We start from the raw sequence: 57,671 nt of genomic DNA, 5'->3' as shown, positions 1-57,671 counted from the left end.
CCGCAACGGTAAGCGCTGCTGGGTCCTCACGCTTCAGACCCGCGAGCAGCACATCCGCCGCGAGAAGGCGACGTCCAACATCTGCACCAACCAGGGCCTGCTCGCCCTTCGCTCCAGCATTTACCTCGCCGCGATGGGTCCCAGCGGACTCCGTCAGGCGGCCGAGCTGTCCACCCGCAAAGCCCACTACGCCGCCGAGGCGCTCGCGAAGGTCGGGCTCCCCCAGGCGTTCCCTGGGCCGTTCTTCAAGGAATTCGTCGTCAAGTGCCCCAAGGACCCGGCGGCCGTCCTGAAGAAGGTCGGCGAGGCCGGCTTCCACGGCGGGGTCGCCCTGGGCCGCTGGTACCCCGAGCTGTCCAGCCACATCCTCGTCGCCGTCACCGAGAAGCGCACCCGCGAGGAAATCGACGGCCTGGCCGCCGCCTACCGCGACGCGCTGGCCTCCGTTTGACCCCCGGCGCAAGCGATCCACGCCCGAACTTCATCCCAACGACGATCCATGTACAAACTTGATTTGCAGCCCCTGCTCTTCGAGAAAAGCCGCCCGGGACGCTCAACGGCGATCCTCCCGCCTTGCGACGTCCCTGAGGTCGCGCTCGACTCGCTGATCCCCGCGAGCCACCTCCAGGACGCCCCACCACCGCTCCCCGAGCTGAGCGAACTCGACGTCGTGCGCCATTACACGAATCTCTCGGCGCTCAACATGTCGATCGACGCGAACTTCTATCCGCTCGGCTCGTGCACGATGAAGTACAACCCCAAGCGGAACGAGCGGCTCGCCCGCCTCCCCGGCCTTGGGGCCCTGCACCCCTACCAGGACGATTCCACCCTCCAGGGACTGCTGGCGATCCTTTACGGACTCCAGCAAGACCTGGCCGAAATCGCCGGCCTGGACGCCGTCAGCCTTCAGCCGGCCGCAGGGGCTCAGGGCGAACTGGCCGCGCTGCTCGTCGCCGCGGCCTACTTCCGCGATCAGGAGCCGGGTCGGCGGCGGACACAGGTCCTCATCCCAGACAGCGCCCACGGCACCAATCCGGCCTCGGCGCATCTGGCCGGGTTCGAGACCGTCACCGTCAAGAGCGACTCGCGCGGGCTCGTGGACCTGGACGACTTCAAGTCCAAGCTCAATGACGACGTCGCCGTGTTCATGATCACCAACCCTAACACGGTCGGCCTGTTCGACCCCCAGATCGGCGAGATCGCCAGGCTGCTGCACGAGCGTGGGGCGTTGCTGTATCTCGACGGCGCCAACATGAACGCGATCCTCGGCGTGGTCCGGCCGGGCGACATGGGCGCCGACCTGATGCACTACAACCCCCACAAGACATTCTCCGGCCCCCACGGCGGCGGCGGCCCCGGCGCGGGCCCGATCGCGGTCCGGGCCAAGCTCGCTCCGTACCTCCCGGCGCCGATCGTCGGCCGTCGCGAGGACGGGACGTACTTCCTGGACGACGACCGGCCGAAGTCGATCGGCCGCGTCCGTGCGTTCTTCGGCAACACGGGCGTCCTCTTCCGGGCTTACTGCTACATTCGCAGCCAGGGGCCGGACGGCCTCAAGCGGATCGCCCAGCATGCGGTGCTCAACGCGAACTACCTGTTGAGCCTCGTGAAGGACGTCTATCCCGTCCCCTGCGGCTCGCGCTGCATGCACGAGTTCGTCGCGTCCTGCCGGTCGCTGGCCAAGGAACGCGGAATCCGAGCGATGGACGTCGGCAAGCGGCTCATCGATTACAACTTCCACGCGCCGACGGTCTACTTCCCGCTCATCGTCTCTGAGGCTCTGATGATCGAGCCGACGGAGACCGAGAGCCGCGACACGCTGGAGGCGTTCGCCGCCGCGTTGCTCGCGATCGCCGCGGAAGACTCCGAGTCGCTCCACGACGCCCCGTTCACGACCCCCGTCAGCCGGCTCGACGAGGTCAAGGCCGCCAAGACGCCCGTCTTGCGCTGGACTCCCTGACCAGACGCCGGGCCCGGCTCTAGCCTCGGAACCCGGAGCCCTCCCATGAGTCTCGACCCCGAAGACCCGCAGCCGACTCCCCCGAGGCGCCCCCGACCGAAGCCGGGGTCCAACCCAGACGACGCCCCCCCGCGCGATCCTCCTCGCGCGGGGGCCGGCGACTCGGTGTTTCGGCCGACGCCGGGCTCGTCCTCGGACATGCCCAAGCGCCGTCGCAAGTCGTCCGACGGCCCGCCCGTTCTGGAGGTCGCCGAGCCTGGGCCGAAGTGGTACGAACGCATCGTGTTCGGCCGCGTCAGCTCGGGGCAGCTCGCGCAGTTCTGCCGCCAGTTCGGGTCGTACCTCAACGCCGGCGTCGACTACGATCGCGCTCTCTCCAGCCTCCACCGCCAGTTCCAACGCACGGGGCTGGGCCCGGTCATCGAGCGGATGCGCACCCGCATCCAGGCCGGGGCGACTCTGGAAGACGCGACCAAACGCGAGCAAGACGTCTTCGGTCCAGCCTTTCAGAGCATGATCAAGGTGGCCGAAGCTCGAGGCGCCGTTCCCGAAACGCTCAAGATGCTCGGCGAATCCTACGAATATCGCCAACGCCTGATCCGCCAGGCGCGTTCCGCGATGATCTACCCGATCATCGTCCTGTTCCTGGCCTCGACGATCGCCATGCTGCTCTCGATCTACCTCCTGCCGATGTTCGCCTCGATGCTGGCGGACATCAGCAAGAAGGGGTCGCTTCCCTTCGCGAGCCAGGCCCTGATGGCGTTCAGCGGGTTCGTCCAAAGAATCGGCTGGTGGCTGCTGCCCGTGCTCCTCGTCGGCGTCCCCCTGGCCCTCCTCCGGTGGTATCGAACGTCCGCTGGAAAAGCCGTTCTGGATCCGATCGTGCTGCGGATCCCGGTGATCGGGTCGATCTTCCGGAAGCTGGACGTGAGCCGGTTCGCCCGAACGCTGGCCAGCTTGCTGGACGCCGGCGTCGATGTCGGCAGCGCCATGGATCTCACGGCTCAGGCCCTCGCCATGACGCCGATCCGGAAGGAAGTTGCGGCGGCGAAGAAGCCCATCATGGAGGGCCGTGACCTGAGCGTCGCCCTGTCGCGCAGCCGGTGGTTCGGCCCGGACGTCATCGCCGTACTGGAGTCCGGCGAGGAGACGGGGAAAATACCCGAGAGCCTCGGCCATGTCGCCGACGACTACGAGGAACAGGCGAGCTACATGGTGAAAAACCTGGGCCACCTGATCCAGCCGCTCATGATCCTGATGCTCGGCGGATTCGTCCTGTTCATCATCCTGGCGGTGTTCCTGCCTTACATCCAGATGATCTCCTCGCTGGCCGGCGGCTGAGTTCCTCTCGATCCTCTCGAACAAAGCGAGCCGGGCGCATCCGCCCGGCTCGCTTCGTTTCCTGGAGGTGAATGGGATAGCCGCCCGGCCGCCCTCGGCCCCATCGTCGTGGGATGTTTACGCTGATCGGGCCCCCACGAGGGCCGCCCCAACGAGCCGGGCGACGCGAACGGTTGGTGCTCTAGAACGAAGCGAGCCGGGCGTTTCCGCCCGGCTCGCTTCGTTTCGTGGAGGCCGCGATGCGGCCGGAGGTCAGCGGGAGGCGAACCGCGGAGGCGTCCGCTTGACGGCGGCCGTCGTGGTGACGGTCGAGGTCTTGGCGGCGTTCCGGGCGGCCAGGGCCGCCAGGCGAGCGGCGCGGGCGGCGGCGGCCGCTGCGGCGCGGGCGGCGGCCGCATTGCGAGCGGCCGTCTTCTTGTCAACGGTCACGCTCGTCGGCGAGGCGGCCGGTGCGGGCGTGGACGTGGTCGAAACCGTGACGGTCGGAGTCGTGGTGACGACGTTCGACGTGGTGGTGGTTGCGGCGACCGTCGTCGAGGTCGCGGTCGCGGCCGGATCGACGACCGTGGTCGCGTCGGCGGCGGCGACCTTGTCCATGGCCGTCTGGGACGACTTGGAGCTCGACGTGGTCGTCGTGGTCGTCGTGGTGCTGGTCGAGGAAGACCCGCTGGGGACGAACTCGAAGGCGCCGACGTCGCGAGGTCCGTAGCCGGGGAGCTTGAAGCCGCGGCTGGTCGGGTTGACGTTCTGGGGGTTGCCCAGGAAGTCGGTCGTCGTCGCGATCGAGGCCAGGGCGTTGTTGATCGCCGCCGAGGTCGACTGGAGGCCGAAGTTGGCCGTCAAGTAGAACTGCGCCGGGCCGTCCGAACCGGGGCGGGGGTCGATCGGCGAGACAAACGCCGGCCAGCCAGTGAAGTTCCCGAGGTTGGCCTGAGCGTCGCTCGCGTTCGGGCCGAGCTTGGCGACGTCGAAGCCGTTGCCGACGTTGACGCCCGCCCACCAGGCCAGCGAGTCGCTCTTGCCGTTGCCCGAGAACAGGTTGTTGTTGAGGACGAGGTGGTTGGGCGTGGCCGAGTAGACGCCGTAGCCGCCGCGGTTGACGGTCTGATCGTGGTTCTGCCAGAAGATGTTGTTGGCCACATACCCCTGGTTGGTGCCGGTGGCGGTGGAGTTCACCGCCCACAGGCCGTAGGTGTTGTAGGCGAACGTGTTGTTGATGACGTTCGTGGAGGCGGTGGTGCCGGAGTCCTTCAGATACAGACCGGTGACGTTGCCGATGATGCCGTTGTTGACGATCGTCGGCGTGTTGGTCGACGTCGTCGTGTTCACCACGACGCCGACTCCGGAGTTGATGAAGTAGTTCCGGTCGACGAGCAGCGAGGAGTCGGTGACCAGCAGGCCCACCGAGCTGCTGTTCTGCGACCCGAGGGCCGGGTCGCCGAGCAGCGAGGAAGCGATCGAGAACCCGCCGAGCTCCGTCTGGAGAGCGACGCCCGTGGTCGGGTCGACGAAGGCCGTGAGCCCGGAGGCGATCACGCTGGTCGAGTTGGCGGCGGCGGCCGGCCGGATGATGGTCGTGAGCGGGTTGCCCGCGATCAGAGACGAATCCGTGCTGGCGACGCCGGCGGAGACGACGCTGATCTGGTTCCGCATCGTCACCGTCTCAGCGTAGACGCCCGGCAGAACGGCGACGCGGTCGCCGAAGGCCGCGGCGGTCACCGCTGCGGAGATGGTGTCGTAGGGATTGGCCCGCGATCCCAGAGTGGCCGTCGTGTCGGTCGCGTAAGCGGCTCCGACGTAGACCAGGTGGGCGGTCGACGGGCTGTAGACCGCGAAGGTCGAGACGACGTCTCCGTTCGCCGGCAGGTTTCCGGCGATGTCGCGGATCCCGTTGGAGCCGGTTCCCAGAAGCGTCAGCTGGTAGAGGCCGTTGCTCAGGCTCGTGGAAGCCCGGAACGTGATCTTCTCGCTCCCCTTGCCACCGCCGCCGCCCGCGGCCGCGGAGTCGAGATAGGTGACCGAGATGCTCGTCGGATCGATGGTGATGGTCGTCCCGCCGGTGAACGACCCGTTGGCCCCAGCCCGAACGAGCTGGATCTGCGAGGTCGTCAGGTGGGTCAGGTCGAGGTTCTTGCTCGTGTAGAACTCGAACGTGTAGCTCGACGAGGGGCTGGAGACCACCGCACCGTTGGTCGGGTTGGTGATCGCGACGTTCAGCGGCGTCCCGCCGTTGCTCGGGGTCGCGTCGTCCACCACGAAGTTGGTCTTCGCGGCGGGGAGCGTGTTGTTCGAGACGTTGCCGCTCTGATCCACCACCCGGACGCGGGCGACGTAGTAGCCGCCGACGGTCCCCGGGATCGGGATCAGATTGCCGCTCGAACCGACGTTGTACGGCGAGGAGAGCAGGCCCGCGGTCGACGGGAAGTAGGGGATCGACGCCCCGTTCGTCCCGACCGTGACCGTGAAGGCCCCGGTGGCGTTGGTCAGCGCGGAGCCGGCGTTCTGCCGGATGAACCCGGCGAGGTTCGACGGAGCCGAGGTCGGATCCCAGTAGGTCGTCGTGTTGCCGTTGCCGTCGAGAGCGACGACGCCGACGTCCAGGATGACCGTCTGGCCGTTGAGGGGCACCAGAGCCGTGTTCGCGTTGGCGATCTGGCCGACGAACGACGGCTTGGTGAAGTTCGTGACCGAGTCGCCGACCACGTTGCTGTCCGTCGCCGACGAGAGGCCGAAGCTCCCCGACACGATCGACGAGGCGACCGTGTTGATGATGAAGTTGGTGTAGAAGTTCCCGCCCGGCTGGCCGTTGCCCGAGGGGAGGGCCTTCTGCACGCCCGTCGCGGGGTTGTTGTTGTTGGTGAGGTTCTCACCGTCGAGGGCGACGCCCTCGGTGTTGGTGACGATGCTCGACCCGTCGCCGAAGAGGACGAACCGGTAGGCGTCGCTCTTCAGCGAGATGCCAGCCGCCCCCAGCGAGACGCGGATGTAGTAGCCGTTGGAGGCGTTCCCCGCGGTGATCAGACCGGCGAGGCTGATGAACGAGCCGGCGACGTTGTTGCCGGTCACGCCCAGGGCCTGGAGCTTCACCGAGTTGGCGTTGACGCTCGTCAGGTCGATCGGGCTGTTGAAGTTGAACTGGACGTAGGCGGGCGTCTGGTTCGAGCCGGAGACGCCGCCGACCGAGTAGAAGTTCTTCGTCGTGTAGACGCCGCCGGCGCCGGCGTAGATCGCCGTGACGGCCGTGACCGTCGGGGCGTTCAGGTTGATGTACTCATAGGCGCCGATGTCGGTGAACGGGTTGGCGCCCGTGCCGGTGTTGGTGACGCCCGGATCGTCGTTACGGATGTAGCCCGCGAGGTCGCGACGGCCCAACGACGCCTTCGAGACCGGCACGTAGAAGAACCCGCCGCTCGCGTAAGACGGGCCGGGGTCGGCGCCGGCGGGGAGAGTCAGCGACGGCACCCACAGGTCGTTGAAGCTGAACAGGCCCGAACCGGGGAGCGTGACGATCTGCCGCGGGTCGGTGATGAACGAGTTGCCGCCGGTGATGCCCGAGGCACCCGCCTGCTGCGCCCCGGTCAGCAAGCCGGGATTGGTTCGGGGCCCGTAAATCAGGCCGGTGGTGGTCTGCGTCACCGTCGGGTAGATGGCGTTGCCGGCCGCGTTCTGGCCGATTTCGCTGCGACCCGAATCGATCGCCGCGGACCCGGCCTGGAGCGCGAAGTTCCGGTTGGCGGCGTCGACGAACAAGGGATTGCCGTACTTCGCCCCGATGTTGCCGGCGAAGCCGCCGCTGGCGCTGTTCGAGACGACGTTCGCGCCGTTGTTGTAGAACAGGTTGTACTGAAGTTGGCTGTTCCACTGCATACCGTCGAACTGCACGCCCGTTCCGCTGATGTTACTGAAGATGTTGTTCATCAACAGCGAGTAGACGTGTGAGTTCGAGTTTTGGCCGTTGTAGGCCGGGGCGACGGTATGCACGCCGAAGAGCGAGTTGTTGTAGAAGGTGTTGTTCACCAACACCAGCATCATCGGCGACTGGCCGGTCGTGTTGTCTCCCGTCTCCGAGTAGACCGCCACGCCGATCGGCGTGTTGGAGACCGTGTTGTTGTACATGTACAGCGTCACGCCCTGGCCGCGGAAGCTGCCGCGGACGCCGTTCACGATCGCGTTAGCCGGGATCGGGTGAACGTAGACGCCAGCGTCCTGGAACGAATCGAGGTGGGAGTCGGAGATCCGCACGGCCATCCTGGCGTTTAACTGGTAGACGGGATCGTAGGTGCCTGTCAGCTGATTGAAAAAGTAGCCCGACTTCATTTGCCAGTACTGACCCACGCTCGGGGCGGGGTTGGTCGGGACGCCGTCGATGATGCCGCCGCCCTGGATCTCGATCCGCGTCATGTAGCGGATGTCGGCGTTGTCGATCAGGCTTCCCTGACGAGGGTCGTTGAGGTCGTAGCTCGTCTCGGAGTTCGCCCCGATGTAGATGTAGCCGCCGTCGCCGGGCTGCGGGACCGAGAGGCTCTGGCCGGCGAACTTCGTCGTCGGGCCGACGGGATAGCTGTTGAGGATCTGGTTGTTGACCACGCCGCGGGCCGTCGTACCGACCGTTGTGTCACGCAACGACGTGATAATGACGGGCACGCGCTGCTGACCGGTGCTCTGGTTGCCGGGGACGCCGAGGATCCGGATCTGGCTCCAAACGCCCGGGTCGACGAGTGGGCTGGAATTGGGATCGGTCGCATCGTCGACGCCGGCGATGAAGCCCGCACCGGCCTGCAAAGAGGCGGGCGCTCCCGTCGAACCGTTCACGTCGATCGTCCCGGCCCCCTGGGTGTTGTTCTCGCTGAGCAGTTTGACCACCACCGAGGCGCCAGGGCTGGGGACGGTGGTGCCGTCGGCCAACAGCGTGCCGGGAAGGGCGGCTTGGATCGTGAGCGAGACGTTCGGGCCCGGAGGCGTGGTGAACGTGGTGTCAGGCTGCGGCCGCTGGCGGCCGTCGAGGACGATCGTCCCGCGGAGGACGTAGGTGATGTCGGTCAAATCCCAGAGGGCGTCGACAGTCTGGTTGCCCGACGAGAAGGGTTGCAGGTTCGCTTCCTTCGGCCCGATCACCGCGTAATTCGAGCTGGCGTTCTGGAGATAGCCTCGAGCGGCCAGAACCGCCAGGCCGTCGATGCCGTTCCCCTTCATGACGTTGCCGCGGAGGAACGGGTGGCCGGACTGGAGCGGACGGAGCGTATCGCCGGCCAGGAGGCCGTCGGGCTCGATCTGCATCGCCGCGTCGAAGTTGTTGTAGAAGTTATTGTTGGTAACGTAGACCCGGGTACCGAGATCGCCGAAACCGGCGAAGACGTCGAAGAAGGTCTGGTTGGTGATGAACGCCAGGACCGACTGGGTCGGCATGGTGACGTCGGCCGTGTTGATCGAACCACCGCCGTACTGGAACGTCGCCGCGTTGATAACTGCCTGGGCGCCGCTCTGGATGCCGACGCCGCCCCACATCGCAGGCTTAAGCGTCACCGGGGTGGTGTTCCCGGTGACGTTGATCGGGGTGGTGACGAGGGAGGTCGTGGCGTTGTTGTCGTAGATCGAGGTGAACAGCACCTGGGGATCGCTGGCGCTCTCCGCCTTGAAATTGCTGCTCTCAGGGCTATAGTCGTTGTCGGCGTCGAACTTGGTGATGTAGTCACGCGAGCCGACGTTCAGGCTGGCCTGGGAGTTGATGACGCTCAGCGAGGTGTTCTCGCCCATGCGGAGCATCGAGCCGGAGTCGACGTAGAGCCGGTTGTTGACGAACTTCGTGCTGCCGCCGGAGTTCACCTCGTACTGCTGACCGACGATCAGCTGAGCCAGCACGATCAACGGCAGCGGCTGGAAGAGGGCGTAGTGCGCCGGCGTCGCGCTGAAGTTGGTGTCGGACAGCCGAGTCGCGTCGGTCGCCTCGATGAAGCCGTTCCCCTGGGCCATCATCCAGATGCCGTTGAGGCTGTTGCTCGCGACCGTCGCGCGGCGGATCAGCGGGCCCCGAGCGACGTCGTCGTCAAGGAACGAGTCCAGGTCGGCGCCGATGGCGGCCTGGGTGCTTCCCGAACCGCCGGTGAAGGCGATGTTCGTGTTCATCACCGACGGCCGGCTGTTGTACAGCGTCACGGCGCTGTAAGTGGTGCCGGAGGTTCGCGGAACGGCGCCGCCGCCGTACAGGATGTTGGCGAAGTTGATCCGCGACATCAGCTCGTCGGCCCCGGCGATCGCCGGCTGAGCCGCGCCGGTCGAGGTTGCGGGGGCTCCGAGCAGGACGCCGTCGACCGGGAAGCTGACGTCGGTCGACCTGGTCCCGGCCGACTGGTTGTAGCTGCGATAGACGATGCCGCCCCAGTCGCCGGCCCGAGGAGTCGTGTTGGGGTTGCCGTTGGTGGCCCCGCCGACCGACGCGTCGTTGTACGACGTGAAGTTCACGCGGTTGACCGAGTTCCCCTGAACCTGGAGAGCCGCCCCCTGGTTCTGCACGAACAGTGAGGCGTTCAGCGACTTCAACGTCGTCCCCGGCGTGAAAACCAGGGTCGTGTCGAAGGGGATCGACGCGCTGGCGTCGTTCCACGTATTCGACCCGGACGGCGCCTGGAGGACGAAGGGCTCCTGGGTCACGACGCCGGTGGTTGGATTCCGCTGCGGGGTCCCCGGGACCGCGACGATCACGACAGGACCGGAATAGGCGAGCTGCGAGGCCGCATAAAGGGCCGAGCGATCGAACCGGCTGTTGCCGTTGCGGTCGTAGTTGGGATTGAATCCCGAGAGGAAGTTGGACCCGTCGTTGAGGCCGCCGTTGGGATCGTGGGTCGGGTTCTGCGGCGAGCTCGTCGGGTCGCCCTCGGCGGCGAGCGCCGAGTACGGCCGGGCCAGGCTGCCGTCGGGCTCGGTGGACGAGTCGAACGGATCCTCGCGGTAATCGGGCCGGGTGTAGAGGATGTGATCGGTGGCCGCGACCACGAAGCCCGTCATGAAGGCGCCGCCGGCCACGCCGTCGCCGGTCATCCGGCTGACAGGAGCGGGCGAGGCGTAGCCCGACGTGAGCAGGGTCTCGTAGTTGTAGACGTTGCGATCGCCCGGGTAGATCAGGCTGGGATCCGACGAGTAGCCCCGGAACTGCGTGCTAATGGTGCTGGTGGGGTTCCCCAGGAATTCACCGTCGACCTGGTTGCCGTAGACGTCGTAGAACCGCGTGTCGGTGCCGGCCGAGTCGACCTGGTTGGGCATGTAGACGCGGTAGTAGTCGGCGACGCTCAGGCCGGCGGAGTCGACCATCACCAGGCGAGTGCCCTGGGGATGGCTGGCGTTGGCCAGGGTCCAGACGCCGGTCGTGGGGTTCTGCCAGTAGAGCGCGACCTGAGTGCCGGTGACCTTGGTGAAACCGGTGCCGCTGTCTCCCTTGCCGTCCTGACCGAGATCGCCGAAGTTGCCGTCCGGGGCCGAGAAGGCCGAGTCGGCCGAGCGGACCAGCTCGATCTTGGTCGAGTAGTCGATCTTGTTGCCGGACGAATCGTAGAGCGGCAGCGCGTTGGAGAAGTCGAACATCCAGGCCTTGGGCGGGGCCAGGGCTCGGGCGTCGGTCGTGCTGGTCGCGGCCCCCAGATCGTAGTAGGAGCCGGGCCCGCCGACCGTGTTGTAGGTGAACTGATTGGCCGAGTCGGTCATCACCATGTTGGTGATGAACGCGGCGCTGCTCTGGAGCCGGAAGGCGAACGAGAAGTTGGGAGCGCTGGAGCCGCCGTTCAGCAGGGCGTTGCCGGCCGCGTCAAGCAGCCCGGTGTGAGAGACGCCGTCGGTCGTCCCCTTGCTGAAGGCCCGGAGCCGATAGGTGCCGGCGGGGAGCCCCGGCGCGAAGGTCAGGTCGATGCGGCCCTGATAGGTCGCGATGTAGTTGCCCGACGCATCGTAGGTGGGCGTCCGCGGGACGTAGACGGCGTTGGTGATGTAGTTGGAGACGTCCAGGGTCGTGCCGTCGGCGGTTACGACCTGGAGCTGGAAGTTGCTCAGATTGACGGCCGTCGAGGGATCGAGCGCCGGGAAGACCACGTTGCTCGGCGTCGCCAGGTAGCTGGCGGCCTGCATCGAGGCGTCCTGAACGTAGAGCGACAGCCCCGGGAGCGTGGACACGTTGGTCCCGGCCGGGAAGGCCGACTGGTCTTGCTGAGCGACGCCCGTGATGGTGGGCGAGGTCAGGTCGATACGGAAGGCGCGATCGAGCGTCGCGCCGTATCCCGGCAGCGGCGGAGTGTCGGACTGGCCGACGACCAGGACGCGAGCCCGCTGGAAGCCTTCGGGCAGCGCGGTCGGCGCCGTGAAGGTGAAGGCGCCGTTGGCGTCGGTGGTCCCGGTGACGTTGTAGCCGCCGGAGAAGCCCCGGCCCCCGGAGCCGACGGTCAGGTTGAAGGTTCCGCCGGTCAGCGAGTTGAACTGAACGTAGTAGTTGAGATTCGAGACCGTGTTCGGGAAGCTGGCGTAGACCTGGCCGATGAACGTCGGCTTCGTCTGCCGCGTGTTGGAATCGCTCGGGATCCCCGTGTCGTTCGTCGACGACGAGGAGAGGCTGAACGAGGTGATGACCGGAGCCTGGACGAGGAGAGTCCCCAGGTCCTGAAGGAAGTTGCCGCCGGCCACGCCGTCGCCGGATGGGAAGGCGCCCGAGAAGTTGCCGTCGAGCTGGTTGCCGACCACGTCGAGGACGCCGTTGGCCCCGCTGATGACGATGATCGCGTAGCGGTCGGACGGGAGCGACGTCTGCGGCATCGCCGAGAAGTCGAGCGTCGCCGTCTTGGTGGAGGCGTTGTACGTCAGCGTGACGCGGGGATCCTGCGAGGGGACCACCGACCACGTCCCGGTCCCGTTCTGACGGGCGACGAGGATCGTGTTCTTGGTGATCGTGGTCGCGTCCATCGGCTTGGTGAACGTGACCGAGACCTGACGGCCGAGCGTCGAGGTCGAGGCGATCTGCGGGGCCGTCGTGTCCTGCAGCCGGAACGCAATCACGCCGCTCTGCTGGAGCTTGGAGCCGTCCGTGGAAATCACGTTGCCCGTGACGACGTACTGGTAGGTTCCGTTGGCCGTCGCCGCCACCGCGGGGTTGCGGGAGATGGTGATGGGGAACCGGACGACGGTCGGGTTCTTCGGATCATCGACGGGGATCGGCGTCCCCACCGTGACCGTGACCCCCGCCGGCAGGCCGACGAACTTGAGGTCACCCGCGCTCAGCGTGGAGGCCTGCACCGACTTGCTGAACGTCACGTCGATGTAGCTGGGAACGGTGGTCGCGACGACGTTCGCCGGCGTGGTGCTGGAGACCGTCAGCACGTCGACCGCCGAGATCGCCGAAACGGCGTTGATCAGACCGTAGCCGGCCTGAGCGTTCCAGTTGCCGGTCCCTGCCCCGTTCATCCCGGAGGCCGAGGCGACCAGACCGGCCTTGACCTGGGCGACCGTCAGGCCGGAGACGCGAGACATCATCAGTGCCGCGACCGCCGCCGCGTTGGGCGCGGCCGACGACGTGCCGAAGAAGCTCGGCAGGTTCTGCGAGAGGTTCGTCGTCGTCGCCGGCTGGCCCGGGAACGGCGGGTTGTTGGTCTGGATGACGGAACCGAAGAACGTCGTGTTGCCGCCGTCCGGGGCGGTGACCAACGGGTTCTGCGGAATCACAGCCTTGCTCAGCAGCTTGCCGTTGCTGTCGCGAACGTAGATCGAAGGCCCGAACGAGCTGAACGGCTCGCTGGCGAGCGGCTGCTGGTTCAGGAAGGGCGAAGGCGCCCACCAGGGGGTCGCACCGACGCCGATCGTGTTCACCGCCGTGGAGTGGCCGAACGAGGTCGGATAGTACGTCCCGCCGGCCGAGCCGAACGACTGCGAGAAGGTGACGCCCGAACCCCACTCCACCATTTGCACGTGGCCCGGGTCGGCGCCGCTGACGACCTGGATGACCACCGTGTAGGTGCCGGCGTTCGGGATCGTGACGAACTGGTAGGGCTCTTGGGTGGCCGTCGTGTCGTTGTTGCCGCTGGCCACCACGGTGCCGTTGGCGTCCAGGATGAACACCTGAACGTTCGAGGTGACCGTGTTGCCCGTCCCCACCGGCTGCTGGGTGGCGAACGGCTGGTCGAACTGGAAGATGAACGAGGCGCCGGCCACTGTCGTGGTCATCGGCAGCTGCGTGACGACGTTGCCGCTGCCGCCGTTGAAATTCATGTAGCGGCCGGCGTTCCCGTTGTTGACGCCGGTGATCGTCGTGGTGACGCCCCGGAACGTCGACAGGTAGCCGCTGTCCTGCGAGTTGCCAGCCGCGGAGAAGTACGGGACCCCCTGGCCGACGACGGTGTTGACCGCCTGGGAGATGATGCCGTCCTGGAAGAACGGCTCGTTGGCGTAGCCGATGTCGTCGACGATGATGTCCGACCCGGCCGCCGCCAATGCCTTGATGTTGTTGGCGAAGCTCAGATCGTCGATGAAGGCGGTCGCGAACTGGAGTCCGGCGCCCGGCGCGATGTCATAGATGTTCTGCGACATGGCGCGGCCTTCGTCCGCACCGCCGCTGTAGTCCTGCAGAATGGTGACGTTGGCCGGCAGGTCGCCCGAGGTCACGTCGGCGGCGTATCCGCCCAGCGCGTTGAAGCTGTCGCTGAGGACGCCGACCGTCACGCCGGAGCCCGTGACGTTGTACTTGGTCGCGGCGACGTCGGCCTGAAGTCCTTCCAACGCCTGGTTGTGGGCCGCGCCCTGATAGGCCGAGGTGTGCGGCGTGTAGATCGGTCGGCCGCTGACCAGCCCGGGGAGCTGGGCGATCGAGTAGAGCTGGTTGATCGGCACCCAGCCGTTGACCATGCCGTAGGTCGTGCTCGACGCGGTGACCTTCATTCCGAGGTTGGTCAACGTCGTGCGGAACGAGTTGAGGTTCCCCCACGTCGTCAGGCCGACGAGCACCGAGCCGTTGCTGATCTGCAGGGCGGGATACGCATCCTGCAGCGTCTGCGTGTTGTTGATCCCCGACTGCTGCTTCAGGTACAGCCCGATCAACTGGCCGCCCAGCTGCGCCATCGGCCCGTGCGAGACGTCGGCGATGTTCGTCGACGTCGCCGTCCAGACCGGGTTGCCGCCCTGGAGGGCGTTGGTCGCCAGCAGGACGCGCCCCTCCAGCCATTCGAGCCGGGGGGAGCCCTGCCGCTTCACCTGCCTCTTGACGCGACGCCGATCGGGCCCCTGGTCATTTCCACCCGCGTTGAAGCTCCCCATCGACAGACTCCCCCGGTTTGCGTTGAGGACTGGTCTCGGGTTTCCGCCGCGTTCCGTTGCGACGACCCTGACCCGTCCTCCCCTCTCATCAAGGTGATTCATTCGCACGCACGGGCCCGGCGCAAGGCGCGACGCCCTTCACCCCCGCCGGCCGCGAAGCGCGTCGCGTCCGCCCCTCGCGAGGCCGCCCGCTCCCGCACTCGACGTCGACTCATTCCGCAGGAGCCGCCCCGCATCGCAGCAGGACGAACTCCGTTTGTTTCAAAGCCCGGCCCGGCCCGCTTGGGACCTCAGCCGCGCCCTCGATCCCTCGCCGGCCCACCCGCCCTCGCGCCGAACGGCACCGAGAATGCAGATGCGGCACAGCACGATATAATGATTGGCTCCATGCACGCAGTCAATGATGGCTGTAAGGATTCCCTTCGTCAAGCCCCAATCTGAAATTCTTCGGCGGGATGTGGAATCGGAGGGGTGGATTCAGACGGATCGGGGCCGGCGCCACTGTTGGAATGGCGACTCATACGAGAGTCTGCCGCACCGAACGGGGATGTCAAAATCCGGAAGGGGCGGATGAGGCGGGGGGGTCGGACCTTCATCGGTCGTGGCGCGGAGAAGGGTCGATCGGCGCTTGCAAGACACGCGGGGCGAGGGGGTCGAGCCGATCCCGCACCCGCGCCGCGTTGTTGTTAAGAGAGTTGATTTCAGTTCGAGGGGCTGTCGGACGACGTCTCCACGCCGAGGGCTTGAAGGTCCCGCTTCAGGCCCGCGGGATCCTTGTAAACGACGCCCTGCAGCCCTGCCGCGCGGGCGCCCTCGATGTTCTCCGCGACGTCGTCGATGAAGACGCACGAGGCCGCCGGAACCCCGACGACCGCCGTGCAGGCGTCGAAAAACGCTCGCGACGGCTTCATGGCGCGGACCTCGTGCGAGAGCACGAAGTGGTCGAAGTGGTCGAGCGTCTCGCGGAACCGCCGACGGTAAAACGCCGCATGGATCGCGTTCGTGTTCGACCCCAGCAGGAGCGTGTAACCCTTCGCCTTCAACTCGACGACCAGCCGGGCGATGGGCTCGTTCAGTTCGAAGATGTCCTGCCAGTCCGAGACGAAGTCCTCATAAGAGAGGTCAAGCCCCACCTCACGCTGAACCTTGGCGGCGAAGTCCTCGGGCGTGAGATCCCCGGCCTCGAACTCGGCCAGGAGCGCACTCATCCCCTTCGATTCCACCAGCTCGTGAAACGCCGAGGCCGAGAGACCCAGCCGAGCGCCGAATCTCGCGTAGATCAGGCCGTAGTCGAAAAACCCCAGGACGTTGCCAAAGTCGAACATCACAATCGGCAGGCGCATGGTTCAATTCTCTGGTGCAGTGGGTTCGGGGCCGATCGAGCCGTAAGCTCGCCAGACCTCGGGGGCGATCGAAGGCGTGACGACGCGAGCCGAGCCGTCCAGCATCAGCAGGTTCAGCCCGGCGACGTGAGAGCTGGAAGCCGACATGTCCGAGGTGCGGCCGTCGGTCGCGACCTGAGAAACGTTGGCCCAGGGACGCTGGGCGTGGGTATAGAGCGTGTATCGGAAATCGGCGGGGATCCAGGTCGATCCCGCGTCGCCTCGCCAGGAGCCAGCCGCCCCGCTGGCACTCTCGCCAGAACCGACATGATCGACGACGACGTAGTTCTGTCGCGAGCGTTCGCGGCCTCCGTCGCCGAGGAGGCGTTCCGCGAACGCGGCGGTGAAGCTCAGGCCGTCCCGGCGCTCAACCTCCTTCAAGGTCGCGCCGCGACCCACAGCGAACGCGCCGTCCGTCCCGCCCAGGTCGGAACCGACGGACGCTCGATAGCTGACCGGCGACGAGAAACGCCTGGCCAGGGCCTCGACGTCGTTGGGACAGAAGAACCCCGCGACGGGGACGCTCCCCTCCGGCGTCGGCGCATGAAGTTCCGGCAGGTTCTTCATTTCGACGTTGATGCCGATGAAGTCGGCGACGCCCAGAGCGGCGAGCATCGTCTTCAACGGTCCTGGCGGGGCCTTATCCATCGGCTCATTCGCAGCGACGGGTAAGGACACTGTGGGCAGACCGCGAAAGGCGCCGTCGTAATAGGTCAGCGCCTGGCCGATCTGGGCCAGGTTGCGCTGGCAGATCGTCAGCCGGGCGGATTCGCGGGCGCGCGTCATCCCCATGATGATGAACAGGAACACGACCCCGACCAGGAAGAGGACGACGACGACGTCGGCCAGCGAAACGCCCCGGCGGGGTCGACGCGCGACGCCAATGGTCACGTGCCTTGTTGGGGCCTCGATGAGCGACGTCTTCCCCCCTGGAGGGGGAAGACAGACCGCGCAGCGGTCAGATGAGGGGGACGACCCCCGTCGGACACGTAACCGATGGTTGTTCCACATGCGACAGCGGTCGTCCCCCTCATCCGGCCCTTCGGGCCACCTTCCCCCTCCAGGGGGGAAGGCCGTTGTGGCGAGCCTCCGCGATTCAAGACGGTCAGCCAAAACGCAAGTCACGTCTTCAATCCTTCACGGTCAATAGGGCGTCGCCGGCGCCGACGTTGCCGGCGGCGTCGGTCGCGCGGATCATGAGCAGATGGACGCCCGGCTTGAGATCCGGGAACGTCAGTGCGGCCTTCTCGGCGGTCCCGTCGAACAGGCCATCCTCGGGGAAGGCTGAGGACCACGCGCCGCCGTCGACGGCGTACTCGGCCTTCACCAGCCGGGTCAGGTCGTCGGAGAGACTCACAACCGCCTTGCGGCCATCGGTGGAGATCGAGACCTTCGGGGCGTCGTGGTCGACGAGGAACGAGGCGCTTTCGCGTTCCCGAGTCAGGGCGTCCTCGGGGCTGTTCGAGGGACGGTCGCCGGCGATGAGCTTCACGCGATACCGCCCCGAAGGGAACGCGGTCGTATCCCACGAGTACGACTTCTCGGTGATCGGCGAGTCGGTCAGGTTGATCCAGGTCGGCCAACCCTCCTTGCGGACCTGCACGAGGTAGTTGAGGTCGTCGTCGTTCGGGTCGGTCACCTCCCACCGCACGTTCAGCTTCGCCTGCTTCGCCGCGCCGTCGGCCGAGGAGACGTCGGGGATGTCCAGTTTGTTGATTTCCGGGTGGAGGTTGGTCGAACGGTAGGCGACCGAGACCGAGCGAAGCTCGGGCGACTTCTTGGGATCCTTGGTTGCGAGCCTGGCCCGATACTGGACGAACCGGCCGACCGGAGCCTGAGCCTGGGCCTTGCTGGGGTCGGTCTGCTCGGGGGACCAGGGGGACCAGGTGCCGTCGGGCTCGCCGACGTTCCCCGTCCGAACCTGCAGGGCGATGGAGGTCCCCTCGGGGGTCTCTCCCTGCCACCCCAGGGCGCCGAACCGGCTGGGGAGCTTGGCGTCGAAGATGTCCGAGACCAGTTCCCCGTGATCGACGACGCTCGCGGAGAGCTTGACCACTGCGCCGGGGTCCCCTGCACCGATCAGGAGGTCGCCGCCGTCGGCGAGCAGCGAGAGGATCTGTCCGTTGTCGAGCTTGGCAAGAGGCGTATTCTCCGATTCCCCCTCGCGGACTTCGTAGAGGACTCCTTCCGGCCCCGTTCCGACGAGCAGACGGTCTTCGATGCGAGCCAAAGCGAAGATCAGGGCCTTGGCGCGGAAGACCTCGCGGACGACCCCCTCCCGGTCGATCCGGTAGACAGCGTTCTCTCCCGGCAGTGCCGGCTTGGGCGCGGCCGAGCCTCCGGCAGGGGCCTCTTTCGGCTTTCCCGCGACGGCGTCGACGGGCGGAGTCTGCGCCAGGGCGACGGCCCTCAACGGTCCGCCCGGCGTCTGGCTCCCCCCGGCGGTCGAGTCCTGCATCGAGAAAAGGTTAAGCCCGCTTGTCTTGCCCCCGGCCCCTTCAGCGGCGGTGCCGGCGTAAAGCGTACCGTCCGGAGCGACGAGCAGCGTTCGGATCTCGGACTGAGGCGCGTCGTAGAGGACCGTCGCCTTGCCGTCAGGGGCGATGCGGAAGATCAGCCCCTCGCCGTCGCTTCCCGCGAAGACCGAGCCGTCGGGTCCGACCGCGACGGAGAGCAGGTGAGCCGGCTTGGCGTCGTAGGCGAGCGACCACGCCCCCTCGGGGTTCCGCTTCCAGAGTTGCCCATTCGGGCCGGTGGCCGCGTACAGATTCCCCTTCGGATCGGCGGCGAGGTCCCAGATGTAAAGGACGCTCGGATCAGGCCGCGACGAGGGATGCGCCGGGTCGGTCAGGTCGACGACCTTGCCTGAGGGGCCGGTGCCGACGAAGACCCTGTCGCCGATCGTCGTCAGGCTGAGCGCCTGGCCGTCGGCGTCGTCCAGGACCATCTTCCAGGCCGGAGGCGAGACCTTGGGGTCGAGCCGGAAGACCTGGCCCGAGTCGCCCGTGGCGGCGTAGATCGAGCCGTCGCTGGCGCGGGCGAGGTCCCAGACGCGATCGGCGGCGAGGGCCGCAGTTGGCACGAGCGATCGGCCAAGGCGGACGCGGCCCTGGTCGGAGACGACGACGCCCTCACGATGGTGCTTGGCGAAAGCCGAGGCCGACTCCTGCCGCCAGGTTTCCAGCTTGGCGAAAAGCTCGATCGCGCCGGCCGCGGCGAAGGTCGCCGCGAACGTCGCGATCGTGATGAGCCTGGAGATCGTCCGACGCCGCCGCCTCTCAAGGAGTTCCGTCATGTCGACCCTCGTCGCTCGTTGAAGTCCGGGCGTCCAGCCCGGTCACTTCAACGATAACGAGAGCCCAGCGTCCTTGGCCACGGTGAACTGGAGCGTCTGGCTCCCCTCGACGACCCAGGGGGTCGCCGCCGCCTGGATCAGGTCGGAGCGGATCGCCTGGGCCGGGGCCTGCCGCTTGGAGCTGAACACGGCTCGGGCGCTGGCCGGCAGGTTGGGAAGCGCGGCGCCGTTGACGGCCAGGCCCTTATCGGGCGTCTGGACGTGGAGATAGACTTCCGTCCGCTTGGGCTGGGTCTGCATTTTGAGCGACGCGAGGATGCCGTCCAGGTCGCGAGGCTCGTTCAGCACCGGGTCGTTCTTGAACCGTCGCCGGGCGCTGTTGACCAGGTCGCAGACCAGAGCTTCATGATTCCCCTCCGGGAAGTCGTCGGGGATCTTCACGGCGGCCTCGACCACCTGGCGTTCGCCCTTGTAGGGCTTGAGGGTGACGTAGGCCCGCAGCGTGCCGCCAGGCTCGACGTTGTTCGACTGAAGCCGGACCGTCTCGATCGATGCGACCCTCCGGCCGTCCTCGATCTCCACGTCGCAGTCGATGGACTCGATTCGGACGGGAGCCATCGGGTTGCGGACCAGGATGTTCACGATCGATCCGAGCGGACCGAAGAGGGCCGACGCTCCCATCGATCCCGTGTAGCGAGGGCCGCTGAAGGTGTCGCGGAGGGTGACCGTCTCGCGCCCCTGGATCTTGACGTCGGCCCGGAAGTGGGCGGTCAACTCGTCGGGCAGGTTCCCCTCGGTGTCGATCGCGCTGGTGAGGACCGCCGTGACGAACGAGGAGACGAGCGACGGCTCGCGAACCATCTGGACTCGATACGTGCGAGCGTCGGCGTACTTGCCCGTCTTCACCCGCACGGACATCGGCAGCATGTCGGGCTTGGCGCCGATCCGGCCGGCGACCCCCGTGCTGACGTCGGCGTCGACCACGCCCACCACCTTCAGCGGCGAGCCCATCTTCATGCTCACGCTGGCGCGAGGGTAAACCGTGTGGATGTAGCCCGTCATCATCGGGAACGCGCAGTTGCCCAGGCTGAACATCGGATGGCCGAAGCCGTAGACCCGGTCCCCCTCAACGTGCGTCACCGTGCCGATGCCCGAGAGGTCGAAGTCCCCCATGACCATCGCGATGCTCAGGGGAGAACCCGGCTGGAACGGCTTGTCCCCCTCGCACTTCACCACCTCGTCGGCCGCGCGGCCGCCGGACATCGGGGCCATTCCCAGCGGTCGCAGGCTCGAATCGAGCATCGAAAGCGCCCGAGGGCTGAACCCCGAGGCGGCCAGCGGGGTGGCGATCGGGATCATCCCCGCCCCACCGCCGGAGACCCGCAGCGGCATCTCCAGACGGGACGGGTCGGCGTCCGGGGTCTCGATCTGATACGAGACCGACGCATGAATCGGAGCCGGCACGGCCTTGTCGAGGGCCTCCGCCGCCATCCGGCGATCGCTGGCGCGGACGTACTGCACCATCTGCTGGAAGGGGGTCACGCCGGCGATGGGGTCCTTGGCGAACTCCCAGGCGAAGGCCACCGCGCCGACGAGCTTGCCGTCGATGTAGATCGGGCTGCCGCTCATCCCCTGGATGATCCCGGCATGCTCCAGGTTGCAGCCGGTCAGGCGGCAGAGGATCATGTCGCGGCCCGGGCTGACGTCGCGCATCACGCCCAGAACCTCAGCGCCGAACTCCTCCAGCTTCGTGCCGACCATCACGGTCCGACCTATACCCTTCATCCCGGGTTTGAGGTCCTTCACGTCCCAGTACATGCGCGCGTCGGGCTCGTCGGCTCGGGACGTCGCGAACGACGCCGTCAGCCAAACAATCCCCAACAGCAGCACTCCGACTCGCCGGACCGTCATCGAACGCATGGCGCGGGTTCTCCCCGGGACAGGGTCGGTCGAAGGATCTCAGGCAGACGGGATCGAGCAAGAAGAGTGGACCCGAAGACCGCGTCGCGACGTTTCAGCAGCCGTCGACACCTCGCCAGCCGGGCGATTGCTCCATCCTGGATTCAGTCATATGAACTGTACGAGTTCTTCATCATCGCGTCAACGAATACTCCGCATCCCCTTTCATCGGTTTTCCCGATTGTCGCCTTCACCGTCCTTTGTTGCCCCCAGGCGACGCTCACCCCGCAAGATCGTCGCGATCCGCAGTCTCGTCAAGGTGGAGCATTGCATCGTGTTGGAGTATTGTTAAACTCCTGGCGGAGGCACCACCCATGTTGAGCAACTCGATGGCGAGCGGCGTGACGCGGCGATCGGTCCTGCGGGCGGGGGTTCTGGGGGCGTCCGGCCTTTGCCTGGCCGACCTCCTGCGAGCCCAGGCGGCTGGGGCCGTCGCGAAACGGGGGGCCGACGACCCTTCGGTCATCCTCGTCTGGCTCGACGGCGGTCCTCCACAACATGAGACGTACGACCCCAAGCCCGACGCCACCGCCGAGGTGCGCGGTCCGATCGGCTCGATCGCCTCGGCTGTTCCGGGCGTGCGAGTCTCGGAGCTGCTCCCCCGCCACGCGGCGATCCTGGACAAGGTCGCCCTGCTCCGCTCGGTCCACCACGACAACGACGACCACTTCACGGCCGCTCACTGGATGTTGACCGGCTACTCCGGTCCCAACGGAGTGAATCAGACGCCGGTGAACCCGTCGTTCGCGTCGATCCTGACGCGGTTGAAGGGGGTCAAGCGGCCGGGGATTCCTCCCTACGTCGGCCTGCCGAACACCCACACCGTGGGGTTGCCGATCGGCTACCACGGCGCGGCATACCTTGGGCGTACCTTCGACCCGTTCAACGCCGATGGCGACCCCAACAACCCGGCCTATCACGCGACCAGCCTGGACCTTCCCGCGGGCGTGGACGTCAGCCGGCTCGACTGCCGACACCAGTTGCTCTCGCGGTTCGACGCCGCCCGCGCCAGGATCGACAAGGCGGCGGCGTCCGGCGACCTCGATCGCTTCCAGGAAGCCGCGCTGGGGATGCTCAGCGGTCCCGAGGCCCGCGCCGCCTTCGACCTGGGCCAGGAGCCCGAAGTCCTGCGGGCGCGTTACGGCCGCCACACCTGGGGCCAGAGTGCGCTACTGGCGCGGAGGCTGGTGGAGGCCGGCGTGCGTTTCGTGACGCTCACGTTCGGCGGCTGGGACTGGCACTCCAGCATTGAGAAGGGGATGCACAACGTCTTGCCGGTGCTCGACGCCGCCGTCGCCACACTCATCGAGGACCTCAGCCAGCGGGGGTTGCTGGAGTCGACGATCGTCCTCGTCATGGGCGAGTTCGGCCGCTCCCCTCGGCTCAACACCGGCCTGCCGCAGGACCCGATCCCGGGCCGCGACCACAACGGCCGCTGCATGAGCGTGCTGGTCGCCGGCGGCGGCCTCGCGGCGGGCCGGACCATCGGCTCGTCCGACCCCCGCGGAGGGGCCCCGGCCGATCGCCCGGTCCGGCCACAGGACATCATCGCGACTCTATACGACCGCCTCGGCATCGATCCGGAAACCTCGTTCCAGGACCGCACAGGACGGCCGATCGCCATCGGCTCGACCGGCCTGGTGATCCCGGAACTGGCCGGCGGACTGGTCTGAGAGTCGCTCCCCGGAGGGCCGGAAACTGTTCCGAAGGCACCCATGATCTGCGTGAGTCCAGAAGGGGAAGGCTCCCCGAGGACGACGTCAAGCGTCTTGGGTCAAGATGCCGCGTGACGCGGTGGGTTCGAGGGGATATGATTCCGGCATGGCGACCGCATCCGACATTCCATCCCTGGACGTCCTGCTGGATTCGATCCTCGACCAGCTTCCCGCCGAGGCGGTGGCGTCGATCGCCGCGATGCGTCCCAGGGCCATCCGCAAGCGCGAGACGTTCGCCGACCAACTGGTGAGGATGGTTCAGATCAAGGCCAGGGCTCGCGTCCCCGAAGGGGAAGCCAAACCGCTCCCCGACGAACCCGAATTCAATGACCTGACCAAACAGACCATCCGGGATGCGAGGGCCGGCAAGAACCTCACACGCTATGCCGACCTCGACGAAGCGTTCGCCGACCTGGGGATCTGAATCGTGTCCAGGAAGCGAAAGGGCGAGCGACGCGGCCCCGAACCAACATCCTCGACCCCTCCCGAACCGCCCCCGCCTTTAACGCCGGTCTTCACCAGTCAGTTCAAGCGCGACATGAAGGTGTTGGCGAACCGAGGGTGGGACGTCGCCAAACTTCAAGCCGTCATGAGGACGATCGTCGGGTGCCAGCCCCTCGAACGTTCCCGCGTGGATCACCCGTTGCGCGGCGAGTGGAAAGGATGCCGCGATTGCCACGTCGAAGGCGATTGGGTTCTCATCTACGAAATCATCAACTCGGAAGCGATCTTCCACCGCACCGGGACGCACTTCGACGTGTTTGGACGATAGGCGTCCAACGTCGGTCTTATCGTGTCGTATCGGCGTCACGACCTTCCACGGGCCTTGCTGGGGAAGATGGCGAAGCGATTTCGAGAAATCAGACGGGACGAAAACACCCGAACTTACCCATCTCGCCGGTGAGATTAAGAGTGACCCCTTTGGGCCCTCCCTTTGGCCCCTCCATCTCGCCGGTGAGATTAAGAGTGACCCCTTTGGCCCCTCAGACCCCTTTGGCCCCTCAAATAAACAGGATTAACACCGATTTTACGCAATAAAACAGATCTGAAACCTATTTTTTCAACTTTTTAATTGACTTAGCCTCTGGCCGTGAATAACTTGGCTCTCACAGCGTGGTCTCAGTTCCCCCGGAGAGGCGCGGCATCTGACAAAGCCGTTATGGAGAGACTTGCGATGCGGATCATGTCACTTTCTGCCTTCACCTTGGCAATCATCGGCTTCTCCGGCATGACCTGCCATGCCCAAACCGTATCCTTCGAGGCAAGAAACGAATCTGGCTTCTTCATCCGTCATCAAAACGCCGTGGGCCGGATCTCGCAAATCAATTCGCCACTTGATGCCAAGGATGCGACGTTCAGGATCGTTCAAGGAGGGCTCGCCAATCGCGGAGGCGACTCCGTTTCGTTTGAATCAGTAAACTTTCCAGGCTTTTTCCTCCGCCACAAGAACTCCAAGATAGTTTTGGAACGAGGAGACAACACTGCCCAATTCGCCCAGGATGCCACCTTCGTGAAATCGCTCGGCCTGGATGGAGCGGGCGTTTCGTTCGAGGCGGTGAACTTCCCGGGCTTCTTTATCCGGCACAAAAACTTCGTACTTGAATTGAATGAAAATGACGGCAGTGCCTTATTCCGACGCGATGCGAGCTACGTGCAAGAGGCACCGCGAGCTCCCCAGTAATTGGATGCTCCTAGCCGGGTAGGGTCCCCTGTGCGGACCTGGTTACTCCACACGGCACGTATTCCCGGCCACAGTTCGGCATCGCGAGACCTGGCCTTCTAGATGGGTCCGCACTGCGGCCCCTACCCCTCTGGCGGGGACCAGGAGATGAACCGCGTCAGCCGTCGGCCGGCGGGGATTTATCGGAGGACGCCTCCCGCTCGCGGCGAGCAGCCTCGGCGACGGTTCGCAGGTGGCCTCGCAGCTCGTCGACGTGGTCGCGGAGCATCGCCCGGCGCTGGGCTCGGGCGTATTGCCAGGTGGCGACCCAATCCCAGAGGGCCACGAGCAGGGTCAGGACGATCAGGCTCAGGACGGCGAGCCAGACGACGACGAAGGCGACGTTCCCCTTGCCGGCGACCCTCGGATGCACCCACGATCCGGCGAACATCACCAGCGCGATGATCGCCAGACCGGTAACGCCCAGCCAGCGTCGCACGTTCTGGCGGTTGTAGAACGCCTCATCGGTTCCCGAGAGGTCGCCCCGCGCCCGATACTCGTACCACTGCCGTAGCCCCAGGAAGAGCGAGATCAGGGAGACCCCGACGGCCAACCCCTGGCAGGCGGATTGAAGCTGGGTCGCGGCTCCCATGAAGATGCAGGCTCCCTGGTGCGATCGGCTCGGCCCATCCCGTCGCGAGTGGACCTCAGTAGAGGTCCAGCCGCGTCATCTTGGCCTCGATCTTGTCGGAGTTGTGGGCGATCTCCAGGATCGCGTCGCGAAGCTCGCTCACCCGCATCCGGTCCCGGACGAAGGTCCGCGACATGACGAGCATCGGCGAGCCCAGCACGTAGCGGATCGAGAGGCTGCCGTAGGTCAGGCTGCTGTTGAGGGCCAGGGCGTAGCCGTAGTAGTTCGGGTCGGCCGGGCCGCAGACGGAGAAGACGGAGAGGTAACGCTCGTCCTTCCCCTCTTCGCCCTCGTTCACCTCGACCATGACCTCCTGGAGGCGGTCGCCGGGCTGTGGGAGCACGATCCGGAAGGTGTCGCGCGTCCCCTGGATGAAGGCGTCCACGCCCTGCAGGCTCTCGCGGACGATCCCCTCGGTGTCGCGAAGCTGGTGGATCAGGACCTGAATCGCGTCGCCGAGTTGTTCGGCCGTGGCGAACCGGTCGGCCGGCGCCTTGGACAGGCAGCGTTCAACGAGTTCGACCAGCCCCGGATGGACGCCCGGCAGGATCGCCTTCATATCCGGCACGGGCTCGCTCTGATGCAGGTTGATCAGATTCGCGATCCGGTCGGAGGTGAACGGCAGGCGGCCGGTCAGCAGGTAGTAGAACATCACGCCGACGGCGTAGATGTCCGACTGGGGGCTCGCCGGGGTGCCGCCGAAAAGCTCCGGCGCCATGAAGGTCGGCGTCCCCGCGAGCGGCTGATTGGCTCCGGAGAGCTTCGCCCGGGTCTGGGCCAACCCGAAGTCGGCCAGCTTGGCCTGGCCGTCGGCCGTCAGCAGGACGTTGGCCGGCTTGACGTCGCGATGGACCATCCCCGCCTGGTGGGCCGCGCCGAGCGCCGAGACCACCTGCCAGACGAGCCTTGCCGCCCGCTGGGCCTCGAACGGGCCCTCCTTCACGAGCGAGTCGCGAAGGCTGACGCTCCCCGGCACGTACTCCATCTCGATGAAGTGGAGGCCGGCGTCCGAGCCGAGGTTATGGATCGTGACGACCTGAGGGTGAACGAGATTGGCCGCCGACCGGGCCTCGGTCCAGAACTGGTCGCGAAGCATCGGCCGACGGGCGACCAGATGCGGGTCGATGATCTTGAGGGCGCAGGTGCGTTCCAGGCCCAGGTGCCAGGCCTTGAACACGCGGGCCATCGAGCCCCGTCCAAGGTCCTCGATGATGCGATACTGGGCGATCTTGCGACCGATCAGGCTCTCTGTCCATTCCGGCCCCGCGGCCGGCTCCGGGACCGTCTTCGGCCGGGGACGGGGACGGACGCCGTCCCGAGGAACGTGGAGGCGGGTGGCTTCCAGATCGACTCCAGAAGCGTTCGAGGGCGAAGGCGCGACTGCCCCGACGGCGACGTCAGCGACGGCCGCAGCGGCTCGGATGCGGTCGTCCATGACCGGCGCAGAGGTCACCGCGGAGGGACCTAATTTCATAAATCCAACAACCTATGGTTCAATCCAGTGGGTTCTCGCTACGCGTAGACACGCGCCGGAGACCCGGGGTTCCACCTAGTCGTTTTCTTCGACGAACGTCCGACGGTCGTTATCAGTCGGCATCGCAGGAATCCCCGCCGAGCCCTGGGCGTCGACGGTATCTACTTCGGGAACAACGACTTGCAGCATGGGGGTGTGATTCAAGCGCACTTCTAGATTCTATCCGCAGATCGACCTTTTTTCCAGTTCGCTCGAGGAATCTTCGGAATTCGCGTGGAATCACGGACTTTCCTGACGTGAGTGCACGGACCAGACCGCACTGGCAGAGGTGAAGCTCGGATCGTCCTGGAGAGGGTGTAACGGATGACGCGAACGATGGATTCGACAGGTGCGGCGCTGGAGGTCCTCTTCGAGAGGGGGTCGCTCGGCGACGACGGCGACGGCCGACTGCTCGATCGATTCGCGACGGCTCGCGATGAGGAGGCCGAGGCCGCGTTCCGCGTCCTGGTCGCCCGCCACGGGCCGATGGTCCTGGGCGTCTGCCGCCGCATCCTCGGCGACGAACACGACGCACAGGACGCCGCCCAGGCGGTCTTCCTGATCCTGGCTCGTCGCGCCGGGGCGATCCGGAGTCGCGAGTCGGCGGCCGGTTGGCTCTATCGCGTGGCCCGTCGCACGGCTTTGAGGTTGCGCAGGGAGACGGCGCGGCGCCGCGAGGTCGCCTGGAACGATGGCGCGGACGCTTCGTCGCCCGACGCTGCATCCCACGCCGAACGCACGGAGGCTCGCGACGGCATCCATCAGGAGCTGGATCGACTCCCTGAGCGTTACCGCTCCGCGCTGATCCTCTGCCACCTCGAAGGGCTGACCTGCGAGCAGGCGTCTCGGCGATTGCGATGCGCCGCGAGGACGGTGGAGACCCGGCTGCACCGCGGCCGGGCCCGCCTTCGCGAGCGGTTGCTCCGCCGCGGCCTGGCCCCGTCGCTCGTGCTGGCGGCCCTCGCCCGTGAGGCTTCGGCCGCACCGCCTTCCTCATGGGTCCAGGGGACGATCCGGGCTTCGCTCGCGTTCGCTCAAAGCCCTCGGTCCGTCGCGATCGCCCAGGCGACGGCGGCCGGCCCCCTTGCGTTAGGAGTCCTCAAAATGATGTCCATCCGACAGGCCGCGACGACCGTCGCCGCTTCCCTGGCCTTCGGCATCCTCGCCGCCGGCGGCCTCTGGGCCCACGGCGTGGCCCAGGACGCGCCGAAGCCGCCGCGAACGACGGCCCCGCAACCCCCGAAGAAGGCAGAGACGAAGGAACTCGCCCTGGACGACGGCAAGGACGCGGGCCGTCGGAGCATCGGCGGCTCGGGCCACGCCGTCCGATTCGAGGCGCCCAACGACGCCTCCACCCTCGTCAAGGTTAAGGTCCACGGCGCGCGCTACGGGACGCCCCGCCCTCCGCGCGAGGACTTCATCGTCTTCCTCTGCGACGACAAGTTTCAGAAGCTCGCCGAGTTCCCCTTCCGCTACGAGAAGTTCGAACGCGGCGACGCCAAGTGGGTCACGCTCGACGTCTCACCCACGAAGCTGCCGAAGACCTTCTACCTCGGCGTCGACTTCGACCCAGGACCGACGAAGGGAGTCTACGTCAGCCACGACGACAAGAAGTCGGACCGATCCGTCGTCGGCCTTCCGGGCGAGAAGCCCGAGCCCTTCGAGAAAGGGAACTGGATGATCCGCGCGGTCCTCGCGCCGGAATCGTGAGTCGAGAACGCCTCAAACCAAGCCGGTCCAAGGCCACTCTTATGTGGCCTTGGACCGGCTTGGGATCGTTGCCAGATCGTCATTGAACTCATGGTCACGCTCGCGTGGCCATGACGCCCGACTCGGCGCAGCCCCCGGGTAGAGTCGGCGGGGAGTTACGACATCAAGATCAGGCGTTGTACGTCGTCGAGGCGGTCGTGCCGCCGTGACCCGTCCAGTTGGTGTGGAAGAACTGGCCGCGGGGCTTGTCGGTCCGCTCGTAGGTGTGGGCGCCGAAGAAGTCGCGCTGGGCCTGGAGCAGGTTGGCGGGGAGGTCGGCGGAGCGGTAGCCGTCGAAGTACGACAGGGCCGAGGTCATCGCGGGCGCCGGCACGCCGTGCATGATCGCCGAGGCGCAGACCCGCCGCCAGCCTTCCTCGGCCCGGCTCACCTCCTGGGTGAAGAACGGGTCGATCAAGAGGTTCGACAGGTTCGGGTCGCGGTCGAAGGCTTCCTTGATTCGGCCGAGGAAGGCGCTCCGGATGATGCAGCCGCCCCGCCACATCATGGCGACGGCCCCGTTGTTGATCTCCCAGCCCGATTCCTTGGCCATCGCTCGCATCAGGGCGAAACCCTGGGCGTACGAGATGATCTTGCTGGCGTAGAGGGCCTGCTCGATGTCGTCGACCATCGTCTGGCGGTTGCCGTTGAACGACGTCGGGTGGACCTTCAGGATCTTCGACGCCGCGACCCTCTCATCCTTCTGAGCGGAGAGGGCTCGGGCGAAGACGGCCTCGGCGATGAGCGTCAGCGGCACGCCAGTGTCGCAAGCGTTGATCACCGTCCACTTGCCGGTCCCCTTCTGGCCGGCCGTGTCGAGGATCATGTCGACCATCGGCTTGCCGGTCTCGGCGTCCTTGTGGGCGAGGATGTCGCGGGTGATCTCGATCAGGTAGCTGTCGAGCGGCCCCTTGTTCCAGCGGTCGAACACGTCGTGCAGGGCGGCGGGCTCCATCCCCAGGAGCTTGCGCATCGTGAAGTAGGCTTCGCAGATGAGCTGCATGTCGCCGTACTCGATGCCGTTGTGCACCATCTTGACGTAGTGCCCAGCGCCCTCGGGGCCGACCCAGTCGCAGCAAGGCGTGCCGTCCGGGGCCTTGGCGGCGATCGCCTGGAAGATGGGCTTCACCAAAGGCCAGGCGTCCGGGTTGCCGCCCGGCATGATGGACGGGCCCTTGAGCGCGCCTTCCTCGCCGCCGGAAACGCCGGTGCCGACGAACAGGATCCCCTTCTCCTTCAGGGCCCGGGTGCGCCGGGTCGAGTCCGGGTAGTGGGAGTTGCCGCCGTCGATCAGGACGTCGCCCTTCTCGAGCAGCGGGACGAGTTCGTCGATGACCTGGTCGACCGGGTTGCCGGCCTTGACCATGATCATGATCTTGCGCGGCCGCTTGAGGTTGGCGACGAGTTCCTCGACCGAGTGCGTGCCGATGATCGTCTTGCCCTTGGCCCGGTCGGCCATGAAATCGTCGACCTTGGAGGTCGTCCGATTGAAGACGGCCACCGTGTACCCGTGGTTGGCCATGTTCAGCACCAGGTTCTCGCCCATCACGGCGAGGCCCACGAGCCCGATGTCGGCGGTCGGTTGAATGGCGGCCATGTGCTTACGTTTCCCAGTGTGCTAGGCGGTCAGGTCGGATCAGGTTCGATGCGCGAGCGGATGCGGCTCGCTCGGCCCCGGACGCCCCGGGGTCACTTCTTGTTGCGGTAAGTCTGCGGCACGTATTCGGCGAGCTTCTTGGGGGCGTAGACCTGAGCGAGCCGGGCGAACCGCGGCAGACCGCCGACGGTCGGCACGCTCACCCAGTCCTCGCCGATCAGGGGACGGGCGTAGTCGAGGAATTCGTCCGTCACGTCGATCCGGTTGGGGGCGATCCACTCTTTGGGGAAGAACCGCTCGGAGTTGGCGACCTTCTCCAGCGGCGCCTTGTCGAAGTGGACGTTGTAGGCCTTGCCGGAGCGGTCGCGGAGGATGGTGGCCATCCAGCCGTTCCCCTCCTTGATGGCGATCTCGACGGCGTGGCAGCCGACCCCGTACGCCTCGTCGAGGTCGACCGAGCTGGCGTAGGCGATCGAGTTCCGCTGGTCGGTCCCCGGCACCTGGCCGCGCGCCTTGCCCGGCACGGGGAACTTCAGGGTGTTCAGGTAGTTGACCACAACCTGCGCCACCGTCGTCTGGCTGGAGCTGAACTGGACGTGGCCGAAATTGTCCCGGACCGAGCCCACCTCGCCGACGTCGAAGCCCTCGCTCACCACGACGATGCAGCGCCCGTCCGATTCAAGCTGACGGATCACGTTCTCGCCGAGCTGTTCCAGAGTCAGGCCGGACTCGGTCAGGTAGATCTGGATCGGCAGCTTGCGCTCAGGGTCGGCGAGCCGCGCCGCGGCCGGGATGTAGCCGATCTTCCGGCCCATCGCCTGGATGACCAGCACGGGGTCGGCCGGGCAGGAGCCGGCGTTCTCCTCGTTGGCCTGGCTGACGTAATGGGCGTAGTAACGGGCAATCGAGCCGTAGCCCGGCGAGTGGTCCAGCAGCGTGAACCCGGCGTCGCCGAGATCGTTGTCGATCGTCTTGGGAACTCCCACGGCGACGAGGTCCAGGCCGGCGTCGTTGGCCAAAACACTGATCTTGTGCGCCGTGTCCTGCGAGTCGTTGCCGCCGATGTAGAAGAAGGTGCCGACGTCGTGGGCCTTGAGCACCTCGACGACGCGGGCGAAGTCCTCGTCTTGCCCCTTCTTCAGCTTGTACCGGCAGGTGCCGATGCTCCCCGCGGCCGGCGACGTCCGCAGCAGCGAGATCTCTTCCGCCGGGCTGGCGGAGAGGTCGAGCAACTCCTCCTTGAGCACCCCCTCGATGCCGAACCGGCCGCCGTAGACCTTGTTGAACGCCTCGGGATGCCGACGGCAGGTCTCGACGATGCCCCGGAGCGAGTTGTTGATGACGCAGGTCGGCCCGCCGGACTGGGCCACGACGACGTTGCGGGGAGGCATGGCGCGTTCGATCCTCTTCCAGCGCCGACGACCCTCGGAGATCCCAACCCCGACCGTCGACAAGCGCTCCCCCCGATTGCAACACGACGACGCCCCGCCGACAAGGCCCCGCCGCGGCCGAGCCCCCGCGGAGCCTCATGGCTTCGCCGCCCGAATTCTGACACCCCTTTAATGAAAACCTGCGCCCAGGCGACCCTCGCAGGTCATACGGCAGGAGGTCTCAAGTCGATGCTCCTCACCAAGTTGAAGTCCGGCTCGGCCGTTCTACTGGCCACATTCATCATGGTGAACCTGATGAACCCGGCGATCGAGCAGGCGCAATCCTGTCGAGCCGATGGCGTCCCGATCGCCGCCACTTCACAGGGGAATCACACCGCTCAATAACTGGATGCGTCGATCACCTCGCCGCCGTTTCGGGTCGAGAGGGCCTGATAGATGCCCCTGCGAACCACGCCCGTTTCCTTGTACGGACCAGCCGGGTCGAAGGTCAAACCTTGGGGTAGACCAGTCGCTGAGTTCTGTGGCCAGGAGTTGATGGAATCCTTGATGAAGCGTACCGAGCCGTCCATGAAGGCGAAGTTCGCGCCGCCGGGGTGCAGGCTTGAAGCGCTGATGATGTAGGGCGCCTGCCGATCGTCGCCCGTGTTGTTGGCGTTCTGGTCGGCGGCCAGGCCGTCCAGCTTGCGGAACGGGTTCAGCGGATAGAGAGTGCAGAACAGCGTGTCTCCATAGTTGCCCGAGGTCCACCAGTGCCAGCCTAGCGCCGAGTCGTCGTCGAGCATGGAATGGGCTCGCTCGCTGAAGGCGAAGGTGTTGCTCGTTCCGTCCGTGATCGCGGCCAGCGTCACAGCGCTGCGGATATGAAACAACCCGTTCATCACCCCGTCTTGCGGGGGCATTTGCTGCTGGTACCAGTACATCCAGGTCCCGGTGTTGCCCGCGTAGCTGGTGTACCTCATCGTCGTCGCGCCGGGATCCAACAACCAGCCGTCGGGGAGTGTTCGGGGCTCGCCGACCTGGGGATCGCTGGGGCACCAGAGCGTGCCGACCCCGACGCCGCCGACGGTGAAGTTGTGAGCGTTCCCGATGTTCACACTGAAGTTGATCATGTTGAACAAGGGTTGTTGTTCCATGAACGGCAACATGGAATTGAAAACACTATGGGAGCTCAGGATCACGCCGAACGCCGTGCCTGAAGGGTTGTGGGCGTTCACCTGGAACGTCATCCCCATCGGCAGGGCCCTGTTGGCGTCGATGTAATTCTGCGCCGCCAGGGCGATCTGCTTGAGGTTGTTCGCGCACTGAATTCGACGCGCCGCCTCGCGCGCGGCGTGGACGGCTGGGAGCAAAAGCGCGATCAAGAGCGCGATGATCGAGATGACCACCAGCAGCTCGATCAGTGTGAAACCGCGACCGATCGACCCGCGTTGCGACGGCTTCGACATGACACGGCCCTCCAGAATCATCGGTTTCGACGAGTCACGTTCATTCCCACTCAGCGAGCCCTTCGGGCGAACTTCGACGATTTGGCGGGGACGGCCGGCGGCTTGACCGGTCGACTCGGGTTCGCAATCTTCGACTTGTCTCGGAATGAGTTGGAACCCTTGACCGAGATCGAGCCGAGGTTGCCCGGGGAACAGGAGACGCGGGCCGACGTGATCAGCGCTGCGGCCGAAAAGAGGAACAGACCGCAGGCCAGTTTTTGCGAGCCCGTCAGTGTCATCACTTCCCCCTTTCCTCTCCGATGTCAGCGACGCTGATCCGATCGAAAGCCCACGCGGTAGGCCGATCATCGGCCGGCTCGTTCCATCGACGATTCGTCCCAGGACGATCCGTCCCAGATCTTGACGATCCCGTTGTTGTCCCCGGATGCGATCAATCGGCCGTCGGGACTGAAGGCCACGGCCCGGATCTCGTCACGATGCCCCCGGAGAGCGATGAGCTGTTGACCCGTAGAGGCGTCCCAGACCTTGACCGCCTGTTCGGTTCCTCCCGAGGCGAAGCGCCGGCCGTCCGGGCTGAAGACCAGCGCTCGAGTCATGAATTTATCCGACACCAGAGGTTCCAACTGCCGCCCGGTGGAGAGGTCCCAGATCCGCACGATCGGCGAGTCCGACAGCTCGAACAATCTTCGGCCGTCGGGACTGAAGGCCACGGCGAGCGCATCGTCGGCGTGCCCCTCGAACGTGACGGGATTCCCTCCCGTTCCGGCGTCCCAGATCTTGACCATAGGCCCCGTGCAGGCCGCGATCTTCCGGCCGTCGGGGCTGTACACGGCGGAAAGAACTCCGTTGGGAAGATCGGAGAACGAACGAACGCGCTCTCCCGAGGCCACATCCCAAACGATAACCTCCTGGCCGGGGGTGAACTTCTCGCCGCCGCCGGAGACAAGCCGCCGTCCATCGGGGCTGAACGCGACGCTCCAGACGAGCGCCTGATGCGCTCGGAGCGAGTGGACGATTTCCCCCGTCGCGGCGTCCCAGATGTTCAACTCTCCGAGTTGGTTCGTCTTCTGCCAGTCGCCCGCCGCCGAGGCGACCCGCGTTCCGTCCGGGCTGAAGGCCACGGCGTTAACCGGTTCTCGATGGCCTTCCCAGACGGCGAGGAGACGGCCGGACGGCACATCCCAGTGCCGCAAGGTCCGGTCTCCTCCCGCGGTGACCAGCCGGCGACCATCAGGACTGAAGGCCAGGCTGGCCACAATATCCCGCGATGCGGAGATGGTTCGCGCCTCGGGGCTTCGCGTCGCATCCCAGACTCGGACCGTTCCGTCGTAACCGGACGTGAAGAGTCGGCGCCCGTCCGGACTAAACACGACTCCGAAGAACCCCCCTCGATGGCCGCGCAGGGTGATCTCCTCGTCGCCCGTCGCGGGATTCCAGACCTTGGCGGAGCCGTCGTCGCTGGTCGAGGCGATCCGTCCGCTTTCGGGGCTGAACGCCACCACGTTCACGCAGCCCCGATGGCCGCGGAACACGAGCCGCTCGCGGCCGTCGGACGCATCGTGGATCCGCACTGTCGAGTCGTACCCCGCGGTCGCGATCAGCCGACCATCGGGGCTGAACTTCACAATCATCAACGGTTTCGTATGCCCACGAATAGCGAATCTCAATTCGCCGGTCTTCGAGTCCCAGATACGCGCTTCGTTGTTCGGCCAACTGGCGGACGATTCATCAATCGACCCGACGACCGCCGCGAGGCTGGTCCCATCAGGGCTGAAGCAGGGAGACATCACTCCCTGGGATCCCGTCGAAATCGAGAGGAGCACGTCTCCCTTCTGAGCGTCGCATATTTTGACCCACCGCGGCTGACTGATGGCGCCGCTGGCCACGGCGATCCTTAGGCCGTCCGGGCTGAACGCAACCGATGACGCGCCTCCCGTCTCCAGAGGAATACTCAGGACGTTTCGCCCCGTCGCGACTTCGTGAACCTGCACGCGATCGATCAGAGTCAGCTTTCCGCCCGTCGAGGCGATCCGTGAACTATCTGGACTGAAAGCCACGGAAAAGATGTCGTGAAGGTGTGCGGGGAGCGTCCAATGCTCGCGACCCGTCTCTGCGTTCCAGACTCGAAGTCTTTTGTCCGGATTCGCCCCGCTGGCGATCCAACGCCCATCCGGACTGATCGCGAGCGCCTCAATCCGGGTTTGATGCGCCTGGATGATCATGAGTTCGGCATGGCACTGCCGTTTGAGATAGTTCCATTCCCAGTCCCGTCGTTCGGGGGGGCACTCGTCGAGCATCTGTTCGGCGCGGTGGGGAGTATTGTCGTTCAGCTCGCGGTCGGCGAAGAGTACGCGGTTTTCATAGAGGAAGGTTCGCTCCCGGGCGAAAGCCTCGTCCTTCGCGGCGTAGGCGGCCTGAAGCCGCGATTGGTAGGCGAGGGCGACCCCAAGGCCGACGAGGGTCAGCAGGGCGATCCCGCTGACGCCGATCATCCCCGCCGCCGCCGGGTTCCGCTTGCACCACCGCCAGACCCGTTCCAGACTCCCCACCCGCCGCGCCTGGATCGGCTTGCCGATCAGAAAGTTCTCCAGGTCGTCGGCGAGCGACTGGGCCGTCGGATACCGCTCGGCGGGTTCCTTGGCAATCGCCTTCAGGACGATCGTCTCCAGGTCGCGCGGGATGGTCGGATCGGCTTTCCGCGGGGGAGGCGCGGGTTCGTGCAACACCTTCTCGATCAGCCGGGCGCGAGTCGCCGCCTGGTGCGCGGGGCGGAGGGTCAGGAGTTCGTAGAGCGTCATCCCCAGGCCGTAGACGTCGCTCCGCGGGTCGGACCAACCCTCGAACCGCTCGGGGGCCATGTACCGGAGCGTCCCCACGATATCGCCGGTGCGAGTCAGGCCGTCGCTCCCCTCGACCTTGGCCAGTCCGAAGTCGGTCACCCAAATCTCCCCCTCGGCGTCGAGCAGGAGGTTCGACGGCTTGATGTCGCGGTGCAAGATCCCTTGCCCGTGGGCGTGCGCCAGCGCCTCGGCCACCTGCATTCCGATCCGCGCCACCCGGCGGTGGTAGCCCGGCTCGGTCTGGCCTGAGAGGGCCGAGCCGTCCTTTCCTCTCGTCGAGGTCGATCGGCCGTCGCGGGCCGCATCGACGCGAAAGTCCGCCGAGACGTCCCCATCCACGTTCCGGCCCGTCAGGAGCGATCGAGCCGCGGCGCGAGACCGGTCCGTGTCGCCGACGGTCGGGGCGTCGGCCGAAACCGGCTTGGCCGCGGGAGCGGCGGGGAGGAGCCGCCGGAGATCGTTGATCACCGCGTCCAGGCCGCAGCCGTGGATGAATTGCATGGCGTAGTAGTGGACGCCGTCGCACTGGCCGATGCCGTAGACCGGAACGATATGGGTGTGGTGCAGCCGGGCCGCCGACCGCGCCTCGAGCTGGAATCGCTCCATCTGGACCTCGTCGATTCGCACGTGCATGGGGAGCACCTTGAGCGCGACGTAGCGGCCGAGCGACTCCTGGATCGCCTCATAGACCACCCCCATGCCGCCCCGGCCGACCTCGCCCAGGATGCGGAACTCGCCCAGCCGATCGAGCTTGGGGGAGTCCTGGGCGCTGCCTCCCTCCCCGAATCCTCCCGTCGAATCAAGGTGTCCCGGCTTGAGCTGCTCCATCATGACGAGCGCCGGGAACAGGTCGCGGATCTGCTCGGCCAGGTCGGGATGACGGTCGACGTACTCCGTCAGCGCCGGCCGCTCGCCCCGTCGGTGCCGCGCGACGAATTCCTCCGCCATGCGGTCGAGCGGATCGCGATCTCGCGAGGAATCGCCCGTGGACATGACCTGGTCCTGAAAAAGGGGGAAGCGGGACGCTCCACGAAGTAGGTTTCCGTTTCGATCCGTCGTTCGGTTCAGGGCTCGAAAAACCCTGGCATGGTGGCCATGACGTCCCTGAGACGTTTCAAAGCTCGAATGTAGCGGTTGCTCGCCGCGGTCTTCTCCAGACCGAGAACCCGCGCCGTCTCGGAGTTGCTGAGTTCCTCGAAGTGACGGAGCGTCAAGACCTCGCGATCGATCGGGTCCATCTCATTGAGAATGGCTTGCAGACGGAGTTGCATCTCGGCTCGCTGAGCGGCCTGCGTGGGGGAGGTCAGCTTCCCGAGGAGTAACGCCGCCAGCGACACCGAGGTGGCCTGCGGGATAGGTCCTCGATGAAGCGACACCTCCTGCCCGACGTCCCGCATCTGGGTCCCAAGATGCCGGCGGTGGACGTGCAGAAGCCTCTCGCCCGTGAGGAAGCGGAGCCAGAGGAACGCGGGCATCGCGGGGTCGCGAACGTATTCCCCGGCGCGCCGGAGCACTTCCAGGTGCGCCTCCTGGATCACATCCGACGGATCGACGCGTCCCTGAAGCCGCCGGTCGAGCCGAAGGCGCACCATCCTCTTGAGGCGGTCCCGGTGCCTGGCGAAAAGCTCAACCAGGGCCCCCTCGTCCCCCTCCTTGATCCGACATAAAAGGCGCGAATCGGTCGCCGAGTTGTTGTTCATGCCCGGATCACCCATCGTTATCAAGCCTGAAGAGATAACTACGGGCGGGTTCGGATCGTCCACAATTTCGTGGAGATTATCACGGCTCTTCATCGCCGTCACTTCGAAACATTTAACAAAGTATCCCGAAACATCGGTTTTATCTCGGCTTTCACCAGGAGCAGACGCTTTCGGCGGGACTTCTCGGTGGCTGTCGTCTAGCCCCGGCCAACGCCGACCGACCGCTCGGGTGCCCCGATTCGTGGGGGCTGCGGCCATGATCAGCGCATTGCAAGGGCGCGGAAGGCCCAGCAACGGCGGCGACCGCGCCGAATCCGCGTGGCGTCCCCGTCTGAATTGTGCTATCCCTTGAGTGAACGCCTGAACCCAAGCGACGCTCGGAGGCCCGGCCGTGAGCATTGCCAAGTCCACGCCGCCGCTGGTCCTGATGGACCCGCCGTTCCTCGATCCCTACGACCCGAGGTACCCTGACAGCGACGGCAAACCGATGGCCGACAATTCCACGCAGTTCAACTGGATGGTGACGATCAAGGAAGGACTCGAAAGTCTCTTCGAAGACGACCCCAACGTTTTCATCGCCGGCGACATGCTCTGGTACGCCGTCGAGGGGGATCCGAAGCAGTGCATGGCCCCGGACGTCATGGTCGCCTTCAACCGCCCCAAGGCCGACCGGCACTCCTACAAGCAGTGGTGGGAAGGCTCCCCGCCGAACGTCGTCTTCGAGATCCACTCGCCGAAGAACACGAAAAAACAGATGGAGCGCAAGCTTCAGTTTTACGACGAGCATGGCGTCGAGGAGTATTACTACTACAAGCCCAAGACCGGCGACCTCTTCGGCTGGCGCCGCAACGAAGCCGGCCTGCAATCCATTCCCCGGATGGACGGCTGGCGGAGCCCCCGCCTCGGCGTGACCTTCGAGGCCCCCCGCCGCAAAGAAGCCCTGGTCATCCACCGCCCCGACGGCCGCGTCTTCGAGACCTACCGTGAACTCCACCACCGCGCCGACGCCGAGGCCCGCCGCGCCAACGAGGAATCCCATCGCGCCGACGAGGAAGCCCGTCGCGCCAACGACGAGGCCCGTCGCGCCCTGGAGGCCTCGCGCCGCGCACAATCGGCCGAGGAGCGTGCCGAAGCGGAAAGGCAACGCGCGGATCGTCTGGCGGCCAGGCTCCGCGCGTTGGGGCTCGAGGACGACGAATAACCGATCCTGATTTACTTGTCGGCTTCCAGGACGACGGAGCCATCGGCGTTGGTTGAGTTGATGATCCAGACCTTTCCGTCCTTGTCGCGGACGACCTGTCCCGCGGTGCCGTCGGGGAAGGTGCCGACGGTGACTCGCCGCTCGCCTCCCTTGTCGAGGAACCGCAGAAAGCCCTGGCCGTCGCTCGACGTCTCGGACGCCACGCGGACGTTGCCCTCCTGGTGGTTGCTCATAAACTTCCTTGAGAGCGATCCGGATACGCTCGGTCCCCTTCGGGTCCGGAAGGCTATGGGACTCGACGCCGACCTCGCCCGTGGTGATCTGCATCCGCGGCTTGCCGTCCTTATCCCGGATCGTCATCGATTCGGCCGAGACCTCGCGAAAGGCACCGTCGTTGTCTTGCGCGGCCCCGACCAGGAACGCCGCGTCTGCCAGACTCACGAGCGCCGCCGTCGTCGCCGAGCCCCGTCGCCTCAGCCCCCGATTCGCCGCCTCCAGCCTGTCGAGTCGGGTCGCCGTCAAGTCCAGGGACGCCTGAGAAACCGCCGCCATTCGCAACTCCAGTCGAAACGGCCCGTCTTTTCGCAAGCGCCGTCGAGGTCTGGCATGTTGAATCTCGAAGACGTCGATCAGGCCGAGGAATCTCGCAAGGCGATCACGCCGAATCGTCCGGCCCGGGGAGATTCTCATTCATTTCCGGACATGCTTCTTGGGATTTCGTACGAATGGAGGAGAATCCCTGGAGGCCTGCTCGCGTGACTCGATCGCCCGGCTGGAGGAAGCGATCAAGGTTTCGCTCGGGTTCCGCGGAGCGTTTCAAATCGCACGACGCCCGGCGTCGCGCCGAACTCACGCATCATTCATTTGATCACGATTTAAACCGTGAAGCCTGGAGACGACATGCTCAAGCGACCTGGATTGACGTTCGGCCTTTGCTGCGTCCTATGGTCCATGCTAGGGGTTTCGGCCCGGGCGCAGTGGGGTTTTCCCGGCGGGTTCGGCAATTGGGGATGGGGAGGCTGGGGCGGCGCCACTGCGGCGGGGGATCAAGCGAGAGGTCTCGGGGCGTTCGCCCAGGGGGCGGGCTTCTACAACAAGCAAAGCGCTATCGCGGATTCGATCAACACGGATACGGTCATACGGTGGAATGAATACGTCCACGAATCGCAGAGGCAGGCGAACCAGGCGTATCTCCGTCGAATGCAACGACGACGCGAGAACACCAATCTGCAACTTGATCAGATCCGCAAACGGCTGCGGGACAATCCCGAACCGCGCGACGTCACTCAAGGCGACGCGTTGAACGTCGCCCTCGAGGAGATCAACGACCCCAGGGTCTACGCCAAAGCGCTTCGCGCGGCGCAGGTCAGGATCGGAGCCGACGTCATCCGCGAGATTCCGTTCCGCTACAACGCCGCCGCGATCACGGTCGGTCTCCATCAACTCGCCACGGGGGATCGGCCCGCTCCCTTGCTCAGGCCCGAATTCACCGCCCACTTCGAGGCCATCCGATCGCTCGATCAGAAAATCCTCGATCAGGTCGAGAAGGACGACGCCCCGGACCCCGCGACCGTTCGCGAACTCCTGGAAGCCCTCTACAAGACCGAGGACACGGCTTTGGGGATCTTGCCCCCGAACAGCATCGAACTCAAACAGGCGGACCGTTACCTGAAAGCTCTACACGGCCTGATCGCGATGCTCAAGGCCCCCAATATCGAGTCCTTCGTGTCCGGCGTCGGCAAGCGTCCGGACGCCACCCTCGGCGATCTGCTGAGCTTCATGAATGCGTTCAACCTTCGCTTCGGCGTGGCCTCGACTCCCCGCCAGCGTGAGGTCTTCAACGTCCTTTATCGCCAACTCTTGCAACTTCGCGACGAGGTCAATCCGCCGGGCGGATTCATGGCGGCCGTCGCGAACGCTCCCGGCGCCATGAGTTCCTGGGTTCAGAGCTTCTTCACGGGCATGAGCTACGACGACCTGCGGAAGGCCGCGCCTCGGCCTCGGTAAGCGATCGAGAGCGCCGACCGATCGGGTTGCACCAGAAGCGGCCTCCTTCGCCAGGCGCAATCCGAGCGGTCGCCGCTCTCTCGCCGCAGTGAACTCAGACCGTCTTCCACGGCGGCGTGGTCGGCAGGAGGGTCTGGAAACGGGCGACCTGGGCGTCCATGTAAGCGCCGGCGTAGTCGCCGTTGAGGAACTTGGGGAGAGCTTCCTCGAAAAACCGCTGCCACGACTGGTCCTCGTAAACCGGATCGATCGGGTAGAAGAGGACGTTGTTATCGAAGGCGGCCTTCATGTCGCCGGGGGCGTCGCCGATCATCAGGATCTTGTTCAAGTCGTACTTGCCGACGGCCGCCAGCGCCAGGTGTTCCTTCTTGCTCCCCAGCTCCTGGCCGGCGATCAGGCCGACGTAGGGCTTGATCCCGTTCTCTTCCCACTCACGCTCGAGCGCCTCGCCCGGCGTGGCGGAAACGACCATGACGTCGGCCTTGTCCTGGAGGCACTCCAGCGACTCGCGGACGTAGGGGAACGGCGGAACGTCGTGGACGATCTGGGTGACCGTCTTGTTGACGGCCTCGCTCCACTTCAGGGCCAGAGTCAGGTCGGCGTCGTTGGTCTTGGCGACCTCGGCTTTGAGGGTGGGGTTGGAGAGCTTCGTCTCGCGCTGGATCCAGGCTCGGACGCCTTCGAGCGCCGGCATCTTGAACCGCCGGGCGACGACCTCGGGCCGGTTCATCACCAGGTCGAAGGCCATGGTGAGCGCCGGGAAGCGGTTGATGCCCCGCCAGTGCGAGTACAGGTTGACGAATTCGGCCGCCTCGCGGACGTACTTGGAGATCGCCGCCAGGTCGTAAGCGTCGATGATGTTGGGGATGAAGCACTCTTTATGCTTCACCTCCATCGTGTCGAACGCGCAGCCGTCGCTGTCGATCCCGATGAAGAAATCGTGGCGCCGGGGGAAGTCTCGCAAGGCCTGCTGGGGGTCGCTCGGCGCCGACATAACCGAAATTCCTTCCGTCTTGACAGGACGTCTGCCCAGAAACGTCTTAGATTAGGCTCGGGAGAGGTTGCGCCGTCGAGCAGCGAACGCGCGCGGTGAGCCTCGATGGTAGCCCCTGCGGGAACGAGCGTCCAGGGTGGGACGCCCTCCGTCGACGCTTCGTCAGAGGCGAAGCGTCGCAACCCGGGCAGGCGAACGAAGATTGAGGGCGCTCTGAACTTTTGATACCCTAATCAGGTGCGATCATGCGTCCGAACCCGAGCAGGACCGTAGGGACGACGCGGCGGGACGGCGAGGCCGGGGGAGTGCGTATGGCGATGGCGAGCCCCGAAATCCCGAGGTCCGACGGCCGAACGCCGGCCGATCTCCTGCCGGTCCTCCAATCCTCGGGGATCCTCTCCGACCGCCAGTTCGAGGACGTCTGCGGCCGGGTCGCCACCGGCGAATACCCCTCCGCCCCCGTGAAACTGGCCGAACGCCTGATCCGAGACCGATTCATCACCCCCTATCAGGCCAAAAGGCTTTTGGCCAACAAGCCTTACGGGATGGTCGTCGGCCGATACGTGATCCTCGACCGGATCGGGGCCGGCTCGATGGGGAGGGTCTACAAGGCCCACCATCAAATGATGGACCGGGTGGTCGCCCTCAAGATCATCGCTCCGGAAATCGCCTCCAACGACCGCGTCGTGGCTCGCTTTCAGCGCGAGATGAAGCTGGTGGGCCGGCTCGACCACCCCAACGTCGTCCGCGCCTACGACGCCGACCGCGCCAACCGCGTCCTCTACATCGTCATGGAGTACGTCAACGGCGAGAGCCTGGGCGACCGCCTCCGTCGCGGGCCGGTCCCCGCCGCGGAGATGATCGACTACGCGTCGCAGGCCGCGCTGGGGCTGGCCCACGCCCACTCCCAGGGGATGGTCCACCGCGACATCAAACCGTCGAACATCCTGGTGGGGGACGACCGCAAGGTAAAGATCCTCGACCTCGGCCTGGGCGTCCTGATGGAGGCCGACGACGGGGCGACGTTCGCCACGGCTGACGGCATCGCCGTGGGGACGGTCGACTACATGTCCCCCGAGCAGGCGCTGGGGAAAGACGTCGACGGCCGCAGCGACCTGTTCAGCCTCGGCTGCTCCATGTACCACCTGATGACCGGCAAACACGCCTTCCCTGGCGCCTCGCCGATCGACCGCCTGGGACGCCGGATCAGCAACCCGCACATTCCCATCACCGAGTACCTGCCGGACTTCCCCTCCAACGCCCAGCGCGTGCTGGACAAACTCCTGGCGTTGAAGCCTCAGGACCGCTTCGAGAACGCGACCGAAGCCTCCGAGGCCCTCCAGGCGTTGATCCGCCCAAAAACTCGCAAGCCGACGCCCGCTCCCCCCCCGTCGCCGCCGTCGCCTTCGCTCCCCCCCGACGACTCTCTCCCCGAGCCCACGCCCCCCCCGGCCGTCGTCGCCGTCTCGACGGTTCCCCCGCCAGCGCCGGCCGTCCGCTACCCGCAATGGTTCGCTCCCCTGGCCTCCACGGCCGCCGAACGCCCAGCCCTGCTGCTCTCGGTGATCCTGGCTGCTTTCGCCGGGACCTTCGCCGCTGGAGTCGCGGCGGGTTATCTGCTGAAGTAATTCCCTTGGGTTCAATGGGCGATCGACGCGGACCCGGACGGGAGAAATACGTCCTCGAGAGCCTCGGCCAATTCGGGAAATTGGAAGGCGTACCCCAATTCCGCAGCCCGGCGCGGGATCACGCGCTGGCCTTTCGTGACGACGCTGGCGACCTCTCCGAGCACCAGGCGGAGCAGGGCGTTCGGCGGGCCGATCGGGAGGAAGACCCGCCAGGGGGCGTACGGTTTCCAGAGGACGTTCGAGAGCGCCCGGGAAAAGTCGGCGTTCCGGACGGGGTTGGGGGCGACCCCGTTGATCGGACCGACGGCGTTCGAGTTGCTGAGGGCCATTTCGAGGATCCCGACGACGTCGTCGACGTGGATCCAGCTCATCCACTGAAGTCCCCGCGCCGGGCTGAAAGGGCCGTCGCCGCCGACAGGGACGCCCGGGCCGAGCTTGAAGAGCGGCGTCATGGTCTTCAACGCCCCTTCACCGGGAGCCAGAACCACGCCGATCCGCACGACCGCCCGGCGCACGCCCAGGGCGTCGACGCCCGCCGAGGCGTCCTCCCACTCGCGGCAGACGACGGCCAGGAAATCGGTCCCCGACGGTGCCGACTCCTCCAACACTTCGTCATCCTTCGGCCCGTAGTAGCCGATAGCCGACGCCTGAACCAGGACGCTCGGCCGCTTCTTCGCCGCCGAGATCGCCGTAACGACGTTGTCGGTCGAATAGACTCGGCTGTCGCGGATCTTCCGTTTGACCTCTCCGCTCCAGCGCTCGCCGAAGACGCTGTGGCCGACGAGGTTCACGACGGCGTCGCAGCCGTCAACGGCCTCCCGCCAACGGCCGAGCGTGGTGGGATCCCCCTGGACGAACTCGAAGTCCCTCATCGAGCGATCGCGGCGGAGGGCGTCGGTGTGACGAGACAAGACGACGGGCGTCCCGCCTTTCTCCAGCACTCGCCGGGCGAGCCTCCTCCCGATGAGCCCGGATCCGCCCGTGATGAAGACGCGCATGAAAGGATCTCAGGCCGACGAGACGAGGACCAACCGATGTGGCTTGACCTCATCCTCCCGAGCCGCCCACGGGAACGTCAAGAAGGGGGAACGACGAAAGAGCCGTTTCAGACTCGTGTGGGCTCCGCGAATTCGTCGTGAACCCGCGCCGCATGCGCTGGCCCGGCATGGGAGTTCGTGATAGGTTCGTCGCATGGCGGCCGATGGTCCCGAAGGAGTCCCCAACCACCATGCCCCCCCGCGTGCTCAAATGGATCGACCTCCCCCGCCCGAACCTCCGGAGCGGGTCTCGCACGCCCCTGGTGATGGTCAACGGTCTGGCCGAGCAGGCTGAAAGCTGGTTCGCCAACAAGCGACAGCTTTCGCGACGGTTCGACGTGAGGACTCCCGAGATCCTCACTTACGACTCCGACGACCTCCATCACTGGATCGAAGCCGGCAACGAGGTGACCGTCGACTATCTCGCCGGCCGGCTGGCGGCTTTCCTGGAAGGGGCGCGAGTCAACGCTCCTTACCACCTCGTCGCGTCGAGCCTGGGCTGCCAGGTCGCCCTGACGTACGCGGTCGCGAACCCTTCGAAGGTCGGCCGGATGGTCCTGCTCTGCCCCTCCGGATTTCACGGCGACGAGAACATGCCGATGATCGACGGCGTCCGCCGCAGCCGCTACGACAGCCTTGTGGGCTCGGTCTTCCACAAGCCCCGGTTCGCCGACGACCGACTCATCGCGGCCTACGAGCGAAAGTTCCAGAACCGGCGCTGGAAGAAAGGGGTCTTGAAGACGCTCCGGGGGACGGTCGGCCACTCGGTCGCGGACCTGCTCCCCAGAGTCGTCAATCCGACGCTCGTCGTCTGGGGGGCCGACGATCAGGTCCTCTCGGACGTCCCCGGTTCGATCCTCGCCGCGAAGCGAATCCCCAGCGTCCGCCAGGCCGTCGTGGCCGACTGCGGGCACGCCCCCCAGATCGAGAAATCTCGAATCATCAATCAGATGATCGTCCGCTTCCTCAACGATCGACTGGGCCCGATCCCGCGCCCGCTCGACGCCAATCGGTTCCTGGCCGCCCGCGAGGCCGTCCCCCTTCTCCGCTCCCCCTCCTGATCCATGAGCGATTTCATCCTGTTCCTGGGCAAGTTCCTCCGACACGGGACAGCCATCGCCAGCCTCGCGCCCAGCAGCCGATGGCTCGCTCAGGCGACCGTCTCCAACATCGACTGGAGCATCCCCAACGTGATCGTCGAGCTGGGCGCGGGCACCGGCCCGATCACCCGCGTCCTCGCCGAGAGATCCAGCCCCGTCGATCGAGTCCTGGTCGTCGAGCGCGACCCCGACTTCGCCAGGATGCTCCGCGACCGATTCGGCGGCCTGCCCAACCTGGAACTGATCGAGGGCGACGCCCGCGACCTGGCGGGCATGCTGCACGACCGAGGGATCGACCGCGTCGACCATGTCGTCTCCGGCCTGCCGACCCCCTCGCTGCCGAAGGACGTTCAGCGGGAGTTGATCCGGGTGGTCGGCCAGGTTCTCAAGCCCGAGGGCACGTTCAACCAGATCACCGAGATGCCCTGGGTGTATCGCGGCCTCTATCGCAGGCTGTTTGAGGACGTCCAGTTCCATTTCGAGCCCCGGAACTTTCCACCGGCCGGCGTCTACATCTGCCGGGGCGTTCGGCCCCCCGTCGAGGCCTTATGAACGCGACAGCCTCTCTCACCGCCCTCACCGGATCGGTCCCAGCCCGCAGGCTCGTCAACCGGGCGTTCCAGGTGCATGCCCGGGCCCGCATGCACAGGCTGGCCGCGATCGACCCGATCCGCGAACAGGAGCGGACGATCCGGCGGCTCTCCGCCTTCGCCCGCGAGACCCGCTTCGGCCGCGACCACGGCCTGGGCGGAGTCAGGTCGGTCGAGGGCTTCCAACGACGCGTTCCGATCCGGACCTACGAGGAGATGTGGGCCGACTATCTTCGCGCCCGTTATCCCGTCTTTGACAACCTCGCCTGGCCCGGACGCATCCCTTACCTCGCCCTGACCAGCGGCACGACTCAGGGAGCGACCAAGTACATCCCCGTCTCGCACGAGATGGTCCGCTCGAATCGCAAGGCCGCTCAGACCGTCACCGCCGCGCACATGGCGGCGCGGCCGGGGTCGCGACTCTTCGAGGGCCGGATCTTCTTTCTCGGCGGGACGACCCAGTTGGAAGAGCCCGCTCCGGGCGTCCGGCAGGGGGACCTCAGCGGCGTCGCGGCGATCGAGCTGGCCGAGGCGCTTCGGCCCTACACGTTCCCGCCCCTCGACCTGGCCCTGGAATCGGACTGGGACCAGAAGCTGGAGCGGCTCGCCTCGCGGAGCATTCGCGAGCGGATCACGCTCGTCAGCGGCGTCCCCAGTTGGCTGTTGATGCTCTTCCGTCGCGTGCTCGAAATCACCGGCGAGTCGACCATCGCCGAGGTCTGGCCGCGCCTCGAGTTGGTCGTCCACGGCGGCGTGAAGTTCGCCCCCTACGAGGCGAGGTTCCGCGACGTGGTCGGCTCGGACGCCGTCCGGCTCCAGGAGACGTATCCCTGCTCCGAGGGCTTCATCGCCTTCGGCGACCCGGAATCAGGCCTGCTCCGGTTGCTCGTCGATCACGGGATCTTCTATGAGTTCATCCCCGTCGCCGAGTACCAGGAAGGGGAGCAGCCGAAAACGCGGCACTGGCTGGGAAACGTCCAGACGGGCGTCGACTATGTGATCGTCGTATCGACGTGCGCCGGGATGTGGGGACACGTGATCGGCGACACCGTCCGCTTCGAGTCGCTCGACCCTCCCCTGCTCCGCTTCACTGGCCGGACGAAGTACACCCTGTCGGCCTTCGGCGAGCATCTGATCTACGAGGAGGTCGAGGCCGCGATCGCCGAGGCGGCTGATGCAGAACGGGCGAGCGTCCGCGAGTGGCACGTCGGCCCGGTGTTCGGCGACGCCCTGGGATTCCATCAATATGTGATCGAGTTTGAAAACTTCCCTGACGACGCAGCGACGTTCCGGGAACGGCTCGACGCGGCCCTGCTGCGGCGAAACGACGACTACCGGTCCCATCGCGGGCCAGGCTCGGGCTTCCCGACGCCCGCTCTGATCGCGGCCCGGCCGGGAGCCTTTGAGGGCTGGATGCGGTCGCGTGGAAAGCTCGGCGGGCAGCACAAGGTCCCACGAATGGACGCGGGCGGCGCGCTGACGCGGGACCTGGTGGAGTATCTGCGGGGGGCGGGGATGGTCGTCGAGGAGGTTCCGGCGGGCGTGATACCCGTTTGAAGCCGTGAACGGTCTTCCCCCCTCGCGGGGGAAGACAGATCGCGAAGCGATCAGATGAGGGGGACGACCGGCGTCGGATAAGCATCCGGCGGTCGCTCTGAACGCGAAGCCGATCCCCCCTCATCCGGCCCTTCGGGCCACCTGCCCCCGCGAGGGGGGAAGGCCGCTATGGACCGATCGGACCGGGCTCGTCAGGCCGCCTTCTTCTCAGCGACGAGATCGGCGATCTGCTTGATCGAGTCCAGGTGCTCGACGCCCGCTTCGTGGGCTTCGACGGTGATGCCGAACCGCTCTTCCAGATAGACGACCAGCTTGAGCGTCGTGATCGAGTCGAGGATGCCGCCGGTGATGAGCGGGGTCGATTCGGTCAGCTCGGACGGATCCTCGCCTGGCAGGAACTCGGTCAGGATGAACGTGTGGACGTCTTTCTGGATATCTTCCATGTCAACCTCTTGTTGAGTCGGGAGAACGAGGACGGAGTGGTCGTGAATCCCTTCAGGCACCTTCAATGATCGCGGCGAGAGCGGGCCGGCGGGCCGACGACAGGGGCTCGTCGAACGCCTCTTGCAGCACCCGGCCCTCCATGAACGAGGGGACGTCGAGGCCCAGCAGCGTCAGGGCCGTCGGCGCGAGATCGTGCAGCTCGGCCTCGAGCGAGTGGCCCGGGCGGACGCCGGGGGCGTCGATCGCCAATACGCCCTGGACGTAGTGCGTGGCCGGCAGGCCGGGGTCGGGCATCATGATCGTGTTGCGATAGCGCTCGGACCACTTGGCCTGGGCCTGGTAGCCGTCGGCCGAGAGGGCGAAAACGTCGGGCATACCCTCGTCGGCTGGGTCGACGCCGAAGCGCTCGGCCGTGGCGTAAACGTCGGCGAAGAGCCGGTCGCCGGTCTCGGGATCGCGGGCGTCGGCCATCATCGTCACGATCTCGTCCAGCGCGCGATCGGCGGCGGCGCCCGAGACGGCCTCGCGGTTCAGGAAGATGTTGCCGCAAAGCTGGCCGAAGGGGGCGAAGGCGACCGTCCGGGACCAGTCGCACGAGATCTGGCCGTCGATCGGCCGGATCTTCGTCGGCGCCTTCCCGCCCGGCTCGCGAAGCGCCCGCCAGCGGCGGAACCGCTCCAGCAGACGGATCGCCCGGTAGCGGAAGCGCGTCCCATAAACCCGCGTGCGCTGAAGGCCCGCGGCGCGGAGCATTCCGTTGACGTTCACCAGTTGCCGGCAGGGCCCGAAGCCGTGGTCGGAGACGACGACTACCGCCGCGTCGCGATCCGCGGCCAGGTCCAGCAGCCGGCCGATGGAGGCGTCGAGCGCCCGGAGCGATTGCTCGACGGACTCAGTGAAGCCGGCCTCGCGGACGCCCGTGTCATCCACGTCGAAGTAGGGCCACATGCGATGCTGGAGGCTGTCCAGGTTGTGGTAGTGGACCATCATGGCCGTCCAGTCCACGCGAGCATCGGCGCGGTAGGCGGCCTCGGCCTGGGCGGCGAAGATCGCCGAGCAGCGGCGGGCCTGTTCCATCGCCTCCTCGGCCGTGCGCGGGCGACGCTTCCAGACGAGCTTGTGCGTGTAGTCGGGGACCTCGTCCCGCAGCAGCCCGTCGAACTCCGGACACTGGGCGAAGGCCTCGTCGCGATCCGGGGAATCGGCGCCTCCGACCAGGATCCCTCGGATCTTCGGGGCGGGGTAGGTCAGCGGCAGGCCCAGGCTGACGATCGAGCGTCCCTGATTCGCAAGAACTTCCCAGATCGTCGACCGGCGGACGGTCGCCGCGTCGTGCTCGCGGATCGTGCCGTCGGAGTGGTCCAGATAGTTGAAGTCGTGAACGCCGTGCGTCAGAGGCGTGCAGCCGGTGGAGAACGACGTCCAGGCGACGGGCGTCACCATTGGATCGGTCGATCGCAGGCCGCCGACGGCGGAGCGACGCCAGAGAGCGGCGAGGTTGGGCATCCAGCCGCGGTCGAGGATCGGGTCGAGCGCGGCGCGCGTGCCCCCGTCGAGTCCCACGAAGAGCACGCGCGATGGAGTCGATGGCATGGGCAGACGCCTCGGCTTGCCTCGCGGTTCCGGCCGGCCCGATCCCAGGGGATCCGCCGAAGTCGCCGTCCTTGCCGATTCGACGGGCCGAAATCCGAATTCGAGGCGGTCGGACACTAGCCTTCCGGGATTCTTTCGTCAACGCCGAGTTTCCTTCGAGGCCCTCGCCGCTCCTGGCCGATCCCGACTTTCAGCGACGCTGGGCCGCCCTCCTGAGACGCGACCTGCGCTGACGCAACACGGATGGAATCGCCTTCGGCCTTCCTCAGAGGTGACTGGCACATGGACGCACGGACGCCGAAGGCCCCCAGCCTCGGACGGGCGACGATCGTCGTCGGGACGACCGCAGCCTTGCTGGCCGCGCAGCCCGGCTGCTCGTCGCTGAAGTCCCGGAAAGAGGCCGACCGCGTCCCCATTCGCGGCGTAATCGACCCTGACCAGCCCCGCGAGCTGGAAAAGACGTCGATGCCCCGTTACGTCGTCGAGCCCCCCGACGAACTCGACGTGACGGTCAAACCGAGCCTCTCCGACTGGACCATCGGCTCGTTCACCGTCCAGCCTGACGGCGTGATCGACCTGGGCCTTTACGGCGACGTCTACGTCGCCGGCCTGACGCTCGAACAGATCGAGGCGAAGGTCGCCGAGCAGCTCATGCTGGAAGCCCTCAGCCGGGGCCAGAAGCCGACCGAGCCCTACCGCGTCTCGGCCCGGATCAGCAACTCGCAGAGCAAGTATTACTACGTGATGGGGACCGTCGCCTCTGAGGGCGCCTTCCCACTCAAGGGGAACGAGACGGTCCTCGACGCGATCCTCAAGGCCGGCCTCAAGTCGAACAGCCTGCCGGAGAAGGCGTATCTCTCACGCCCTCACCCCAACGGCGGCCCCGAGCAGGTCCTCCAGATCGACTGGTGCGGCATCAAGGAGCGCGGCGAGACCCTCACCAACTACCAGCTCTTCCCCGGCGACCGCATCGTCGTCCCGGGCACGCGGCCGCCCAGCATGATCGCCACGCTGCTGGGGCGTTGATCGAGCGCATGCGAAAGGGCCGAGGGTCTTCCCCCCGGCCCCTTGCGTTTGGGTCGGCTCGTCGGACGACGCTCAGACGTCGATCCGCTGAGGCATGTCCAGCACGGGCGTCTTGAGGCCGGCCGTGTAGAGGACGTAGTAGAGGATGAAGCCGACGATGTAGGCGGCCACCGGCGCGGCGGGGACGGCCGGGATCGCCGGGGCGACGGCGTGCAGGTTGGGCATGACGCCGACGAAGAAGCCAACCGCCCAGGCCACCCAGCCGGCCGGGTTGAAGCCGGCGCGGGGGCCGCTCCAGCGATAGCCGTTCAAGATGTAGTCGGCCGTCATGGCGCCGCAGATTGGGCCGAACGAGGCGCCGATGATGCCGAAGACGCTCGGCAAGTTCGCGGCCAGCCCCGTCACAGCCAGGATAATGCTGACCACGGTGCCGATCCCGACCGAGACCAGCGGGTTCACCTTCGGCATGACCGTCTTGAAGCTGTTCGCCGCGATGAACGACGAGAAGCAGGCGCCCGGGAACGAGGCCAGCGTCAGGCCGATCATGATCGCCTTGTACAGGCCGCCCGTGAGCTTCACGTTCAGGGCCGCGGTCATCAGGTTCTCGGTCTCCGGGATCGCGCCGGTGGCGCGGGCGCCGGCGACGACCAGGAGCGAGATCCCGGCCGTCAGGATGATGGCGACCACCACGCCGATCAGGCCGCCCATCTTGACGTCGTTGGCGTCTCGGCTGTTGGTGCCGAAGTCGACGCCCGCCGCGCCGGCCGTGCCGAAGAAGCCGACGATCGCGCCGATCATGCCGAAGAGGGCCGCCATCCCGCCGCTGCTCCCCTCGACGACCACGCCGGGCTTGTAGCTGAACGCCGACGCCCCGAAGTAGGCCAGGCCGACGATCAGGACGACCAGCGGGATGATCGGCAGAAACGTCGCGACCTTGGCGACGTACTGAATGCCTTTCAGTCCGACGAACGCCGCGACGACCGTCCAGACCACCGCCAGGGCGTAGAACATGTTCTTGTCGCCGCCGAAGCCCTGCATCAAGGCGTCGGCCGAGCCGTAGGCGTTAACCCCCAGCCAGCCGAACTGGAGCGCTCCCATCAGGAAGCCCGGCATGATCAGCCCGCCGATCGCGCCGAAGGTCGACGTTCCCACCACATAAAGAGGCAGGCCCGTCTTCATGCCGAGCAGGCCGGGCGCCAGGTAGAAGAGGAAGTGGCAGATCAGGGCGCCGACGACCACGCCGCCCAGGCTCGCCAACAGGCCGCCGACGCTCAGGCCGTTGCCCGACATCGAATTCCAGAAGACGAACCAGAGGAAGATCCCCGCGAACGTCGGCGCGGTGTTCGAATACCAGGGCGCCCGGTTCGCCGGCGGATTGGGCGTCGCGCTGGCGATGTAGTCGGGGAGCGGGCTCGACGTCGGGATGGTTTCTGTGCTCATGACGGCCTTCGAATCGTCTGGACGTGGGGAGGCGGGACGGTGGCGACGACGGTGCAGTAGAAGCCGCCCGGAAGGCGCTGTCAAGGGACTACCCAAACCCCCAGGCTCAGGAGAAACTCCGGGCGATCAGGAATGCCGCCAGGGCCGCCAGCCCGCCGATCGTCGCGGTCTCCAACGCCCCCCGGAACGGCCTCAGGCCGGTGATCCGCCCCTTGACGTATCCGAAAATCAAAAGCGCCAGCAAGGTCACGACAACCGAGACCGCCAGCGCCCCGTACGTCGACTGCATCAGCATGTAAGGGCCCAGCGGGATCAACCCGCCGACGATGTACGAGCCCCCGATCGTCGCCGCGCTGACCAGCGCCCGGTTGGAGGCCGGCCGCTCCAACCCCAGTTCGAACCGCATCATGAAGTCGACCCAGGCTTCGGGACGGTCGCGAAACGCGTCGAGGATCGGCTCGATCTGATAGGGGTTCAGGCCGTATTCCTCAAAGATCGCGATCGTCTCCGCCTCCTCCAGCTGGGGGAAGTTGACCACCTCGCTCACCTCGCGGCGACGTTCGCGGTCGTAGTAGTCGGCCTCTCCCCGGGCGGCCAGGTATCCTCCCAGGCCCATCGCGATCGAGCCGGCGGCGACCTCGGCGAGCCCCGCCGTCACGATCAGGCCGTTCCCCTGCACGGCCCCCGTCAAGCCGGCCGCCAGTGCGAAGGGGACCGTCAGGCCGTCGGCCATGCCGATGACCACGTCGCGCACGGCGTCCCCGGCGAGGAAGTGCTCCTCGGCGTGGGTCCGGTCGTTGCCGGAAGACCGATCGTCGTCCGCACGCTCGGGGTCAAAGCCGTCCATCTGCGGGGCGCTCCGGGTTCGAGCGTCGACCTCGAACCAGTTGTCGTAGTAGTAATGCCCACCCTTCGACCAGGCGATCAGGCTGGCGGCGAAATAAGCCGGGATGAACGCTCCCCCCCAGCGCTCGACCTGCCGGACGTGGACCTGTTCGTGGGGGCGCAACTCGTCGAGCCACCAGGCGTCGTAGCCGATGATGACGTGGCCCAGCGTCATGGCGCCGAAGCCGAGCTTCGTCGCGAGCCAGGTGGAAAATCCGCCGTGGAATTCGAGCACTCCCTGGCGGACGCGCCCTCGGCCGCCCGTCGCCAGGGTCAGGGCGCCGGCGAGGAGGCCGACCAGCGTCGTCGGCGCGGCCCAGGCGTAAACGAGGATTCGCGACGCCAGGCTGCGCTCCCTTCTCATCGGGCTCCTCCGACCGGGACGGCGGTCATGGTAGACTATGTCCTTTCCGCCGCGACGACTCAAGGCCCCGGACCGACGACGACCGTGACCTCTCCAACATCAACCGAAGCCTCCCCGCGCGAACTCCCCCCCGTCGTCCGCGAGCTGCTCGACGCGCCGACGCCGAAGCCCCACGGCTGGGCGACCACCCTCGCCCCGGCCTTCCTGGGCGTCGTCGTCTGGTTCCCCCTGCTGGACGGCTTCGGCCAGGCCGGAGCGTCGAGTACGATCCTGGTTCGCTGGACAACGGCCTGCATCACTCTTCTGATCGGCTACGCGCTGATTTACCGCCCCCTCGCCGGCCTCGGCCTTCGCGAGCGGAAGCGGCTCCCGGTCGTCGCGGCCGGAGCTTTGGGAGCCGACGGCGCCGAATGGCTCGCCGGAGTGCTTTACGGCCTGTTCGCGGCCGTCTGGGGATCGGTCGCGATCGGGTACTCGGTGCGGATGACCCTCGACGGCCTCGTCGCCTGGGGATTGCTGGAACCAGTGGCGGCGAGGCCGGAAGGACCGCTCGTCCTGACCGCGCTGGCGTTCTGGACGTTCATCATCGTCTCGGCCGTCGGGGTCAACCTGACGGGCGCGATCGTGGCGATGATGAAGATCTACTGGCCGTTCGCGGGGCTTCTGCTCGCCGGTGCGGCCGGCTGGGCCGTCTGGAGAGGAGTCCCGTGGGGAGGGCGAACCGCTGGGGGAACGCTCCTGGACCTGCATCTGTTCCAGTACGTCTTCTCCGCGCTAGCTTTTCCACTCCTGATGGCCGTCGAATGGGGAGGGGCGGTCAGGGATCGTCGCGACGTGCGGATGGGCGGGCTCGTCGGCTTCCTGGGATCGGGGGCGGTTGCGTTTCTGGCGGCCTCGATTCTGGCGGCGATCGGCGCGGGCGGTTCGATCCGAGCGGCTCTGACGAGCCAGACCTTCGGACCATGGGCCGGCGGTGGGCTGTTGCTGTTGTTCGGCCTGGCCTCACTGGCCCCGGCGGTTTACGCGGCGGATCTCTTACGAAGCCGGTTCCGCCGTCACTGGCCGGCGCTCGGCAATCCAGACAGCGCATTACTCGGGTTCCTCATCCTCTTCATCCCCGGAGCGTTAGGCCTGGCGCACCGCATTGAGACGATCGCCGAGGTCTCCGGGGCTTTCTTCGCTCCGCTGGCGGGTCTGCTTGTGGCCGAGTCCCGCCGACAGCCCACCTCAATACGTCCGGGCTGGTCGACCTCTGGGCTCGTCGCCTGGGGCGTCGGGGTGCTCTTCGGGCTGTCGCCGATCTTGGCTCAGACGGTGGGCAACGCCTGGCCCGCGTCATTCCCACCCGCGTCGTTCCTGGGCGCCTCTGCGTCGGTCATGCTCTACCAACTCCTCTCGCCGCCCGCGAAGGCCCAGCCATGACGGCCGAGGCCTCGCCCGCCGAGGTCCCCTCGACGCCTCGGCGGGGGATGTTCGAGTCGCTCTCGATCCGGAATTACCGGCTCTTTTTCATGGGCCAGGGGATCAGCCTGATCGGGACCTGGCTTCAGGCGGCGGCCGTGCGCTGGCTGGTGAACGAGCAGACCGGCTCGACCGACCGGCTGGGGCTGCTGGAGATGGCCAACCTGATGCCGGGCCTGGTCGTCGGCCTCTTCGCCGGTGCGATTTCGGATCGTGTCGCCCCAAGAGCGATGATCCTGGCGATGGAAGTCTGCCAGATGGCCTGCGCGGTCGTGCTGGCGACGCTCGTCCACCTGGACGCGATCTCGTTCTGGCAGATGGCTCTGATCCTGGCGACGGCCCGGATCTGCGTGACTTTTGAACTGCCCAGCCGCCAGATCTTCCTCTACGAACTCGTCGGTTCGAAGAACCTGACGAACGCCATCGCCTTGAACTCGGGCCTGTTCAACGCGACGCGGGTGATCGGTCCGGCGCTGGCCGGGATCGGCTTTGCGACGCTGGGGGCGGCGGGGTGCTTCACCCTGAACGCGGTCAGCTACCTCGCGGCGATCGGCTCCGTCCTGGCGATCCGGACAGCCGCGCGGACGCGGACTCCCGGCGGCCGGGGCGCGGCGGTCAACGACGTCCTGGCGGGCCTGGCTTACCTCAAGGGGGAGCCCAGGGTCTCCTTCCACCTGGCCCTGATGGGGTTCTTCGGCCTGGTGGGGATGGGGTACGAGGCCATGATGCCGGTCTTCGCCCAGAGGATCATCGGCGTCGACGTCGGCGGCTATAGCGTCCTGCTGGCTTGCGGCGGGGCCGGGGCGACCGTCGGGGCCCTGACCGTGGCGAGAATGGGGGACGGCGTCCGCAAGGAGCGGATGATCGCCTTCGGGATGATCTGGTTCTCGCTCTTTCTGCTGGCCGCCTCGCTCTATCCGCTCTGGACGTCCCCCGACTGGCCGGAGCTGGCCCGGCTGGTCTGCGGCGGCGGGTGCCTGTTCGGGGCCTGGTTCGGGGCGGCTTTCTTCTATTCGTCGACCCAGACGCTCATCCAGCTCACCATCCCGGACCGGCTCCGAGGGCGAATCATGGGGGTCTGGATGGTCGTCTTCTCCGGCTCGGTGCCGCTGGGAGCCCTCTGGACGGGCCGCGCGGCGAGCCTCTGGGGACTGCGCCCGGTGATGACCACTTCGGCCCTGGTCTGCCTGGCGGCGGGGCTCGTGCTGCTGGCCGTCCGCGCATGGAACGACCCCGAGGGGAGTCCTCGGGGTCGTTCATGAGTCGGAACGAGGGTCGGAGGCGTCAGGACCGCTTGCGGCTGGTGTCGCAGTCGGGAGCTTCCAGGGCGTCCTTCTTCTCGTTGATGTTCGGGCTCTGCTTGGACATGTCGGCGTTGAGTGGGGTGAATTCCTTCCACTCTTCCGGCAGGTTGTCCTCGTGGAAGATGGCCTCGACGGGGCACTCGGGGACGCAGGCCTCGCAATCGATGCATTCGTCGGGGTGGATGTACAGCATCTGGGCCCCCTCGTAGAAGCAGTCGACGGGGCAGACCACCACGCAATCGGTATACTTGCAATCGAAGCAGGGCTCGGCGACCACGTGAGCCATTTCCAGGAACCTCCAGCAGCGCGAACGTTATATGTAAACCGAGGGCGGCGACGCCATGGTCGCAACCCTCTAAGTTCGCAATCTTATGGGACGGCGTCCCCGGGGGTCAAGGGAAGCTGGAAGCCCGGGCGACATGGCGGCGTCACGGGTTCACGCGCTTGACCGCCTTGATGTACACCGGCTTGACCGGAACGTCGTCGTATCCGCCCTTGGAGGTGGTCGGAGTTTTGGCGATGGCGTCGACGACGTCCATCCCCTCAACCACCTTGCCGAAGACCGCGTAGCCGCCGCCGTAGGTGTCGAGGCGGGGGTTGTCGGCGTGGTTGATGAAGAACTGGCAGGTGGCCGAATCCGGGTTGTTCGTCCGCGCCATGGCCACGGTCCCGCGGGCGTTCGAAAGACCGTTGCTCGATTCGTTCTTGATCGACGGGTGGACGCCCTGGGAGGGGTCGCGCTTCTCGTTCATCTTATCGTCGATCGCGCCCCCCTGGACCATGAAGCCGGGGATGACCCGATGGAAGGTCGTGTTGGCGTAGAAGCCCTCATCGACGTACTTCAAGAAGTTCTCGACGCTGATCGGGGCCTTGTCGGCGTTGAGCTCCAGGACGATCTTGCCCGCGGAGGTGTCCAGCTCGACGCGGGGGAACTTGTCGGCGGCGCGAGCGGCCGACAAGCCGAAGGCCAGGGAAAGGCCGAGGATCAATGAGAGGGTGCGTCCGGTCGCGTTCACGTGGCCGTCTCCGTAATGCGGGTCGTCAAATCGCCCGGGCCGCCGAGGTTTTTCGCGTCCGGGCGCTGGGAACTCGATCCCGACAAGCTATCACGGCCCAAAGCCCCCTGTCGAGCGAGCCGCTCCACGAGTCGCACGGTGGTTCCATCCGCACATCCGGATTCATCGGACGGCATGGGGCGTGAAAGTCTCGATATTCGGAATCGTCCCCCTCGTCGCGGCGATCGTCCCTTTCAGGTGACATTCCCACCGAAACGATCGAGGAGACTCCTCCCATGCCCGCTACCGAGGCTCAAATCCGCGCCAATCGTGAGAACGCTCAGAAGTCGACCGGCCCCAAAACCGAGGCCGGCAAGGCGAAGGCGCGGATGAACGCGTTGAAGCATGGGATGCGGTCGAAAGCGCCCGTCGTGTTGCCGCAGGAGGATCCGGCGGAGTTGGAAGCTCGGCTCCGGGAGTGGGTCGAGGAGTGGCAGCCGGCGAACGTGATCGAGCAGGCCTTGGTCGAA

General features: G+C 66.4%; 40 protein-coding genes and 1 pseudogene (1 of these 41 running past the window's edge). 19 read left to right on the top strand and 22 right to left on the bottom strand.

The features are described 5' to 3' along the window. The 3 genes in view from gcvPA to G5C50_RS24495 are tightly spaced (at most 48 nt apart) and all read left to right on the top strand, a layout consistent with a single transcriptional unit that may run on beyond the window. On the top strand, positions 1-451 hold the 3' portion of the coding sequence (gcvPA, locus tag G5C50_RS24505; protein ID WP_165073601.1) for an aminomethyl-transferring glycine dehydrogenase subunit GcvPA. The gene continues 899 nt to the left of window position 1, outside the view; only the last 451 of its 1,350 coding nucleotides appear in the window; its start codon lies beyond the left edge, outside the window; the stop codon is at positions 449-451. A 48-nt stretch (positions 452-499) separates the two neighbouring features. Next, on the top strand, positions 500-1,960 hold the full coding sequence (gcvPB, locus tag G5C50_RS24500) for an aminomethyl-transferring glycine dehydrogenase subunit GcvPB (RefSeq protein WP_165073600.1): 1,461 nt from the start codon (positions 500-502) through the stop codon (positions 1,958-1,960). A gap of 45 nt (positions 1,961-2,005) precedes the next feature. Further along, on the top strand, positions 2,006-3,301 hold the full coding sequence (locus G5C50_RS24495; RefSeq protein ID WP_165073599.1) for a type II secretion system F family protein: 1,296 nt from the start codon (positions 2,006-2,008) through the stop codon (positions 3,299-3,301). 252 nt (positions 3,302-3,553) lie between these two features. Here the strand turns inward: G5C50_RS24495 and G5C50_RS24490 are convergent, their stop codons facing one another. The 5 genes from G5C50_RS24490 to G5C50_RS24470 all read right to left on the bottom strand — a co-directional run bounded on the left by G5C50_RS24490 (position 3,554) and on the right by G5C50_RS24470 (position 21,175). Next, positions 3,554-14,578, bottom strand: coding sequence for a hypothetical protein (locus tag G5C50_RS24490; RefSeq protein WP_165073598.1), 11,025 nt, complete (start codon positions 14,576-14,578; stop codon positions 3,554-3,556). A 701-nt stretch (positions 14,579-15,279) separates the two neighbouring features. After that, positions 15,280-15,921 carry an HAD family hydrolase gene (locus tag G5C50_RS24485; protein ID WP_165073597.1) on the bottom strand — a complete coding sequence of 214 codons (642 nt, stop codon included), beginning with the start codon at positions 15,919-15,921 and terminating at the stop codon, positions 15,280-15,282. Positions 15,922-15,924: 3 nt separating this feature from the next. Continuing rightward, positions 15,925-16,851, bottom strand: coding sequence for a DUF1559 family PulG-like putative transporter (locus tag G5C50_RS24480; protein ID WP_165073596.1), 927 nt, complete (start codon positions 16,849-16,851; stop codon positions 15,925-15,927). A gap of 238 nt (positions 16,852-17,089) precedes the next feature. After that, positions 17,090-19,255 (bottom strand): NHL repeat-containing protein, encoded by a 2,166-nt coding sequence (locus G5C50_RS24475; RefSeq protein ID WP_165073595.1) that lies wholly within the window; start codon positions 19,253-19,255, stop codon positions 17,090-17,092. 42 nt (positions 19,256-19,297) lie between these two features. Beyond that, a complete protein-coding gene (locus tag G5C50_RS24470; protein ID WP_165073594.1) occupies positions 19,298-21,175 on the bottom strand; it encodes a SpoIVB peptidase S55 domain-containing protein in 1,878 nt (625 codons plus the stop codon). 353 nt (positions 21,176-21,528) lie between these two features. Between G5C50_RS24470 and G5C50_RS24465 the strand changes: the two genes are divergently transcribed. The 4 genes from G5C50_RS24465 to G5C50_RS24450 all read left to right on the top strand — a co-directional run bounded on the left by G5C50_RS24465 (position 21,529) and on the right by G5C50_RS24450 (position 24,610). Beyond that, positions 21,529-22,887: a DUF1501 domain-containing protein gene (locus G5C50_RS24465; protein ID WP_165073593.1), complete on the top strand. Its 1,359-nt coding sequence runs from the start codon at positions 21,529-21,531 to the stop codon at positions 22,885-22,887. 148 nt (positions 22,888-23,035) lie between these two features. After that, positions 23,036-23,353, top strand: a complete 318-nt coding sequence (locus G5C50_RS24460) for a hypothetical protein (RefSeq protein WP_165073592.1) — start codon at positions 23,036-23,038, stop codon at positions 23,351-23,353. Between the two features lie 3 nt (positions 23,354-23,356). Beyond that, a complete protein-coding gene (locus tag G5C50_RS24455) occupies positions 23,357-23,701 on the top strand; it encodes a type II toxin-antitoxin system RelE/ParE family toxin (protein WP_206107834.1) in 345 nt (114 codons plus the stop codon). A gap of 402 nt (positions 23,702-24,103) precedes the next feature. Continuing rightward, positions 24,104-24,610 (top strand): AbfB domain-containing protein, encoded by a 507-nt coding sequence (locus G5C50_RS24450; RefSeq protein ID WP_165073591.1) that lies wholly within the window; start codon positions 24,104-24,106, stop codon positions 24,608-24,610. 157 nt (positions 24,611-24,767) lie between these two features. Here the strand turns inward: G5C50_RS24450 and G5C50_RS24445 are convergent, their stop codons facing one another. After that, the gene (locus G5C50_RS24445; protein WP_165073590.1) at positions 24,768-25,241 is read right to left on the bottom strand and encodes a hypothetical protein; all 474 of its coding nucleotides are present in this window, start codon (positions 25,239-25,241) and stop codon (positions 24,768-24,770) included. A gap of 55 nt (positions 25,242-25,296) precedes the next feature. Beyond that, the gene (locus tag G5C50_RS24440; RefSeq protein WP_165073589.1) at positions 25,297-26,754 is read right to left on the bottom strand and encodes a serine/threonine-protein kinase; all 1,458 of its coding nucleotides are present in this window, start codon (positions 26,752-26,754) and stop codon (positions 25,297-25,299) included. A gap of 363 nt (positions 26,755-27,117) precedes the next feature. Here G5C50_RS24440 and G5C50_RS24435 point away from each other — a divergent pair, with 363 nt between their 5' ends. Then, positions 27,118-28,503 carry an RNA polymerase sigma factor gene (locus G5C50_RS24435; protein ID WP_165073588.1) on the top strand — a complete coding sequence of 462 codons (1,386 nt, stop codon included), beginning with the start codon at positions 27,118-27,120 and terminating at the stop codon, positions 28,501-28,503. A gap of 169 nt (positions 28,504-28,672) precedes the next feature. On the opposite strand, the gene gnd is transcribed toward G5C50_RS24435, so the two are convergent. Together gnd and G5C50_RS24425 are read right to left on the bottom strand one after the other, a co-directional pair. Continuing rightward, positions 28,673-30,139 (bottom strand): decarboxylating NADP(+)-dependent phosphogluconate dehydrogenase, encoded by a 1,467-nt coding sequence (gene gnd, locus G5C50_RS24430; RefSeq protein ID WP_206107833.1) that lies wholly within the window; start codon positions 30,137-30,139, stop codon positions 28,673-28,675. A 92-nt stretch (positions 30,140-30,231) separates the two neighbouring features. Next, a complete protein-coding gene (locus G5C50_RS24425; RefSeq protein WP_165073587.1) occupies positions 30,232-31,530 on the bottom strand; it encodes a diphosphate--fructose-6-phosphate 1-phosphotransferase in 1,299 nt (432 codons plus the stop codon). Positions 31,531-31,758: 228 nt separating this feature from the next. Here G5C50_RS24425 and G5C50_RS24420 point away from each other — a divergent pair, with 228 nt between their 5' ends. Beyond that, positions 31,759-31,914: a hypothetical protein gene (locus G5C50_RS24420; RefSeq protein WP_165073586.1), complete on the top strand. Its 156-nt coding sequence runs from the start codon at positions 31,759-31,761 to the stop codon at positions 31,912-31,914. Here G5C50_RS24420 and G5C50_RS24415 read toward each other — a convergent pair. The 4 genes from G5C50_RS24415 to G5C50_RS24400 form a co-directional block, all read right to left on the bottom strand. After that, positions 31,908-32,975 carry a DUF1559 domain-containing protein gene (locus G5C50_RS24415; RefSeq protein ID WP_165073638.1) on the bottom strand — a complete coding sequence of 356 codons (1,068 nt, stop codon included), beginning with the start codon at positions 32,973-32,975 and terminating at the stop codon, positions 31,908-31,910. The genes G5C50_RS24420 and G5C50_RS24415 overlap by 7 nt on opposite strands. Before the next feature lie 50 nt (positions 32,976-33,025). After that, entirely contained in the window at positions 33,026-33,256 is a 231-nt protein-coding gene (locus tag G5C50_RS24410) for a hypothetical protein (RefSeq protein ID WP_165073585.1), read from the bottom strand. Between the two features lie 63 nt (positions 33,257-33,319). Next, positions 33,320-36,808, bottom strand: coding sequence for a protein kinase domain-containing protein (locus G5C50_RS24405; RefSeq protein WP_165073584.1), 3,489 nt, complete (start codon positions 36,806-36,808; stop codon positions 33,320-33,322). 71 nt (positions 36,809-36,879) lie between these two features. Next, the gene (locus G5C50_RS24400; RefSeq protein WP_165073637.1) at positions 36,880-37,515 is read right to left on the bottom strand and encodes a sigma-70 family RNA polymerase sigma factor; all 636 of its coding nucleotides are present in this window, start codon (positions 37,513-37,515) and stop codon (positions 36,880-36,882) included. A 391-nt stretch (positions 37,516-37,906) separates the two neighbouring features. On the opposite strand from G5C50_RS24400, the gene G5C50_RS24395 reads away from it, so the two are divergent. Continuing rightward, positions 37,907-38,716, top strand: coding sequence for a Uma2 family endonuclease (locus G5C50_RS24395; protein ID WP_240907347.1), 810 nt, complete (start codon positions 37,907-37,909; stop codon positions 38,714-38,716). Positions 38,717-38,727: 11 nt separating this feature from the next. Here G5C50_RS24395 and G5C50_RS24390 read toward each other — a convergent pair whose 3' ends face one another. Further along, positions 38,728-38,949, bottom strand: coding sequence for a hypothetical protein (locus G5C50_RS24390; RefSeq protein ID WP_165073583.1), 222 nt, complete (start codon positions 38,947-38,949; stop codon positions 38,728-38,730). Positions 38,950-39,616: 667 nt separating this feature from the next. On the opposite strand from G5C50_RS24390, the gene G5C50_RS24385 reads away from it, so the two are divergent. Continuing rightward, positions 39,617-40,723, top strand: a complete 1,107-nt coding sequence (locus tag G5C50_RS24385) for a basic helix-loop-helix domain-containing protein (protein WP_165073582.1) — start codon at positions 39,617-39,619, stop codon at positions 40,721-40,723. A gap of 94 nt (positions 40,724-40,817) precedes the next feature. Here G5C50_RS24385 and G5C50_RS24380 read toward each other — a convergent pair whose 3' ends face one another. Continuing rightward, positions 40,818-41,717 carry an HAD family hydrolase gene (locus G5C50_RS24380; RefSeq protein ID WP_165073581.1) on the bottom strand — a complete coding sequence of 300 codons (900 nt, stop codon included), beginning with the start codon at positions 41,715-41,717 and terminating at the stop codon, positions 40,818-40,820. 317 nt (positions 41,718-42,034) lie between these two features. Here G5C50_RS24380 and G5C50_RS24375 point away from each other — a divergent pair, with 317 nt between their 5' ends. After that, positions 42,035-43,345 (top strand): serine/threonine-protein kinase, encoded by a 1,311-nt coding sequence (locus G5C50_RS24375; protein WP_165073580.1) that lies wholly within the window; start codon positions 42,035-42,037, stop codon positions 43,343-43,345. 11 nt (positions 43,346-43,356) lie between these two features. Here the strand turns inward: G5C50_RS24375 and G5C50_RS24370 are convergent, their stop codons facing one another. Next, positions 43,357-44,343, bottom strand: coding sequence for a TIGR01777 family oxidoreductase (locus G5C50_RS24370; protein WP_165073579.1), 987 nt, complete (start codon positions 44,341-44,343; stop codon positions 43,357-43,359). Positions 44,344-44,573: 230 nt separating this feature from the next. Between G5C50_RS24370 and G5C50_RS24365 the strand changes: the two genes are divergently transcribed. From G5C50_RS24365 to G5C50_RS24355, 3 genes are read left to right on the top strand one after another with little or no spacing between them, the layout of a single operon-like run. After that, a complete protein-coding gene (locus tag G5C50_RS24365) occupies positions 44,574-45,443 on the top strand; it encodes an alpha/beta fold hydrolase (protein ID WP_165073578.1) in 870 nt (289 codons plus the stop codon). A gap of 3 nt (positions 45,444-45,446) precedes the next feature. Then, positions 45,447-46,034, top strand: coding sequence for an ornithine lipid N-methyltransferase (gene olsG, locus G5C50_RS24360; RefSeq protein ID WP_165073577.1), 588 nt, complete (start codon positions 45,447-45,449; stop codon positions 46,032-46,034). Further along, the gene (locus G5C50_RS24355; RefSeq protein ID WP_165073576.1) at positions 46,031-47,629 is read left to right on the top strand and encodes a GH3 family domain-containing protein; all 1,599 of its coding nucleotides are present in this window, start codon (positions 46,031-46,033) and stop codon (positions 47,627-47,629) included. The genes olsG and G5C50_RS24355 overlap by 4 nt, the downstream gene beginning before the upstream one ends. Positions 47,630-47,820: 191 nt before the next feature. Here G5C50_RS24355 and G5C50_RS24350 read toward each other — a convergent pair whose 3' ends face one another. After that, positions 47,821-48,072 carry an acyl carrier protein gene (locus G5C50_RS24350; RefSeq protein WP_165073575.1) on the bottom strand — a complete coding sequence of 84 codons (252 nt, stop codon included), beginning with the start codon at positions 48,070-48,072 and terminating at the stop codon, positions 47,821-47,823. A 52-nt stretch (positions 48,073-48,124) separates the two neighbouring features. After that, a complete protein-coding gene (locus G5C50_RS24345; RefSeq protein WP_165073574.1) occupies positions 48,125-49,666 on the bottom strand; it encodes an alkaline phosphatase family protein in 1,542 nt (513 codons plus the stop codon). A gap of 282 nt (positions 49,667-49,948) precedes the next feature. On the opposite strand from G5C50_RS24345, the gene G5C50_RS24340 reads away from it, so the two are divergent. Then, on the top strand, positions 49,949-50,692 hold the full coding sequence (locus G5C50_RS24340; protein WP_165073573.1) for a polysaccharide biosynthesis/export family protein: 744 nt from the start codon (positions 49,949-49,951) through the stop codon (positions 50,690-50,692). Between the two features lie 72 nt (positions 50,693-50,764). Here G5C50_RS24340 and G5C50_RS24335 read toward each other — a convergent pair whose 3' ends face one another. Together G5C50_RS24335 and G5C50_RS32795 are read right to left on the bottom strand one after the other, a co-directional pair. Then, complete coding sequence (locus tag G5C50_RS24335) at positions 50,765-52,132, bottom strand: cytosine permease (protein WP_165073572.1); 1,368 nt, start codon at positions 52,130-52,132, stop codon at positions 50,765-50,767. 106 nt (positions 52,133-52,238) lie between these two features. Next, a complete protein-coding gene (locus tag G5C50_RS32795) occupies positions 52,239-53,381 on the bottom strand; it encodes a VIT1/CCC1 transporter family protein (protein WP_240907346.1) in 1,143 nt (380 codons plus the stop codon). 27 nt (positions 53,382-53,408) lie between these two features. On the opposite strand from G5C50_RS32795, the gene G5C50_RS24320 reads away from it, so the two are divergent. Together G5C50_RS24320 and G5C50_RS24315 are read left to right on the top strand one after the other, a co-directional pair. Then, on the top strand, positions 53,409-54,803 hold the full coding sequence (locus tag G5C50_RS24320) for a hypothetical protein (protein ID WP_165073571.1): 1,395 nt from the start codon (positions 53,409-53,411) through the stop codon (positions 54,801-54,803). Next, a complete protein-coding gene (locus tag G5C50_RS24315) occupies positions 54,800-56,104 on the top strand; it encodes an MFS transporter (RefSeq protein ID WP_165073570.1) in 1,305 nt (434 codons plus the stop codon). The genes G5C50_RS24320 and G5C50_RS24315 overlap by 4 nt, the downstream gene beginning before the upstream one ends. Before the next feature lie 22 nt (positions 56,105-56,126). Here G5C50_RS24315 and G5C50_RS24310 read toward each other — a convergent pair whose 3' ends face one another. Both G5C50_RS24310 and G5C50_RS24305 read right to left on the bottom strand, forming a co-directional pair. Then, positions 56,127-56,432 carry a ferredoxin family protein gene (locus G5C50_RS24310; RefSeq protein ID WP_165073569.1) on the bottom strand — a complete coding sequence of 102 codons (306 nt, stop codon included), beginning with the start codon at positions 56,430-56,432 and terminating at the stop codon, positions 56,127-56,129. Positions 56,433-56,574: 142 nt separating this feature from the next. Further along, the gene (locus G5C50_RS24305; RefSeq protein WP_165073568.1) at positions 56,575-57,162 is read right to left on the bottom strand and encodes a peptidylprolyl isomerase; all 588 of its coding nucleotides are present in this window, start codon (positions 57,160-57,162) and stop codon (positions 56,575-56,577) included. Between the two features lie 275 nt (positions 57,163-57,437). On the opposite strand from G5C50_RS24305, the pseudogene G5C50_RS24300 reads away from it, so the two are divergent. Then, positions 57,438-57,671: pseudogene (locus G5C50_RS24300) on the top strand (hypothetical protein); the annotation flags it as partial.

This window comes from Paludisphaera rhizosphaerae (genome assembly GCF_011065895.1).
In the GTDB taxonomy this organism is placed as follows: Bacteria; Planctomycetota; Planctomycetia; order Isosphaerales; family Isosphaeraceae; genus Paludisphaera; species Paludisphaera rhizosphaerae.
This window is presented reverse-complemented; position numbering and strand designations above follow the sequence as displayed.

Excerpts from the sequence above, each read along its gene's own strand:
- G5C50_RS24310 (WP_165073569.1), bottom strand. The coding sequence starts at position 56,432 with ATGGCTCACGTGGTCGCCGAGCCCTGCTTCGATTGCAAGTATACCGAT.
- gcvPB (WP_165073600.1), top strand. The coding sequence starts at position 500 with ATGTACAAACTTGATTTGCAGCCCCTGCTCTTCGAGAAAAGCCGCCCG.
- G5C50_RS24435 (WP_165073588.1), top strand. The coding sequence starts at position 27,118 with ATGACGCGAACGATGGATTCGACAGGTGCGGCGCTGGAGGTCCTCTTC.
- G5C50_RS24450 (WP_165073591.1), top strand. The coding sequence starts at position 24,104 with ATGCGGATCATGTCACTTTCTGCCTTCACCTTGGCAATCATCGGCTTC.
- G5C50_RS24485 (WP_165073597.1), bottom strand. The coding sequence starts at position 15,921 with ATGCGCCTGCCGATTGTGATGTTCGACTTTGGCAACGTCCTGGGGTTT.
- G5C50_RS24400 (WP_165073637.1), bottom strand. The coding sequence starts at position 37,515 with ATGAACAACAACTCGGCGACCGATTCGCGCCTTTTATGTCGGATCAAG.
- G5C50_RS24340 (WP_165073573.1), top strand. The coding sequence starts at position 49,949 with ATGGACGCACGGACGCCGAAGGCCCCCAGCCTCGGACGGGCGACGATC.
- G5C50_RS24425 (WP_165073587.1), bottom strand. The coding sequence starts at position 31,530 with ATGCCTCCCCGCAACGTCGTCGTGGCCCAGTCCGGCGGGCCGACCTGC.
- G5C50_RS24345 (WP_165073574.1), bottom strand. The coding sequence starts at position 49,666 with ATGCCATCGACTCCATCGCGCGTGCTCTTCGTGGGACTCGACGGGGGC.
- G5C50_RS24335 (WP_165073572.1), bottom strand. The coding sequence starts at position 52,132 with ATGAGCACAGAAACCATCCCGACGTCGAGCCCGCTCCCCGACTACATC.
- G5C50_RS24405 (WP_165073584.1), bottom strand. The coding sequence starts at position 36,808 with ATGTCCACGGGCGATTCCTCGCGAGATCGCGATCCGCTCGACCGCATG.
- G5C50_RS24420 (WP_165073586.1), top strand. The coding sequence starts at position 31,759 with ATGCTCCTCACCAAGTTGAAGTCCGGCTCGGCCGTTCTACTGGCCACA.
- G5C50_RS32795 (WP_240907346.1), bottom strand. The coding sequence starts at position 53,381 with ATGAGAAGGGAGCGCAGCCTGGCGTCGCGAATCCTCGTTTACGCCTGG.
- G5C50_RS24490 (WP_165073598.1), bottom strand. The coding sequence starts at position 14,578 with ATGGGGAGCTTCAACGCGGGTGGAAATGACCAGGGGCCCGATCGGCGT.
- G5C50_RS24370 (WP_165073579.1), bottom strand. The coding sequence starts at position 44,343 with ATGCGCGTCTTCATCACGGGCGGATCCGGGCTCATCGGGAGGAGGCTC.
- G5C50_RS24460 (WP_165073592.1), top strand. The coding sequence starts at position 23,036 with ATGGCGACCGCATCCGACATTCCATCCCTGGACGTCCTGCTGGATTCG.
- G5C50_RS24380 (WP_165073581.1), bottom strand. The coding sequence starts at position 41,717 with ATGTCGGCGCCGAGCGACCCCCAGCAGGCCTTGCGAGACTTCCCCCGG.
- G5C50_RS24355 (WP_165073576.1), top strand. The coding sequence starts at position 46,031 with ATGAACGCGACAGCCTCTCTCACCGCCCTCACCGGATCGGTCCCAGCC.
- G5C50_RS24315 (WP_165073570.1), top strand. The coding sequence starts at position 54,800 with ATGACGGCCGAGGCCTCGCCCGCCGAGGTCCCCTCGACGCCTCGGCGG.
- G5C50_RS24385 (WP_165073582.1), top strand. The coding sequence starts at position 39,617 with ATGCTCAAGCGACCTGGATTGACGTTCGGCCTTTGCTGCGTCCTATGG.
- G5C50_RS24495 (WP_165073599.1), top strand. The coding sequence starts at position 2,006 with ATGAGTCTCGACCCCGAAGACCCGCAGCCGACTCCCCCGAGGCGCCCC.
- G5C50_RS24475 (WP_165073595.1), bottom strand. The coding sequence starts at position 19,255 with ATGACGGAACTCCTTGAGAGGCGGCGGCGTCGGACGATCTCCAGGCTC.
- G5C50_RS24415 (WP_165073638.1), bottom strand. The coding sequence starts at position 32,975 with ATGTCGAAGCCGTCGCAACGCGGGTCGATCGGTCGCGGTTTCACACTG.
- G5C50_RS24375 (WP_165073580.1), top strand. The coding sequence starts at position 42,035 with ATGGCGAGCCCCGAAATCCCGAGGTCCGACGGCCGAACGCCGGCCGAT.
- G5C50_RS24350 (WP_165073575.1), bottom strand. The coding sequence starts at position 48,072 with ATGGAAGATATCCAGAAAGACGTCCACACGTTCATCCTGACCGAGTTC.
- G5C50_RS24445 (WP_165073590.1), bottom strand. The coding sequence starts at position 25,241 with ATGGGAGCCGCGACCCAGCTTCAATCCGCCTGCCAGGGGTTGGCCGTC.
- gnd (WP_206107833.1), bottom strand. The coding sequence starts at position 30,139 with ATGGCCGCCATTCAACCGACCGCCGACATCGGGCTCGTGGGCCTCGCC.
- olsG (WP_165073577.1), top strand. The coding sequence starts at position 45,447 with ATGAGCGATTTCATCCTGTTCCTGGGCAAGTTCCTCCGACACGGGACA.
- G5C50_RS24470 (WP_165073594.1), bottom strand. The coding sequence starts at position 21,175 with ATGCGTTCGATGACGGTCCGGCGAGTCGGAGTGCTGCTGTTGGGGATT.
- G5C50_RS24365 (WP_165073578.1), top strand. The coding sequence starts at position 44,574 with ATGCCCCCCCGCGTGCTCAAATGGATCGACCTCCCCCGCCCGAACCTC.
- G5C50_RS24390 (WP_165073583.1), bottom strand. The coding sequence starts at position 38,949 with ATGAGCAACCACCAGGAGGGCAACGTCCGCGTGGCGTCCGAGACGTCG.
- G5C50_RS24320 (WP_165073571.1), top strand. The coding sequence starts at position 53,409 with ATGGTAGACTATGTCCTTTCCGCCGCGACGACTCAAGGCCCCGGACCG.
- G5C50_RS24440 (WP_165073589.1), bottom strand. The coding sequence starts at position 26,754 with ATGAAATTAGGTCCCTCCGCGGTGACCTCTGCGCCGGTCATGGACGAC.
- G5C50_RS24465 (WP_165073593.1), top strand. The coding sequence starts at position 21,529 with ATGTTGAGCAACTCGATGGCGAGCGGCGTGACGCGGCGATCGGTCCTG.